Source organism: Mycobacterium sp. 1165196.3 (genome assembly GCF_001673415.1).
GTDB classification, from domain to species: Bacteria; Actinomycetota; Actinomycetes; order Mycobacteriales; family Mycobacteriaceae; genus Mycobacterium; species Mycobacterium europaeum_A.
Map to the genome: position 1 here is coordinate 1 of NZ_LZLU01000119.1, position 55,770 is coordinate 55,770.

Annotated in this window: 55 protein-coding genes and 2 pseudogenes; 35 read left to right on the forward strand and 22 right to left on the reverse strand. The window is 68.7% G+C overall.

Annotated features, from left to right (window positions below):
- The 3 genes from A5659_RS12870 to A5659_RS12880 form a co-directional block, all read left to right on the forward strand.
- Positions 1–414, forward strand: a 414-nt coding sequence (locus A5659_RS12870; RefSeq protein ID WP_197497995.1) for an NAD(P)/FAD-dependent oxidoreductase, incomplete at its 5' end; no start/stop codon positions are given.
- 23 nt (positions 415–437) lie between these two features.
- A complete protein-coding gene (locus tag A5659_RS12875) occupies positions 438–1,004 on the forward strand; it encodes a DUF4389 domain-containing protein (RefSeq protein WP_066882268.1) in 567 nt (188 codons plus the stop codon).
- The gene (locus A5659_RS12880; protein WP_067181561.1) at positions 1,001–1,627 is read left to right on the forward strand and encodes a class I SAM-dependent methyltransferase; all 627 of its coding nucleotides are present in this window, start codon (positions 1,001–1,003) and stop codon (positions 1,625–1,627) included. The genes A5659_RS12875 and A5659_RS12880 overlap by 4 nt, the downstream gene beginning before the upstream one ends.
- On the opposite strand, the gene A5659_RS12885 is transcribed toward A5659_RS12880, so the two are convergent.
- Positions 1,614–4,118 carry an ABC transporter permease gene (locus A5659_RS12885; protein ID WP_067181565.1) on the reverse strand — a complete coding sequence of 835 codons (2,505 nt, stop codon included), beginning with the start codon at positions 4,116–4,118 and terminating at the stop codon, positions 1,614–1,616. The two genes, A5659_RS12880 and A5659_RS12885, sit on opposite strands and share 14 nt — an antisense overlap.
- Complete coding sequence (locus tag A5659_RS12890; RefSeq protein WP_066860475.1) at positions 4,115–4,810, reverse strand: ABC transporter ATP-binding protein; 696 nt, start codon at positions 4,808–4,810, stop codon at positions 4,115–4,117. Before A5659_RS12890 ends, A5659_RS12885 begins: the two co-directional genes overlap by 4 nt.
- A gap of 80 nt (positions 4,811–4,890) precedes the next feature.
- On the opposite strand from A5659_RS12890, the gene A5659_RS12895 reads away from it, so the two are divergent.
- The 5 genes from A5659_RS12895 to A5659_RS12915 are packed head-to-tail and all read left to right on the forward strand — an operon-like array spanning position 4,891 to position 9,864.
- Entirely contained in the window at positions 4,891–6,633 is a 1,743-nt protein-coding gene (locus A5659_RS12895) for a thiamine pyrophosphate-binding protein (protein WP_231997822.1), read from the forward strand.
- Positions 6,614–7,261 carry a hypothetical protein gene (locus A5659_RS12900; RefSeq protein ID WP_066882261.1) on the forward strand — a complete coding sequence of 216 codons (648 nt, stop codon included), beginning with the start codon at positions 6,614–6,616 and terminating at the stop codon, positions 7,259–7,261. The genes A5659_RS12895 and A5659_RS12900 overlap by 20 nt, the downstream gene beginning before the upstream one ends.
- Positions 7,262–7,268: 7 nt before the next feature.
- Positions 7,269–8,288 carry a 3-oxoacyl-ACP synthase III family protein gene (locus A5659_RS12905; protein WP_067181572.1) on the forward strand — a complete coding sequence of 340 codons (1,020 nt, stop codon included), beginning with the start codon at positions 7,269–7,271 and terminating at the stop codon, positions 8,286–8,288.
- The gene (locus A5659_RS12910; RefSeq protein ID WP_067181575.1) at positions 8,288–9,349 is read left to right on the forward strand and encodes a histidinol-phosphate transaminase; all 1,062 of its coding nucleotides are present in this window, start codon (positions 8,288–8,290) and stop codon (positions 9,347–9,349) included. The genes A5659_RS12905 and A5659_RS12910 overlap by 1 nt, the downstream gene beginning before the upstream one ends.
- An 8-nt stretch (positions 9,350–9,357) precedes the next feature.
- Positions 9,358–9,864, forward strand: a complete 507-nt coding sequence (locus A5659_RS12915) for a MarR family winged helix-turn-helix transcriptional regulator (protein ID WP_066860458.1) — start codon at positions 9,358–9,360, stop codon at positions 9,862–9,864.
- A 12-nt stretch (positions 9,865–9,876) separates the two neighbouring features.
- Here A5659_RS12915 and mmsB read toward each other — a convergent pair whose 3' ends face one another.
- The 3 genes from mmsB to A5659_RS12930 are packed head-to-tail and all read right to left on the reverse strand — an operon-like array spanning position 9,877 to position 13,476.
- Positions 9,877–10,761: a 3-hydroxyisobutyrate dehydrogenase gene (mmsB, locus tag A5659_RS12920; RefSeq protein WP_067181578.1), complete on the reverse strand. Its 885-nt coding sequence runs from the start codon at positions 10,759–10,761 to the stop codon at positions 9,877–9,879.
- A 13-nt stretch (positions 10,762–10,774) separates the two neighbouring features.
- Positions 10,775–11,941, reverse strand: a complete 1,167-nt coding sequence (locus A5659_RS12925) for an acyl-CoA dehydrogenase family protein (RefSeq protein ID WP_066860451.1) — start codon at positions 11,939–11,941, stop codon at positions 10,775–10,777.
- A 14-nt stretch (positions 11,942–11,955) separates the two neighbouring features.
- Entirely contained in the window at positions 11,956–13,476 is a 1,521-nt protein-coding gene (locus A5659_RS12930; protein WP_066860448.1) for a CoA-acylating methylmalonate-semialdehyde dehydrogenase, read from the reverse strand.
- A gap of 102 nt (positions 13,477–13,578) precedes the next feature.
- On the opposite strand from A5659_RS12930, the gene A5659_RS12935 reads away from it, so the two are divergent.
- From A5659_RS12935 to A5659_RS27735, 6 genes are read left to right on the forward strand one after another with little or no spacing between them, the layout of a single operon-like run.
- A complete protein-coding gene (locus A5659_RS12935; protein WP_067023166.1) occupies positions 13,579–15,009 on the forward strand; it encodes an NAD(P)-binding protein in 1,431 nt (476 codons plus the stop codon).
- A 33-nt stretch (positions 15,010–15,042) separates the two neighbouring features.
- Entirely contained in the window at positions 15,043–15,594 is a 552-nt protein-coding gene (locus tag A5659_RS12940) for an RNA polymerase sigma factor (RefSeq protein ID WP_067023164.1), read from the forward strand.
- Positions 15,591–16,298 carry a Rieske (2Fe-2S) protein gene (locus A5659_RS12945; RefSeq protein ID WP_067181581.1) on the forward strand — a complete coding sequence of 236 codons (708 nt, stop codon included), beginning with the start codon at positions 15,591–15,593 and terminating at the stop codon, positions 16,296–16,298. The genes A5659_RS12940 and A5659_RS12945 overlap by 4 nt, the downstream gene beginning before the upstream one ends.
- A gap of 42 nt (positions 16,299–16,340) precedes the next feature.
- Entirely contained in the window at positions 16,341–16,727 is a 387-nt protein-coding gene (locus A5659_RS12950) for a cupredoxin family copper-binding protein (protein WP_156749176.1), read from the forward strand.
- Entirely contained in the window at positions 16,724–17,653 is a 930-nt protein-coding gene (locus A5659_RS12955) for a metallophosphoesterase (RefSeq protein ID WP_067181585.1), read from the forward strand. The genes A5659_RS12950 and A5659_RS12955 overlap by 4 nt, the downstream gene beginning before the upstream one ends.
- Positions 17,650–18,054, forward strand: a complete 405-nt coding sequence (locus A5659_RS27735; protein WP_067181587.1) for a hypothetical protein — start codon at positions 17,650–17,652, stop codon at positions 18,052–18,054. Before A5659_RS12955 ends, A5659_RS27735 begins: the two co-directional genes overlap by 4 nt.
- 83 nt (positions 18,055–18,137) lie before the next feature.
- Here the strand turns inward: A5659_RS27735 and A5659_RS12965 are convergent, their stop codons facing one another.
- The 8 genes from A5659_RS12965 to A5659_RS13000 all read right to left on the reverse strand — a co-directional run bounded on the left by A5659_RS12965 (position 18,138) and on the right by A5659_RS13000 (position 27,442).
- Positions 18,138–19,271, reverse strand: coding sequence for an acyltransferase (locus A5659_RS12965; RefSeq protein WP_067181590.1), 1,134 nt, complete (start codon positions 19,269–19,271; stop codon positions 18,138–18,140).
- 151 nt (positions 19,272–19,422) lie between these two features.
- Positions 19,423–20,556, reverse strand: a complete 1,134-nt coding sequence (locus A5659_RS12970) for an acyltransferase (RefSeq protein WP_067181593.1) — start codon at positions 20,554–20,556, stop codon at positions 19,423–19,425.
- Between the two features lie 234 nt (positions 20,557–20,790).
- Positions 20,791–21,399, reverse strand: a complete 609-nt coding sequence (gene rfbC / locus A5659_RS12975) for a dTDP-4-dehydrorhamnose 3,5-epimerase (protein ID WP_067181597.1) — start codon at positions 21,397–21,399, stop codon at positions 20,791–20,793.
- Position 21,400: 1 nt separating this feature from the next.
- Positions 21,401–22,396, reverse strand: a complete 996-nt coding sequence (gene rfbB, locus A5659_RS12980; protein ID WP_066866257.1) for a dTDP-glucose 4,6-dehydratase — start codon at positions 22,394–22,396, stop codon at positions 21,401–21,403.
- 26 nt (positions 22,397–22,422) lie between these two features.
- Positions 22,423–23,289, reverse strand: a complete 867-nt coding sequence (locus tag A5659_RS12985; RefSeq protein WP_066866259.1) for an LLM class F420-dependent oxidoreductase — start codon at positions 23,287–23,289, stop codon at positions 22,423–22,425.
- Between the two features lie 19 nt (positions 23,290–23,308).
- Positions 23,309–24,157, reverse strand: coding sequence for an LLM class F420-dependent oxidoreductase (locus tag A5659_RS12990; RefSeq protein WP_066866261.1), 849 nt, complete (start codon positions 24,155–24,157; stop codon positions 23,309–23,311).
- Positions 24,158–24,186: 29 nt separating this feature from the next.
- Positions 24,187–25,740 (reverse strand): ATP-binding protein, encoded by a 1,554-nt coding sequence (locus A5659_RS12995; protein WP_067181602.1) that lies wholly within the window; start codon positions 25,738–25,740, stop codon positions 24,187–24,189.
- A gap of 7 nt (positions 25,741–25,747) precedes the next feature.
- On the reverse strand, positions 25,748–27,442 hold the full coding sequence (locus A5659_RS13000) for an FAD-dependent oxidoreductase (protein WP_066866265.1): 1,695 nt from the start codon (positions 27,440–27,442) through the stop codon (positions 25,748–25,750).
- 251 nt (positions 27,443–27,693) lie between these two features.
- Here A5659_RS13000 and infA point away from each other — a divergent pair, with 251 nt between their 5' ends.
- The 8 genes from infA (at position 27,694) to truA (ending at position 32,515) form a co-directional block, all read left to right on the forward strand.
- Positions 27,694–27,915 (forward strand): translation initiation factor IF-1, encoded by a 222-nt coding sequence (infA, locus tag A5659_RS13005; protein WP_003418601.1) that lies wholly within the window; start codon positions 27,694–27,696, stop codon positions 27,913–27,915.
- 52 nt (positions 27,916–27,967) lie between these two features.
- Entirely contained in the window at positions 27,968–28,081 is a 114-nt protein-coding gene (gene rpmJ, locus A5659_RS26985; RefSeq protein ID WP_003879483.1) for a 50S ribosomal protein L36, read from the forward strand.
- Between the two features lie 251 nt (positions 28,082–28,332).
- Complete coding sequence (gene rpsM, locus A5659_RS13010; protein ID WP_007773477.1) at positions 28,333–28,707, forward strand: 30S ribosomal protein S13; 375 nt, start codon at positions 28,333–28,335, stop codon at positions 28,705–28,707.
- Between the two features lie 5 nt (positions 28,708–28,712).
- Positions 28,713–29,129 carry a 30S ribosomal protein S11 gene (rpsK, locus tag A5659_RS13015; RefSeq protein WP_008260256.1) on the forward strand — a complete coding sequence of 139 codons (417 nt, stop codon included), beginning with the start codon at positions 28,713–28,715 and terminating at the stop codon, positions 29,127–29,129.
- A 15-nt stretch (positions 29,130–29,144) separates the two neighbouring features.
- Positions 29,145–29,750, forward strand: coding sequence for a 30S ribosomal protein S4 (rpsD, locus tag A5659_RS13020; RefSeq protein WP_066866267.1), 606 nt, complete (start codon positions 29,145–29,147; stop codon positions 29,748–29,750).
- 129 nt (positions 29,751–29,879) lie between these two features.
- Complete coding sequence (locus A5659_RS13025) at positions 29,880–30,923, forward strand: DNA-directed RNA polymerase subunit alpha (RefSeq protein ID WP_007773471.1); 1,044 nt, start codon at positions 29,880–29,882, stop codon at positions 30,921–30,923.
- Between the two features lie 118 nt (positions 30,924–31,041).
- Complete coding sequence (gene rplQ, locus A5659_RS13030) at positions 31,042–31,677, forward strand: 50S ribosomal protein L17 (protein WP_066866270.1); 636 nt, start codon at positions 31,042–31,044, stop codon at positions 31,675–31,677.
- The gene (gene truA / locus A5659_RS13035) at positions 31,655–32,515 is read left to right on the forward strand and encodes a tRNA pseudouridine(38-40) synthase TruA (protein WP_082976048.1); all 861 of its coding nucleotides are present in this window, start codon (positions 31,655–31,657) and stop codon (positions 32,513–32,515) included. Before rplQ ends, truA begins: the two co-directional genes overlap by 23 nt.
- Here the strand turns inward: truA and A5659_RS13040 are convergent.
- Together A5659_RS13040 and A5659_RS13045 are read right to left on the reverse strand one after the other, a co-directional pair.
- Positions 32,512–33,147, reverse strand: coding sequence for a cutinase family protein (locus A5659_RS13040; RefSeq protein WP_066866274.1), 636 nt, complete (start codon positions 33,145–33,147; stop codon positions 32,512–32,514). The genes truA and A5659_RS13040 overlap by 4 nt on opposite strands.
- Before the next feature lie 42 nt (positions 33,148–33,189).
- Positions 33,190–34,092, reverse strand: coding sequence for a cutinase family protein (locus tag A5659_RS13045; protein WP_197497996.1), 903 nt, complete (start codon positions 34,090–34,092; stop codon positions 33,190–33,192).
- 121 nt (positions 34,093–34,213) lie between these two features.
- Between A5659_RS13045 and eccB the strand changes: the two genes are divergently transcribed.
- The gene (gene eccB / locus A5659_RS13050) at positions 34,214–35,593 is read left to right on the forward strand and encodes a type VII secretion protein EccB (RefSeq protein ID WP_066866350.1); all 1,380 of its coding nucleotides are present in this window, start codon (positions 34,214–34,216) and stop codon (positions 35,591–35,593) included.
- On the opposite strand, the gene mycP is transcribed toward eccB, so the two are convergent.
- Positions 35,558–36,871 carry a type VII secretion-associated serine protease mycosin gene (mycP, locus tag A5659_RS13055; protein ID WP_066866277.1) on the reverse strand — a complete coding sequence of 438 codons (1,314 nt, stop codon included), beginning with the start codon at positions 36,869–36,871 and terminating at the stop codon, positions 35,558–35,560. The two genes, eccB and mycP, sit on opposite strands and share 36 nt — an antisense overlap.
- Positions 36,868–38,250: a type VII secretion integral membrane protein EccD gene (gene eccD / locus A5659_RS13060; RefSeq protein ID WP_066866279.1), complete on the reverse strand. Its 1,383-nt coding sequence runs from the start codon at positions 38,248–38,250 to the stop codon at positions 36,868–36,870. Before eccD ends, mycP begins: the two co-directional genes overlap by 4 nt.
- Before the next feature lie 159 nt (positions 38,251–38,409).
- On the opposite strand from eccD, the gene eccCa reads away from it, so the two are divergent.
- From eccCa to A5659_RS13105, 9 genes and pseudogenes are all read left to right on the forward strand, one after another.
- Entirely contained in the window at positions 38,410–42,060 is a 3,651-nt protein-coding gene (eccCa, locus tag A5659_RS13065; RefSeq protein ID WP_067181605.1) for a type VII secretion protein EccCa, read from the forward strand.
- Entirely contained in the window at positions 42,057–43,286 is a 1,230-nt protein-coding gene (locus A5659_RS13070) for a type VII secretion-associated protein (RefSeq protein ID WP_067181608.1), read from the forward strand. Before eccCa ends, A5659_RS13070 begins: the two co-directional genes overlap by 4 nt.
- A gap of 44 nt (positions 43,287–43,330) precedes the next feature.
- Positions 43,331–43,645 carry a WXG100 family type VII secretion target gene (locus A5659_RS13075; RefSeq protein WP_067181611.1) on the forward strand — a complete coding sequence of 105 codons (315 nt, stop codon included), beginning with the start codon at positions 43,331–43,333 and terminating at the stop codon, positions 43,643–43,645.
- A gap of 9 nt (positions 43,646–43,654) precedes the next feature.
- A complete protein-coding gene (locus A5659_RS13080; RefSeq protein ID WP_156748984.1) occupies positions 43,655–43,957 on the forward strand; it encodes a WXG100 family type VII secretion target in 303 nt (100 codons plus the stop codon).
- 246 nt (positions 43,958–44,203) lie between these two features.
- Positions 44,204–44,647, forward strand: coding sequence for a 50S ribosomal protein L13 (gene rplM / locus A5659_RS13085; protein ID WP_066880449.1), 444 nt, complete (start codon positions 44,204–44,206; stop codon positions 44,645–44,647).
- Positions 44,648–44,742: 95 nt separating this feature from the next.
- On the forward strand, positions 44,743–45,198 hold the full coding sequence (gene rpsI, locus A5659_RS13090; RefSeq protein WP_197497998.1) for a 30S ribosomal protein S9: 456 nt from the start codon (positions 44,743–44,745) through the stop codon (positions 45,196–45,198).
- 150 nt (positions 45,199–45,348) lie between these two features.
- The gene (gene glmM, locus A5659_RS13095; protein ID WP_066866308.1) at positions 45,349–46,695 is read left to right on the forward strand and encodes a phosphoglucosamine mutase; all 1,347 of its coding nucleotides are present in this window, start codon (positions 45,349–45,351) and stop codon (positions 46,693–46,695) included.
- A gap of 50 nt (positions 46,696–46,745) precedes the next feature.
- A complete protein-coding gene (locus tag A5659_RS13100) occupies positions 46,746–47,069 on the forward strand; it encodes a hypothetical protein (RefSeq protein ID WP_067181614.1) in 324 nt (107 codons plus the stop codon).
- A gap of 3 nt (positions 47,070–47,072) precedes the next feature.
- Positions 47,073–48,363: pseudogene (locus tag A5659_RS13105) on the forward strand (hypothetical protein).
- A 4-nt stretch (positions 48,364–48,367) separates the two neighbouring features.
- Here the strand turns inward: A5659_RS13105 and A5659_RS13115 are convergent.
- From A5659_RS13115 to A5659_RS13130, 4 genes are read right to left on the reverse strand one after another with little or no spacing between them, the layout of a single operon-like run.
- Positions 48,368–49,411: an LLM class F420-dependent oxidoreductase gene (locus A5659_RS13115; RefSeq protein ID WP_067020131.1), complete on the reverse strand. Its 1,044-nt coding sequence runs from the start codon at positions 49,409–49,411 to the stop codon at positions 48,368–48,370.
- A gap of 38 nt (positions 49,412–49,449) precedes the next feature.
- Positions 49,450–49,800 (reverse strand): ester cyclase, encoded by a 351-nt coding sequence (locus A5659_RS13120; protein ID WP_066866316.1) that lies wholly within the window; start codon positions 49,798–49,800, stop codon positions 49,450–49,452.
- A 32-nt stretch (positions 49,801–49,832) separates the two neighbouring features.
- The gene (locus A5659_RS13125; RefSeq protein ID WP_067181622.1) at positions 49,833–50,672 is read right to left on the reverse strand and encodes a dienelactone hydrolase family protein; all 840 of its coding nucleotides are present in this window, start codon (positions 50,670–50,672) and stop codon (positions 49,833–49,835) included.
- A gap of 25 nt (positions 50,673–50,697) precedes the next feature.
- On the reverse strand, positions 50,698–50,895 hold the full coding sequence (locus tag A5659_RS13130; protein WP_067181625.1) for an Rv1535 family protein: 198 nt from the start codon (positions 50,893–50,895) through the stop codon (positions 50,698–50,700).
- A gap of 538 nt (positions 50,896–51,433) precedes the next feature.
- On the opposite strand from A5659_RS13130, the gene glmS reads away from it, so the two are divergent.
- The 3 genes from glmS (at position 51,434) to A5659_RS13145 (ending at position 55,116) form a co-directional block, all read left to right on the forward strand.
- Positions 51,434–53,308, forward strand: coding sequence for a glutamine--fructose-6-phosphate transaminase (isomerizing) (gene glmS / locus A5659_RS13135; protein WP_066866322.1), 1,875 nt, complete (start codon positions 51,434–51,436; stop codon positions 53,306–53,308).
- Positions 53,309–53,428: 120 nt separating this feature from the next.
- Entirely contained in the window at positions 53,429–54,331 is a 903-nt protein-coding gene (locus tag A5659_RS13140; protein ID WP_067181629.1) for a DUF4436 domain-containing protein, read from the forward strand.
- 104 nt (positions 54,332–54,435) lie between these two features.
- The gene (locus tag A5659_RS13145) at positions 54,436–55,116 is read left to right on the forward strand and encodes a rhomboid-like protein (RefSeq protein WP_066866354.1); all 681 of its coding nucleotides are present in this window, start codon (positions 54,436–54,438) and stop codon (positions 55,114–55,116) included.
- Positions 55,117–55,314: 198 nt separating this feature from the next.
- Here A5659_RS13145 and A5659_RS13150 read toward each other — a convergent pair.
- A pseudogene (locus A5659_RS13150) lies at positions 55,315–55,770 on the reverse strand (NAD(P)H-hydrate epimerase); the annotation flags it as partial.

A 55,770-nucleotide genomic window follows, 5' to 3' on the forward strand; every position in this document is an offset into this window, starting at 1 on the left:
TTCCGCCATCCGATCCCGCGCGCGGGCCAAGGCCCGGTGACCCTGCTCGGCGACGCCGCGCACACGATGCCGCCCACCCTGGCTCAGGGCACCAACCAGGCGTTGCTCGACACCATGGTGCTGTGCGGGGCACTGGCGGGCGTGCGTCGTGCGACAAACGTTCGCGGCGAAGACGTTTCGCGTGCGTTGCGGTCCTACGAGAAGACCCGGCGACGGCGGGTCATGGCCGTGTCGTGGGCGGCGTCGTTGCCGGTGTCGCACGGTGAGCGCGTGCTCAGACCGGCCGCCCTGATCTCGGACCGGCTGCAGACCTCGGCGCTGACGACGTTTCTGCGCTTGACGAGCCATCGCCGGATGTCCGCTCAAATCAGCCGAAACTTGGGGGTAGTGGCGAAGATCCCGTCGAGCCCGTGAACGAACCGGACGAATCCGTAAGGGTGCGAGGCGATTTCGACTTGCCCTCGCGCTGGCTCTGGCTGTTGAAGTGGTGCGTGCTGGCCCTGCCGCACTACCCGATCCTGATCCTGCTCTACCTGGTGTATCCGCTCTCGACCGTGGCCGCGGGCGTGGTGATCCTGTGCACCGGGCGGTATCCGCGGCCGCTCTTCGAGTTCAACGTCGGGGTGCTGCGCTGGTCGTGGCGCGTGATGAACTACCGATTCCCGATGAACAGCACCGACAAGTACCCGCCGTTCACCCTTGCGTCCCGGCCCGACTACCCCGGAGACCTTACCGTCGACTACCCGGACCGGCTGAAAAACTGGGCGGTGCTGGTGAAGTGGCTGCTGGCGATCCCGCAGGTCCTGCTGTGCTGGTCGATGGAGGCGCCGCTACAGGTGCTCTGCGTCATCTCCGCGGTGGCGCTGTTGTGCACCGGAACCATCCCGCAGGGCATGTTCGATCTGCTGATGGGCATGGTGCGCTGGCGCTACCGGGTGGCGGTGTACGTGTCGTTGATGCGCGACGAATATCCGCCGTTCCGAATGGATCTGGGCGGCCGATGACGCTCCGGCAATTCCTGTTCCTGCATGTGTACCGGGTCGGCCAGCCGATTTTCGACCGGTTGTTCTACCACCGGTATCGGCGGGCCGCCCTGAGCAACGCGACCGGCCGGCTGTTGATGCTCGGCCTGGGGCCGGGAACCGACCTGAAGTTTCTGCCCGCGGCGGTGACGTCGGTCGCCGCGGTGGAACCCGAGGCGACGTTTCGGCGGATGGCCAGGCGGCTCGCGCAACGCCGTGGCATCGCGGTGGACATCGTCGAGGGCGTCGGTGAAGCGATTCCCTTCCCGGACAACGCTTTCGATTCCGTGCATATTGGGCTGGTGTTGTGCTCGGTCAACGACGTGGCCGCGACCCTGCGCGAGATCCGGCGGGTCCTCGTCCCCGGGGGCCGGCTCGTCGTCCTCGAGCACGTGCGCGGAGACGGTGCGACGGGCCGGTTCCAGGACCTGATCGCCCGGCCCTGGTCGTGGCTGGCGGGCGGTTGCGAGCCGAACCGGCGAACCCGCGACGCGATCGCCGCGGCCGGATTCGACACCACCGCGCTGCGCAGCGTTCCGCGAACGCCGGTGCCCTTCCCGTGCAAACCCCATCTGCAGGGATTCGCCATCCTCACTCGACGCTGACCGCCTCGATGATGGACAGGTGCGCCGCACGCCGTGCCGGTGGCACCGAGCCGAGCAGGCTGATCGCGAGCGCACCGAGAGTGAAGGCCAGCGCGAGCGGGCTCAGCCGAAAGCCGACCTCGAAGTTCATGATGTCCCGGCTGATGCGGCTGAACAGCCACTGGTCGGTCAGTCCGAGGGCAAGCCCCAAAACGCCGCCCACCACACCGATTCCGGCCGCCTCGGCCAGGACCATCCGCAAGGTGAATCGCCGACTGGAACCCATTGCCCGCAGCACGCCGATCTCGCGGCGGCGTTCGATCACCGACAGCGTCAACGTGTTGAGCAGTGCGACCGCGGCCACCGTCACGACGATGATCCACACCGCGTTGGCGATGAACATGCTCTGATGCAGGGGGGCCTGCAGCCCCGCCAGCGCCGCGGCACCGTCGTACACGTGGTTCGGCGCGGGCACCGCCGCGCGGACCGCGGCCACCAGGCGTTGCCGGTTCACCTTCGGCGCGGCGACGACCTGCAGCGTCGTCGCCGCCGGGCGATCGAACCACGCCCGCAGGTGATCCAGGTCGATCCCGACCGTGCCGATGACCGTCGAGAAGAACGGCACCAGGGCCAGCACGGTCGCCTCCCGTGCGCCGTGCGGCGTTTGCAGCCGCAGGGGCTCACCGGCCCGCAGGTGCAGGATCGCGCCCAGATTCTGGGTGAGCACCACGCCCCGGCCGGCGAGCACCTCGGAGCGCACTCGTTCGTCGAGCGCTCCGAACAGCGCATCGTTGCTGCCGGTGGCGAACCCGTCGAGCAGCACCCGGGTGCCGCCGACGACGGCGAATCCGAAGGCGCCCTCGGTCACTCGCGCCACCCCCGGAAGCGCGGCGATCTTGCCGGAAAGGCCTTGTGGCAGAGCGTCGGTGGGGTAACTGTCCGGGGGATCTGCGCTCACCCAGACGTCGGTGTCGGCGACCGGCGCGAAGATGCTACGGGCCGACCGGATCATGTCGGCGTTCGTACCGGTGATCACGACGGTGGTGAGGACCCCGATGAGCACGGTCATCACCGTCGCCCACACGCGCCGCGGCGCGCGTTGGATCGTCGCCGCCGCGAGCGCTCCGAACGATCCGAACGTGCGCGCCGTCGCCGCCGCGGCGTTGACGATGGGCCTGGTGAGCGCGAAGCCCAGGGCGATCTGCGCGCCCAACAGGGCGGCCATCGCGACGACGGCGTAGCTGCCGCGCTGGCCGGTGACGAGCACCGCAGCCACCGCGATCACCGCAACGGCGCCGACCCCGCAGGCGACGCGCAACCACCGTGGCACGACGTCGGCCGCCGAGGCGCCGACCGGGGCCAGCGCCTCGATGGGCGAAACCTTGTACACCTGACGCGCCGCCATCGCCGAGGCCGCCACGCTGGTGAGCACCGTCACCGCGAGCGCCAGCGGTAGCGCATAGCCGGGCAACCAGTACTCGACGCGGGCTTCGAGCCCTTGCGTCACCGCCGGGGGCAACCGGCGAATCGCGATGTGGGCCGCCACAATTCCCAACGCGGACCCGACGGCCCCGCCGATCAGGCCGAGAACCGCGGCCTCCGCGAGCATGTCGCCGACGATGGCGACGCGCCGGCCGCCGATGGCGCGCAGCATCGAGATGACCGGCCGGCGCTGGGTGATCGCCATCGTCATCGTGGTGTAGATCAAAAACGCGCCGACCACCAACGCCACCGCGGCGCCCAGCAGGGCCATGTAGTTCATCAGCTTGACCCCGTCACCGGCGCGGGCCGCCCGGAAGCTGGGGGCCGCCACGATCGCGCGACCATTCACCGCGCCGGTGACCGCGGCGCGAACGGCTCCGAGGTCGGCGCCCGGCTTGGTGGTGATCAGTATCGAGTCGAGTTGGCCGGTGCGGCCGGCGGCGTGCTGCGCCAAGGCGAGTGGGGCGAGCACGTAATGCCCGCCGTTGAGGTTCGCGTATTGCTTGCCCGCGAGCACGTCGGTCACCGTGACCGAGGCCGAACCCAGTTGGAACGCCTGGCCTTTCGCGTAGCCGACCCGCGGCCCGACCTGAACGCCGGACGGCGTCGCGGACAGCGCCTGCACGGGTCGGGACACCGCGTCTGTCAACGCCCCGCCCAGGGCGGTGGTGCTCGCATCGGCGCCCAGCAGCAGCACGGGCCCCGACGGCGTGGTCGCCGACGTTCGAATCATCGGCGCCGCGGTCGCCACGCCCGGGACCGCGGCCACCTCGGCCAGGATCGAGTCGGGGAATCCGGCGTCGGTGATGCCCGACACCTCGAGCGCCGCGACGCCCGCGATCCCGTCGGCCAGCCGGCTCACCGACCCGGTGATCGACCCGAAGATGCCGAATACCGCCACCAAATACGCTGCCGATACCGCCATTACGGAGATCGACGCGACCGTGCGGCGCCTGTGTACGGTGAGCTCGCGCAGGCTGAAGACCCGCAGCCTGCTCGCCGTGGCCGTGATCGCCGATCCGGGTTTCACCCGGCGCCCGCCAGCACGTCGGAGCCGACCCGACCGTCCTGCAGGGTGATCACCCGGTCCGTGGCCGCGGCCGCGTCGGCGTTGTGGGTCACCATCACCACCAGCCGGCCCGCAGCGTCCTCGTGCGCCACCTCGGCCAACAGCGCCAAAATGGACGCCCCCGTGGCGGAGTCCAGGTTTCCGGTGGGCTCGTCGGCGAGAATCAGCGGCGGGTTCATCATCAACGCGCGCGCCACCGCGACCCGTTGCATCTGACCGCCGGACAGTTCGGCCGGGCGGTGCCCGGTCCGGTCGCCGAGCCCGACGCGATCCAGCAGCCGGATCGCCTCCGGTTTGGCGGCGCCCAGCCGGACCCCGTCGAGCAGCTTGGGAATGGCCACGTTCTCCCACGCCGACAGCGTCGGCAACAGGTTGAAGAACTGAAAGATGAAGCCCACCCGGTGATGGCGAAACCGCGACTGCTGCTCGTCGCCGAGTCGCCCGATCTCTTCGCCGTCGAACGCGATCGTTCCCGAATCGGGGGAATCCAGGGCCCCGAGCAGGTGCAGCAGCGTGCTTTTCCCGGCCCCCGAGGGCCCGACGACCGACACGAACTGCCCGTCCGCCAGCCACAGGCTGACCTCGTCGAGCGCCCGCACCGTCTGACCGCCGACCCGGTACTCGCGCACCACGTTGCGCAGTTCGATGGTCATCTCAACACCACGATGGTGACCGGTGAACGGTTCATGGACGAGCAATGAACCGACCGAGTGCCTACCTCGTTCCTTCAGGCATGCCCGGCAGGTACCGGGTGGCCGACCACATCGTCGGGCACCTCGCGGCAATCGGAGTCGACCACCTCTTCGGTGTGGACGGCGCCAACATCGAGGACGTGTACGACGCCGCGCACTTCCGCCCCGGCATCGACGCCGTGCTGGCCAAGCACGAGTTCTCGGCGGCCACCATGGCCGACGGGTACAGCCGCAGCGGGGCCGGGCTGGGCGTGGTGGCCGCGACCTCGGGTGGCGCAGCGCTGAACCTGGTTGCCGGGCTGGGCGAGTCGCTGGCCAGCCGGGTGCCGGTGCTGGCGTTGGTCGGCCAGCCCGCCGCCGCGATGGACGGTCAGGGCAGCTTCCAGGACACCAGTGGCGTCAACGGGTCGCCGAACGCCGAGGCGTTGTTCTCGGCGGTGTCGCTGTTCTGCCGCCGGCTGCGTACGCCCGCCGACATCGGCGGGCTGCTGCCCCGGGCGATCGCCGCGGCACGTTGCGGCGGCCCGGCGGTTCTGTTGCTGCCCAAGGATATTCAGCAGGCGACCCTGGACTGCGCGCAGAATGGGCGGCCGGTCGAGGGCCCGCGTCCCATCGGCAATCCGGACTCGATCGCCGAAATGCTGCGCGGCGCCAGCGGCCCGGTGACCATCATCGTCGGCGAGCAGGTCGCCCGCGACGACGCCCGCGCCGAGCTCGAAGCCCTGCGGGCGGTGCTGCGGGCGCGGGTGGCCACCGTGCCCGACGCCAAAGACGTCGCCGGCACACCCGGCCTCGGATCGTCGTCCGCGCTCGGGGTGACCGGCGTCATGGGCCACCCGGGCGTGGCTGAAGCGGTGGCCGGCAGCGCCGTGTGCCTGGTCGTGGGCACGCGCCTGTCGGTCACCGCGCGCACCGGGCTGGACGACGCTCTGGCGGCGGTGCCGACGGTCTCGCTCGGGTCGGCGCCGCCCTATGTGGCATGCCCGCACGTGCACACCGACGACCTGCGCGGCTCGCTGCGCATGCTGACCCAGGCGCTGTCCGGTCCGGGACGGCCCGCCAAGGTGCGGGTGCCGGGCCCGCTGCGGCCCACCGAGCTGACGCCGCCGCCCTGCGCGGGGCCGGGCCTGCGGTACCGCGACGCCATGGCGGTGCTGGACCGCGTCCTGCCCGACGGGGCCGACATCGTGGTCGACGCCGGCAACACCGGCGCCGCCGCGATTCACTACCTGCCGGCACGCCGCGGCGGCAGGTTCGCCGTCGCGCTCGGCATGGGCGGCATGGGCTACAGCTTCGGGGCCGGGATCGGAATGTCGTTCGGCCGCAACAACAGTGGCCGGCCCGGCGGCCATACCGTCGTGATCGCCGGTGACGGCGCATTCTTCATGCACGGCATGGAAGTGCACACCGCCGTGCAATATCGATTACCGATGACCTTCGTCCTGTTCAACAACAACGCGCACGCCATGTGCGTGACCCGTGAGCAGTTGTTCTATGACGACCTGTACAGCTACAACCGTTTTCGTCCCAGCCGGCTGGGGGCCGGGCTGGCGGCGATGTTCCCGGGCTTGACGTCGGTGGACGTCAACGACGTCGATGGATTCGCGGTGGCCATGGGCGCCGCGCTCGGCATCGACGGTCCGGCGGTGGTCAGCGTCGAGTGCGACGCCGACGAGATCCCGCCGTTTGCGCCGTTTCTCGCGGCTACGCACGTCAAACGCGCTGCCGCGGAGCACATTTCGCGTGTTAAGGAGAACCAGACCAATGTCGCCGCCAGCGCTTGAGGATATCCCCGACCTGATCGATGGCGTCACCCGCATCGAAACCAGCCCCAGGGAGAAGGCCACGCCGATCATCATGGACATGATGCGGTCGGTATACCCGCACGATGAGGTCTTCGGACAGTATTGCACCGTCAACGATTACATCGACTGCCCACCCGACGAGCTGTACGAGTACATGGCCGACACCCGCAGTCTGGAGGAGTGGACCTACAGCCTGCGCGGCTTCACACCCACGGACGAACCCGGGCTGTGGCTGGCCCACGACCGGCTGGGCTCGGAAACCAAGATCTACACCCGCACCGTCGCCAACGCGCAGGCCCGGACCGTGGATTACCACTGCGCCTGGGACCAGGGCAAGCACCTGTGGATGATCTACCTGATGCGCGTCGTCGACGCGGCGACGGTCCTCGACAAGCCGGGATCGGTTGTGCTGTGGACGAATTGCCACCACCCATTCTATGATCACAACCCGTATCCCGAGACCGCGCCCGCCCAGCGCCCGGTGTGGGTCGGCGACTTCTGGGACATGTTCGGCGCCGGCCATCTGCTGGAGCTGCGCAACCTCAAGGCGATCGCCGAGTACCGCCACCGCAACGGGCTGCCGGTGACGCCCGTCTGGATGAGGTGAGCGGGCCATGGGTGGCCCAAGCGTCAGCCTGATCGACGTCTCCACGTACCTGCCGGGTGAGCCGATCCCCGCCCACTATTACGCGCAATTCGCCGAATCCGACGACCTGCGCGACAATGTGATGTTCCGCGCGCCGAAGTTCCGCCATCACGTCGCCGCGGACGAGAGTTCCATCGACATGATCGAACGCGCCGCCCAGGGCCTGATCGACCGGCACGGCCACGACGCCGTCGCAGGCGCCGACGTGCTGATCACCCACACCCAGGTGCCCGACATGGCGTTCTACGGCCAGGGCGGTGGTATCGCGCACCGGCTGGGCATGCGACCGTCCTGGGTGCTCGACCTGAACAACGGCGGCTGCGCCGCATTCGTGTTGGCGCTCAACGTGGCTCGCAAACTGCTGGCCGCGGGCGAAGGGCACACCGCGCTGATCGCGATCGCGCAAAACGCGGCCGGCCAGTTCTTCGATCAGCCGACGATTCGCCGCAAGGCGCAGTCCGCGGTGCCCGGCGACGGCGCCGCGGTGGGGCTGGTCACGGTGGGCGGCCACTCACCCATCCTGGACATCGAGTGCCGCACCTACGGCGAGTACGCGGGCGAAATGACGCTGTCCTACGACCCGCCCCGCAAGTGGTGGCAGGCCGGTCCCGGCGAGGGCAGCATCGGTTTCACCGAAAGCAAGATCACCAAGGTGCTGGCCCGCGGCAACCGGCAGGTCCCCGAGGTGGCGCTGGCGGTGTGCGATCGAATCGGCTTGGCCGCCAAGGACATCGACCTGCTGGTCACCAACCAGCCCAATCGGGCGTTCCTGCGCAACTGGCGTGACGCGCTCGAGGTGCCGAAATCAAGACACCGTGACACGTTCGACGAGTGCGGCAACCTGTTCGGCGCCGGCATCCCGATCAACCTGGACCGCGCCGTCTCCGGTGGTCAGCTCGCGGCCGGGGACGTGGTGATGATGGCGGCGTTCGCGCATGCCGGCGACTTCGCCGGCGCGGCCGCGGTGCGCTGGGGTGGTCGAGGCTGATGCACGCGGTGCCGGGCCTGATGGACGGCGAGATCCGCGAAGCGCTGCCCAACGCGGTGGATCCGTTTGCCTTGTCGCTCAACGAGAATCCGTTTCCCCCGCTACCGGCGGTCCGTGCCGCGCTGATCCGGTCCGTTCGCGCGGCGAACCGGTATCCGGAGTTCCTGCCGGAACGGCTGCGCGACGTGATCGCCGCGCACATCGGTGTGCCCGCCGACCGGGTGGTGCTGGGTGCGGGGGCGACCGGCGTCGTGCTGCAGGCGCTGCGCGCGCTGACGTCGCCGGGTGACACGATGGCGATGGCATCGCCGACGTTCGACGGCTATCCGATCGTCGCGCAGATGGCGCGGCTCAATCCGTCACTCGTGCCGCTGGACGAGCGCGGTCACAACGACCTCGACGCGCTGGCCGACGCGGCCGCGCTGGCCCGCGTGGTGGTGGTGTGCCGGCCGCACAACCCGACCGGCACCATCGAGCCCAGGGCCGCCGTTTTCCGGTTTCTCCGCCGGGTGCCGCGCGACACCGTGGTGCTGCTCGACGAGGCCTATATCGAGTTCACCGCCGTCGAGCACCGTTTCGACGTGGCGGCGTTGGTCGCGCGTTTCCCCAACGTGGTGGTGGTGCGGACGTTCTCCAAGGCCTACGGGCTGGCGGGGCTGCGGATCGGCTACGGGGTGGCGTCGACGGAGCTGGCCCGGATGCTGTGGTCCCAGCAGCTGCCGTTCGGCATCGCGATCACCAGCTTGCTCGCGGTCGCGGCGTCCTATCACGCGGAAGACGAACTGCTGCGCCGGATCCGGTTGATCACCGCCGAACGCCGCCATCTGCGGAGCCGCCTGAGCGCGATGGGGATCCACACCACCGACGCGCACGCGAATTTCATGTATCTGCCGTCCGGCGGCGGGCGGTATCGGTCGTGGCGTGAGGTTTTCGGCGACAGCGGGCCGCGGGTGCGGTATTACGCGGACGGTGGCGCGCGGATCACCGTGGGCAGCCGAGCGTCGACGACGGCGGTGCTCTCGGCGTTGGGAAAGGCCACACCCGGGCGCCAAGTGCGGTAAGAAGGGGCGTGGCGCAATCACAACCGGAAAAGCGTGATCCGATCGCCGCGGCGCGGGCCAACTGGGAGCGCGCCGGGTGGGGCGACGTGGCACCGGGCATGGTGGCGGTGACCTCGGTGATGCGCGCGCACCAGATCCTGCTGGCGCGGGTCGAGACGGCGCTGCGCCCCTACGACCTGAGCTTCTCCCGGTATGAACTGCTGCGGCTGTTGGCATTCAGCCGGACCGGGGCGCTGCCCATCACCAAGGCCTCCGACCGGTTGCAGGTCCACGTCACCAGCGTGACCCACGCGATCCGTCGGCTGGAGGCCGACGGGCTGGTGCAACGGGTGCCGCACCCCACCGACGGGCGCACCACGCTGGTGGCGATCACCGACCTGGGCCGCTCCACGGTCGAGGACGCCACCGTCACCCTCAACAAGCAGGTGTTCGCCGACATCGGGATGACCGACACGGAATCGCAGAACCTGGCGGCGTGCATTGAAACGTTGCGGCGCAACGCCGGTGACTTCTGAGCCCGGCGGTTCTCAGCTGCCGCGCAGCATCTCGATGACCGCGCTGAAGTCCTTTTCGGCGTGGTCGGCGGCGAATTTCGCATAGATCTCGGCGGCGTGGGTACCCAGCGGCGCCGCCGCACCGCTGGACGACACCGCGTCCATCGCCAGGCCCAGGTCCTTGTTCATCAACGCGGTGGCGAAGCCCGGCTTGAAGTCGTTGTTGGCCGGCGACGTCGGAACCGGCCCCGGCACCGGGCAATTGGTGTGCACGGCCCAGCAGTTGCCGGTCGCCCCGGTGATGACGTCGAACAGGGACTGCGCGGACAGCCCGAGCTTCTCGGCCAGGATGAACGCCTCGCCGATCGCGATCTGCTGGACCGCCAGCACCATGTTGTTGCACACCTTGGCGGCCTGGCCGGCCCCGGCCGCGCCGCAGTGAATGATCTTGCCCGCCATGGGTTCCAGCACCGGTCGCGCGCGCTGCAGCGCGGCGTCGTCGCCGCCCACCATGAAGGCCAGCGTGCCGGCGACGGCACCCTTCACCCCGCCGGAGACGGGCGCGTCGAGCTGCGCGACGCCGTTGGATTCCGCCAGCGCATGCACCTCGCGGGCATCGTTGACCGAGATCGTCGAGCTGTCGATGAACAGAGCGCCGGGTCGAGCGGCCGGCAGGATCTCCGCGTAACAGCGTTTGACCAGCTCCCCGTTGGGCAGCATGGTGATGACGACGTCCGACCCGGCCACCGCGTCGGTGGCGCTGCCGAACCCGGTGACGCCGGCCTCCGTCGCCGCGGACAGCGCGGCGGGCACCGGATCGAAGCCGCGCACCGCGTGTTTGGCCGCAACGAGATTCGTCGCCATCGGCCCACCCATGTGGCCCAGGCCCAGGAAGGCCACCGTCAGGTGTTCGGTCATCTGAAAGACCCTTCTATGCGGTTGCGCGGACCCGTGCGGCTTCGGCCCGGCCGATGACCACCCGCATGATCTCGTTGGTCCCTTCCAGGATTCGGTGCACCCGCAGGTCGCGCACGATCTTTTCCAGACCATACTCGCGCAGGTAGCCGTAGCCGCCGTGTAGCTGCAGGGCTTTGTCGGCGACCTCGAAGCAGGTGTCGGTGACGTAGCGCTTGGCCATCGCGCACAGCTCGACCTTGTCGGGATCGTCCTCGTCCAGCGCATTGGCCGCCCGCCACAACATCATTCGCGATGTCTCGAGGCCGGTGGCCATGTCGGCCAGGGTGAACCTGATGGTCGGCTCGTCGAGCAGGGACGACCCGAACGCTTGGCGATCGCGGACATAGGCCCCGGCCTTGTCGGCGGCGGCCTGGGCGCCGCCGAGCGAACACGCGGCGATGTTGAGCCGACCGCCGTTGAGCCCGTTCATCGCGATGCCGAACCCGGCGCCCTCGCCGTCGGCGCCGCCCAGCATCGCCTCGGCCGGCACCCGGACGCCTTCCAGGATCACCTGGGCGGTGGGCTGGGCGTGCCAGCCCATCTTCTCCTCGAGTGAGCCGAAACTCAGCCCCGCAGTGCCCTTTTCGATCACGAAGGCCGAGATGCCGCGCGGGCCGTCGCTGCCGGTCCTGGCCATCACCACGTAGACGTCCGAGGCGCCCGCGCCCGAGATGAACTGCTTGACGCCGTCCAGCACATAGTCGCCACCCTGTTTGACGGCGCGGGTGCTCAGCGCGCTGGCGTCGGACCCGGCGCCGGGCTCGGTGAGGCAATAACTGGCGATGACGTCCATCGACGCCAGCCGCGGAACCCAATCCTTGCGCTGCTCGGCGGTGCCGAAGGTGTCGATCATCCACGCGCACATGTTGTGAATGGACAGGAACGCGGCGGTGGTCGGGTCGGCGATGGCCAGCTGCTCGAAGATGCGGACCCCGTCGAGGCGGCGCAGTCCGCTGCCACCGACATCGTCACGACAGTAGATCGCCGCCATGCCGAGTTCGGCGGATTCGCGCAGCACGTCGACCGGAAAATGTTTGGCCGCATCCCATTCCAGGGCGTGCGGGGCGAGGCGCTTGGCGGCGAACGCGGCGGCCGTCTCGGTGATCACCCGTTCGTCGTCGTTGAGGGTAAAAGAAGCCATGAGAAACAGCCGGCCTAATCCATTGTGGGAATGACGAACTCGGCGCCGTCCTTGATGCCGGACGGCCACCGCGACGTCACGGTCTTGGTCTTGGTGTAGAACATGATCGACGAGGGGCCGTGCTGGTTGAGGTCGCCGAAACCGGACCGCTTCCAACCGCCGAAGGTGTGGTAGGCCACCGGCACCGGGATCGGCACGTTGACCCCGACCATGCCGACCTGCACGCGCGAGACGAAGTCGCGGGCGGCGTCGCCGTCGCGGGTGAACACCGCCACGCCGTTGCCGTATTCGTGCTCCGACGGCAGCCGCAGCGCCTCTTCGTAATCGTGCGCGCGCACGATGCACAGCACGGGCCCGAAGATCTCGTCGGTGTAGATCGACATGTCGGGGGTGACGTGGTCGAACAGGGTGGGACCGATGAAGAAGCCGCCCTCGAGGTTGGCGTCGCCGAACGTCAGGTCGTCGCTGGCGCGGTCGCGGCCGTCGATCACCAGCTCGGCACCCGCGTCGACCCCCTGGGCGATGTAGTCGCGCACCCGTGCCACGGCCGCTTCGGTCACCAGCGGTCCGTAGTCGGCCTTGGGGTCCAGGCTGTGGCCCACGCGCAGGTTGTTGATCCGCTCGATGAGCCGGGCGCGCAGCCGGTCGGCGGTCTTGTCCCCGACCGGGACCGCGACGCTGATCGCCATGCACCGCTCGCCGGCGCTGCCGTAGCCGGCGCCGATCAGGGCGTCGACGGCCTGGTCCAGGTCGGCGTCGGGCATCACGATCATGTGATTCTTGGCGCCGCCGAAGCACTGTGAGCGCTTGCCGGTGGCCGCGGCCCCGGCGTAGATGTACTGGGCGATATCGGAGCTGCCGACGAACCCGACGGCCTGGATGTCGGGGTGGTTCAGGATGGCGTCGACGGCCTCCTTGTCGCCGTGCACGACCTGGAACACGCCCGGGGGCAGGCCCGCTTCCAGAAAGAGCTCGGCCAGCCGAACCGGCACCGACGGGTCGCGCTCGCTGGGCTTGAGCACGAACGCGTTGCCGCAGGCCAGCGCCGGGCCGGCCTTCCACAGCGGAATCATCGCCGGGAAGTTGAACGGGGTGATGCCGGCGACCACGCCCAGCGGCTGGCGCAGCGAGTAGACGTCGATGCCGGGCCCGGCGCCCTCGCTGTACTCGCCCTTGAGCAGGTGGGGGATGCCGATGCAGAACTCGATGACCTCGATGCCGCGCTGGATGTCGCCCTTGGCGTCGGCCAGCGTCTTGCCGTGCTCGCGCGACAGCAGCTCGGCCAGCTCGTCGTTGTGGGCGTTGACCAGCTCGATGAAGCGCATCATGACACGCGCGCGCCGCTGCGGATTGGTTGCGGCCCAACCCTTTTGGGCCTCGACGGCCGAGGCGACCGCGGCATCGATGTCGGCCTGGCCGGCCATCGGCACCGTGGCCTGGACGCTCCCGGTGCTCGGGTCGAAGACGTCAGCGCTGCGGCCGGACCGGCCGGCGGTGCGCTGCCCATCGATGAAGTGCGGAATCTGTGTGGTCATGGGGCCCTCGGGTGTGGTTGAGCGCTTAAGCGGATACTTGGATATCCTAGTAACCCGGTTCGGGCCTTGGCAAGGTGGTCGCCGGTCTAGCCTGAGGGCGGTATGCGCACCATCGAGGCCGACTACCTGGTGGTCGGGGCGGGCGCCATGGGCATGGCGTTCATCGACACGCTGGTCTCCGAGACGGAGGCCCGCGTGGTGGTGGTGGACCGCCAGCACGCGCCCGGTGGGCACTGGACCATGGCCTACCCGTTCGTGCGGTTGCATCAGCCCTCGGCCTTCTACGGCGTCAACTCGTCGCGGCTCGGCAGTGACACCATCGACCAAGTGGGTTGGAACCACGGGCTTTACGAGTTGGCGACCGCCGGCGAAATCTGCGCCTACTACGACCGCATCATGCGCCGCGAGTGGTTGCCGACCGGGCGGGTCAGCTACTTTCCGATGAGCGAATACCTCGGCCAATACGGTGGGCAAGGCCGGTTCCGCACGCTGGCCGGCGCCGATTACACCGTCGACGTGACGCGCCGCGTCGTCGACGCCACCTACATGCGGGTCACGGTCCCGGCGATGCGCCGCCCCCCGTACCAGGTCGCCGACGGCGTCGCGTGCGTCGCGCCCAACGACCTGCCCCGGCTCGGCGGGTACGAGCGCTACGTCGTCGTCGGGGCCGGCAAGACCGGAATCGACACCTGCCTGTGGCTGCTCGGTCACGGGATCGAACCGGACCGGCTGACCTGGATCGTGCCCCGCGATTCCTGGCTGCTGGACCGCGAAACCATGCAGCCCGGCTCGCTGTTCGCCGACAAGCTCAAGGCCAGCTTCACCGCCCAACTGCGCGCGATCAACGACGCCGCCTCGGCGCGGGATCTGTTCGCGCGTCTCGAAGACGCCGGCGTGCTGTTGCGGATCGATCCGGCGATCCGGCCCGCCATGTATCGCTGCGCGACCGTCACCCGGCTCGAGCTCGAGCAACTGCGGCGCATCACCGACGTGGTGCGCCTGGGTCACCTCCTGCGGATCGACGCGGGCAGGCTGACGCTCGACGGCGGCACCGTGGCGGTCAGCGGCGACGAACTGTACATCGATTGCACCGCGGACGGCGCCGAAAAGCGGCCCGCTACACCGATTTTCGACATCGGGACCATCACGCTGCAAAGCGTGCGCGGCTGCCAGCAGATCTTCTCCGCGGCGCTGATCGCCCACGTCGAGGCCGCATACCGTGACGACACCGTGAAAAACGATCTCTGCGTGCCCCTGCCGCATCCGGACACCGACCTCGATTGGTTGCGGCTGGCGCTGGCCGACTACACCAATCAGTTGCGCTGGTTCGACGACCCGGAGCTGATGTCGTGGCTGTCCGCGGCGCGCCTGGACCTGTTCGGCCATCTGATCGGCCACCTGCTGCCGTCGGCGTCGGCGAAGCCGCGGGTGCGCGAGCGGATACTGAGCATCGCCAAATCCGTGTTCTCGGCCACCGCCACCAAGCTCGACCAGCTCGTGGCCGCCGAGGCCGCACTCGCTGCGCCCGTGTAACCCGAGTCGCTATTCATCGGGTGAAGGAGGCATGTGGCGGCAAGAAACGAGCCCGTCGGCCCGCGACCCCTGCGCGCGGTGCCCGAGGACGGCCATGACGCCGGCTACCCGAGCTGGGAAGCCGTGTACTCCGACAACGCGACCTGGGTGTACCGCACGCTGTTCGCGCGCGTCGGAAACCAGACCGACGCCGAGGACCTCACCGCCGAGGTGTTCCTGGCGGCGCTGCGGCCGTTGCGGCTGACCGCGAGCGTCGCCGAGGTGCGCGCGTACCTGCGGGCGACGGCCAGGACAGTGCTGGCCGCACACTGGCGCGAGACGCTGGGGCGCGAGATAACCTCGATCGAGGACATCGAACAACCAGCCGAGGGCCAGGACGCCATCAGTACCGCGCCGCAGCGGGTTGCCCGGGTTCTGGACAACCTGCCGGACCGCTACCGCCGGATTCTGGAATCGCGTTTCCTGCAGGGCCATTCGATCAAGGAGTCAGCCGCGGAACTCGGGATCAGCGTGGCCAATGCCAAGGTGCTCCAGCACCGCGCCCTGCGGCTGGCGGCCCAGGTCAACGATGGGGGCCAGCCATGAATGCGCGAGGGTTGCGACGTTATGTCGACGATCTGTTGCGGGGGCGCCGGCCCCGGCCGTTCGCGCCCGACGACTTCGAGGCGGCTCAGCTGCGCACGGCGATCGAGCTGCGCGCGGCGCGCGAGGGTGGTGACGCGCCCCGCCAGGAATTCCTGACCGACCTGCGCCGGCGCCTCGCCGAGCAAATGTCCGGTGCGCCAACGGAACCGGCGCCGGACCGTCGCAGCACGCGCCGCCAGGTGATCGTCGGTACGTCGGCCGCCGCGACGGCGGCGGTCGCCGCGGTGTCCGTCGATCGCGCCCTGATCCTCGGCCGCGGCGGCGACGGTCACGGTCCCGAAGTCGCGGCCGGGCAACTCACGCCCAACGAGGGCAGCTGGCAGCGCGTGGCGGCCAGCTCTGATGTGCCCGACGGCGTCATGCACGCCTTCGACCTCGGCTCGGTGACCGGATTCGTCCGCCGGGTCGCGGGCGAAGTCCTGGCCGTCTCGGGAGTGTGCACGCATCAGGGTTGCAAGCTGTGGTTCGACGCACCCGGCGACACGCTGCGCTGCCCGTGCCACACCACGTCGTTTTCGCCCACCGGCCAGGTGATCGCCCATCAATTGCCGATAGCGCCAAAGCCCTTGCCGGCATTGATGGTTCGCGAGGCCAACGGCGGCATCGAGGTGTTCGCCCCGCCGCGTGCCGAGCGGCCGGCCTGAGCGGTGTAACCCGCCGCCATATCTCTGGGCATGGATGTCCCCATGCTTCGAAGATGTTTGGCGATCGTGCCGGCCGCGGGTGTGTTGGCATTGGCCGGTTGCTCCCAGTCCCGGCCGGTGGCGAACACCGCGGCGCCCACGACCGAGGTGTCGATCACCGCGCCGGCGGCTCCCGTGCGCGGCAATGAGGTCACCATCGACGGCTTCGCGTTCCAACCCGCCTCGTTGACCGTCACCGCCGGGACCACCGTCACGTGGACCAATCGCGACGAAGAACCCCACACGGTGGCCGCAAGCGACGGCTCGTTTCACTCACCCGGCATGGGCACCGGGGCGACCTTCACCCACACCTTCGCCGCCGCAGGGACTTTCGACTACGTCTGCTCGATCCATCCGATGATGCGCGGCACCGTGGTGGTGACGGGATGAGTGAGCATGCGAACGGCATGACCCGCCGCCAGCTCATCCGGCACACGGCCTGGTTCGGGGCGGCGGTCGGGTTCGCGGTGGCCGGCGGTGAGGTCATCTCGCATGCCGCCGGCGACGCCAAGGCTGCGCACGCGGCGGGACGGCCCACCCTGCGATTCGCCCAGATCAGCGACAGCCACCTCGGTTTCACCGGAGCACCCAACCCGGATGTCACCTCGACGTTCGGCCACGCGATCGATCAGGTCAACAACCTCGGATACACACCGGATTTCGTCATCCACACCGGCGACCTCACCCACCTGTCCAGCCCGGAACAGTTCGACCAGGTGAAGCAGATGATGAGCGGCCTCAAGACGCCGCACGTGCTGACCGTGCCCGGGGAGCACGACTCGATCGACGACGCGGGGCAGAAGTACCGAAACGCGTTCGGCGCCGGCTCGATCGGCGACGGGTGGTACAGCCTCGACATCGCCGGCGTGCACCTGATCGCGCTGGTCAATACCCTGAACCTGCACAAGCTCGGCCACCTGGGCGCCGATCAGCTGGAGTTCGTCAAGAAGGACGTCGCCCGCCTGTCCAGCGATACCCCCATCATCGTGTTCAGCCACATCCCGCTGTTCGCCATGTACCCGCAATGGGGCTGGGGCACCGACGACGCGACCCAGGCGCTGAGCTACCTGCGCCGCTTCGCGTCCGTCACCTGCCTCAACGGCCATGTCCACCAACTGTTTTCCAAGACCGAAGACAACGTGACCTTCTACAGCGCAACCACCACCGCGTACCCACTGCCGCGACCGGGTGACGGGCCGGCGCCCAAGCCGGTCACGCTGCCCGCCGGCAAGCTGCGCGACGCGCTGGGCATCCGCGAGGTCAGCTACACCAGGGGAGAGACCGCCTTGGCCTTGAAGGAGCGGACGCTGCAATGAGTTTGGCGAACATCCTGGTGCGGCTCGGCCTCGCCGTGTCGCTGGCCGTCGCCGCCGCCAGCCACGCCTATCTCTATGTCCATGGCTACCACCACATTCCGATGATCGGCGCGGCATTCCTGGCGCAGGCCAGCGTGTCGTTCGCGCTCGCGCTGCTGATCCTGATCGGCGGGCCGGCCTGGCTGCGCTGGGCGGGCGCCGCGGTGGCGGGCGGCTCGCTGGTCGCGTTCGTCATGTCGCGCACCGTCGGGCTCTCCGGCTTCTTTGAGCGCGGCTGGGACCCGGCGCCGTACGCGGCCGTCAGCGTGACGGCCGAGGTGATCACGCTGGTGCTGTGTGTGACGGGCGTTCTAGGGGCTAGGCGGGACCCGTACCAAATTGATCGTCCTGTCAACGCCTAACAGTAGTCGCAACCAGCTCGTGTGCCGCCGTTGTCAGCCCCAACTGTATAGGCACTCGCTACGTGGTCGGAGGCGTCCGCGACCTAGTCGGAACGGACTGCTCCTAACGTTCCGCAGCTTGCCCGGTCGGTGTCCGCGTCGGCCACGCTATCGGGTTCAGACTCGCGTAGGGGCTCGGTGGACCACTTTCGTAGCAGGCGTGATTTCAACGCCATTGCGCGCTTTTCCACCAGGAACCAGCTCATAGCGGCTAGCGGCAGGGTGCCGACAGTTGAGAACACAAAGAAAAACATGGGATTGAGATCGGTGAGCCCGCAGACCGCAAGCAGCTGCTGGGTCGGAAAGGCATAGATGTACATCCCATATGACAGATCGGTACGCAAATTCAAGCGCTTCTTCTTGGTCAGCGCACCGGAAACGATAACGATGTAGGCCAACGGGATAGCGCCGACTACGCGGTAGTCGGGCAGCATGCTGGCCACCGAGACTATGATCACGCTCACCCCCACCAGCGACCAACGAGCAGGAACCACCTCCCGGAATTGAAAGAGGAGCGCTCCGGCAGCGAACATGATGGCACAGCGGGCAATGAGCTGGGGGACCGTCCATGCCTGGAAAAGTGTGAGGGGCGGCAACATCGCAGCTGCGAACACGCCCACTGCCAGTATCGTTGGCGAAACCCACCGCCGATTCGCGAGTCCGGCGATGCCGATCACCGCCACGGCCAGGTAGCACAGCACCTCGTATATGAGAGACCACAGAGAGCCATTCCAGTCGCCTGCTCTAGGGATCCCTCGTGGAGTTCCGCCGACATCCCAGTGCAGGTAGGCGATAGCACTGTTTTTCAATACGTACTCAATAGGTCCGGTGGACCATAGGAGCTTCGCCGCCGAACCCCCCTGAAGTAGCACACTGATCGGCGCCAAGATGAACGCTGTTACGGCAAGGCAAACGTAGAACCCGGGAAGGATGCGGAGGGCTCGAGCAACCAGATAGTCACGCGCTCGTGGGTGGCTGAGCCAACTGGCGGTAATGAGGAAACCAGAGATCGCGAAGAAACCGTCGACTCCGACCGACATAAGAAGCTGACGGGTTGGCTCGGGCGGTACACGGCCCGTGTTCTGAAAAGAGTGTAGGAATATTACCTCGATCGCCAGTGCTAACCGAATTGCATTTAGTGCATTATTTCGTGGATCAAATGAATGCACGAGTTTCATCTGCTATCGCCTGTCGTTCGGCCCTGCGCTGTCGGCGCCATCGTATAGGGAGTCAGCTGGTAGGTGTTGGTCTTTGCGGCTTTCAAGCATGGTCAGGTGCAATAGAGCCGGCGCGCGGCCAGGCGCTGAAACGCTGCCGGACCGGCGACGGCTAGGTGATGCCTCGCACCTCTGGAGCTGACAGGTTAACGGGCGGATCCACCATAGTGGCTTCGCGCTCGGGTTCAGGTACGGACAGGGCCTGGGTGGACCACTTGCGCAGGAGGCGGGATTTCAGCGACATCGCGCGCTTTTCCACCACGAACCAGCTGATCGCGGCTAACGGAAGGGTGGCGACGGTTGAGACAACGTAGAACAACAGCGGGTTCAGGTCGGCAAACCCGCCGATGGCCAGCAACTGTTGAACCGGGAACGCGTAGATGTACATGCCGAACGACAGGTCGGTACGCAGATTCCAGCGGGTGCCGCGGGTCAGCGCACCGGAAACGATGACGATGTAGGCCAGCGGAACGGCGGCGATCACCCGGTAATCCGGCAGTAGTCCGGCCGCGAAGACGATGACTAGGCTCACCCCTACCAGTGACCATCGAGCCGGGATGATGTCCTTGAACTGATACAAGAGTGCTCCGGCCGCGAACGTAATCGCAGATCGCACAACGAGTTGGGGGATCGTCCACGTCTCGGAGAAACTCAGTGGCGGTAGCAGCATCGCCGCGACAACGGCCACTGTCAGTATCGCCGGGGAAACCCACCGCCGGTTAGCGAGCCCGGCTGTGCCGATGACGGCCACGGCCAGGTAGCACATCACCTCCCAGATGAGGGACCAGAGTGATCCGTTCCATGCGCCCGATACGGGAATGCCGCTCGGTGTCCCGCCGACGTCCAAATGGACATAGGCCACGGCACTGTTTTCGAGGACATATTCGAACGGCGCGGCCGACATCAGCAGCTTGCCTGCCGAACCGCCCTGGATCGCCACACCAAGCGGGGCAATGACGAACGCAGTTACGACGAGACAGACGTAGAACCCCGGGAGGATACGAAGAGCCCGGGCAACCAGGTAGTCGCGGACTCGTGGGCGGCTGAGCCAACTTGACGTGATGAGAAATCCTGAGGCCGCGAAAAACCCGTCGACGCCTACCGAGACCATCAGCTGACTGGTGGCCAAGCCCGTCATATGACCCGTGATCACGAAGGAGTGGAAGAGTATTACTTGTGCGGCTAGTGCTAACCGGATTGCATTAAGTGCATTATTTCGAGGGTCGAATACTTGCCCGAGTGTCATCTGCTCTCGCTGTCAGATCGGCCCCCGAACTGTCGGCGCAGATACTACCGGCCTGCCCCGATAGGGAAAAAGGAGCCCTCGGTTTACACGACCCAACGGATGGCGCCATTTGGGCTCGTGAAAGGGCGGCTGCGGTTATTGACGCGATAGACGCAGCTTTATCGCAAACGGCTGGGCATCGAAGTTAGCCTGCTGTCTTTCCGGCGCAGCGGCGGACAGCTTTGACGCGCGCGGCTATTTGTTTCGCAGACTCCTGATAAAGGCCTGCGTGTCCGCCCAAGTAGGAAGCAGATCGGAGGAACGAACTTCGGCGAAGCTGGGGGCGGCAGCATCGCGCGCGGACAAGGTGGGTGCGGCACCGTTGACCAGCGGCCACTCGATCGCCAGCGCCGGATCCGTCGGACAGATCGTGTGCTCGCGTTGTGGATTGTATTCTGCCGAGCACAGGTACATTACGGTCGAATTGTCTTGTAGGGCAAGGAACCCATGGGCCAGGCCTTCGGAGATATAGATTGTCTTATGGTCGGAATCGTCGAGCAGGACGGAATCCCACTGGCCGAACGTCGGCGACCCCAAACGGATGTCCACGACGACATCAAAAACTGAACCCTTGACGCAAGTCACGTATTTGGCCTGACTTGGTGGCAACTGGGCGAAGTGCATGCCACGCAGCACACCGGCCGATGATATCGAGCAGTTGGCTTGGCGGAGATCGAAGCGGTGGCCGGCGAAGGCGGTGAAATCGTGGTCCGTGAGCCACTCGAACAACTGTCCGCGAGAGTCGCCATGCACGGTAGGGGTGATCTCCCAGGTTCCGGGGATTTTCAGTTCGCGAACTTTCACGCTACTGCCCACGCTCTTCGTAGCGGGCTTCCGAGGCGTCTTTCAACGGACGCCACCACGATTCGTTCGCGCGATACCAGTCAATGGTGGCACGCAGACCCTCCTCGAAGTCGGTATGCTTTGGCGCCCAACATAATTCGTCGTACAGCGTCGACGGGTCGATGGCGTAACGCAGATCGTGGCCGACGCGATCGGTGACGTGGTCGAAGTCGTCGGGCTCGCGGCCCATCATCTGCAGCAGCGTGCGCAGCACGGTCAGGTTGTCGCGCTCGCCTTCGGAGCTGATCAGGTAGGTGCGCCCGATCTCGCCGGAGTCCAGGATGCGGCGGACCGCGCTGTTGTGGTCGTCGACGTGGATCCAGTCGCGGACGTTGGCCCCGGTGCCGTACAGCTTGGGCCGCCGGCCGGTGAGGACGTTGGTGATCTGGCGCGGGATGAACTTCTCCACGTGCTGATACGGCCCGTAGTTGTTGGAGCAGTTGGAGATCGTCGCGCGCACGCCGTAGGAGCGCACCCACGCCCGCACCAGCATGTCGGCGGCGGCCTTGGTCGCCGAATACGGGCTGGACGGGTTGTAGGGCGTCGCCTCGGTGAATCGCTGGGGGTCGTCGAGCTCCAGGTCGCCGTAGACCTCGTCGGTCGAGATGTGGTGCAGCCGCACGCCGTAACGCCGCACGGCCTCGAGAATGGTGAAGGTGCCGACGACGTTCGTGTGCAAGAACGGCTCGGGGCCCTCCAGCGCGTTGTCGACGTGGCTCTCCGCGGCGAAGTGCACCACCGCGTCGGATTCGGCGACCAACCGCGACACCAGCTCGGCATCGGTGATGTCGCCGACAACCAGCTCGATGGAGTCCTCGACGTCGGCCAGCGACTCACGCCGACCCGCATAGGTCAGGGCGTCGAGCACCGTGACGGAATCCTCGGGGTGTTCGCGGACCGTGCTGTGCACGAAGTTGGCGCCGATGAATCCAGCGCCGCCGGTGACCAGTAACCGCATGCCCAAACCCTAACCGAGCCGATCGGTCAGTTTGCGCCAGTCAGCCCCAGAGCTCCGGCCAATTCGCTCAGCGCAGGTAGCAGCGCTTCCTCATCGTGGGCGCCGAGCACCTGGATCGCCACGTGGTCGGCGCCGGCCTGCAGGTGTTCGCCCAGCCGCGCCGCGATGTCGTCGGGCGTGCCGTAGGCGACCACCGCGTCGATCAGCCTGTCGCTGCCGGGTTTGCGCACGTCGGCCTCGGTGAACCCCAGCCGCAGCCAGTTGTTCACGTAGTTGCTCAGGCCCAGGTAGAACTCGACCGTCTGGCGCCCGATCGCGCGCGCCCGCTCCGCGTCGGTGGTGAGCACCACCTTGTGTTCGGGCGCCAAATACACTGCCCCGCCGAGCAAGTCGCGCGCCTTCGCCGTGTGTTCGGGCGTCGTCAGGTAGGGATGGGCACCGGCGCTGCGCTGCGCCGCGAGCCGCAACACCCGCGGGCCCAGCGCGGCGAGCACCCGCCGGCTGGTCGGCACCAGGGCGGCATCGAGTTCGTCGAGGTAGGAGACCAGGGCGTCGTACGGCTTGACGTATTCCTCGGTGTGTTCGGGGTGGCCCACCCCGACGCCCAGCAAAAACCTTCCCGGGTGCGCGCTTTCGATCCGCCGGAAGGACTCCGCGACGGCCCCGGCGGGCGCCGTCCAGATGTTGACGATCCCGGTGGCCAGTTGCAGCGACGTCGTCGCCGCCAGGGCCGGCTCGGCCCAGGACAGCTCGGCGTCCGGTGAGCCACCGATCCAGGCGGCGCCGTACCCCAGCGATTCGATGCCCGCCGCCAAATCCGCGGAGATGGATCGGGTGGGCAGCCACACGCCGAACCGGCCGAGTTCGGGCTTGAGTGAAACTCCCTCGGTCATCTGGGCTCCCCCTACGGTCTCAGGACTGCTTCAACCCCAGTGGCCCCGCCAGTTCGGCCAGCGCCGAGACCAGGTTTTCATCCTTTGTCAGGACCTGCACGGGGACGTGATCGGCGCCGGCGTCGAGGTGCTCGTTCAGCCGCGCCGCGATCTGGTCCACGGTGCCATACGCCACCACCGCGTCCACCAGGCGGTCGCTGCCGGGCCGGGTGACCTCGTCCTCGGTGAAACCCAGCCGCTTCCAGTTGTTTCGGTAGTTGGCGAGGTTGAAATAGATGTCGAGCGCCTTGCGGCCGACGGCCCGCGCCTTCTCGGCGTCGGTGGTCAGCACGACCTTGTGCTCGGGCGCCAGGAAGGCCGACGGCCCGATCAGCTCGCGGGCCCGCGCGGTGTGTTCGGGGGTGGTCAGGTAGGGGTGCGCGCCGGCCGAGCGCTCCGCGGACAGCTTGAGCACGCGCGGGCCCAGCGCCGCCACCACCCGGCGGTGGGCGGGCACGCCGTAGTCGTCGAGCTGCTTGAGGTAGTCGGACAGCGCGTCGTAGGGCTTGCGGTACTCGGTGTGCGCCTCGGGATGCCCGACGCCGATGCCCAGCAGGAACCGGCCGGGGTAGGCCGCCTCGATGCGGTGGAAGGATTCGGCCACGGGCCCCGCGGCCGCGGTCCAGATGTTGACGATGCCGGTGCCCACCTGCAACGTCGTGGTCGCTTCCAGGAGGGGTTCGACCCAGGCCAGCTCGGCGGGGGGTGAACCGCCGACCCACACGGCGCCGTAGCCCAGCGCCTCGATGTCCCTGGCCTGCTCGGGGGTGACGCCGCGTCCGAACGATCCGAACCGGCCGAGATTGGGTTTGCTCGCAGCATCGGTCATGGTTGTTCCCAACCCGCGCCCCGCGAAAGCTATTCCGAAACGGCCAGATCCTCGTCGGCATCGTCGAGATCGGTGGCCGCGACGTCGGCGGCGGGCGCCGTGAGCGGGAGCAGCACGATGAACCGGGTGTCCCCGGGCACCGACTCCACCCGCAGGTCGCCGCGATGCTTCTTCACCACGATGTTGAACGCCAGGTCCAGGCCCAGCCCGGTGCCCTCGCCGAAGGGTTTGGTGGTGAAGAACGGCTCGAAGATGTGTTCGCGGATGTCCTCGGGTATGCCCGGGCCGGTGTCGCAGATTTCGATGCGGGCCAGGTTGTCGCCTTCGGCGCAGGTGCGGATGGTCAGGGTGCCACCCGTGTCGCGCATGGCGGCGATCGCGTTGTCGATGATGTTGGTCCACACCTGATTGAGATCGCCTGGGTAACAAGGGATTTCGGGAAGGGTCTGGTCGAAGTCCTTGACGACGGTGATCGCCTTCGCGTGCTTGCCGCCGTCCTTGCCGCCGTCCTTGGTCAACCGGTCGGCGAACATCACCAGGGTGCTGCGCAGCAGGTCGTGCACGTTGGTCACCTGAAACGGAGCGCGATCCATCTGCGAATACTGCTTGGCGTCGGCGACCAGCGCCGAAATCCGTTTGCTGGCTTCCAGAATCTGATTCATCAGCAGCTCGCTCTCGATGGTGTAGTTGATCCAACGGATCGCCTGCTCCAGCGATGTCGATGCGAGTTCCTCGGTGACCGCGGAGATCCGCTCCAGCCAATCGGTGTCGATGCCGCCCTCGACGAACGTCGGGGCGATGTCCCAACCGCCGTCGATGCCGTGCTCTTCCAGCCAGTCGCCGACGGCGTCCTCCCGGTCGGAGGTCTCGAGCGCGGTCAAATGCTGCCCCGATCCTGGAGCAGCGGACTTGGCGACCTGCTCGGCGACCCGCTCCTGCAGCCGCACCAGGGCGCTGAGCGCCTCGGGGGTGATGGTCCCGTCGGCCAGCATCGCCAGCTTGTGGCGCATGTTGGCCACCCGTTCGCGCAGATCCGCCGCGGACCTCGAGATCGCCGCCGCGGGGTTGTTCAGCTGGTGCGTCAGCCCGGCCGACAACCGGCCCAGCGCCAGCAGCTTCTCTCGGTTGTCGATGATCCGGCGGGTCCGGTCGGTGCCGACGGCGATGCCGTCGAGCAGATGCACCGCCATCGGGAACTGGTCCCGCATGAACTGGGCGAACACCGGCGCGTCCATCACGAAGAAGCGCGACGGCTTGGTCACGTGTACCGAGGCGTCGTAGCTCTTCTGCTTGCCGCCGGTGAACGCCCGCCACGCCCCGCAATACACGCCGCGCTGCGAGGTGCGGTTGGTCTCGATGTCCTGGCCGCCGGAGAGCTTGCTCATGGTGAGCTCCCCGTCGATCAAGACGTAGAAGCAGGTCGCCGGCTCGCCCTCGACGCAGATCGGACCGGGTTCGTAGTGCTGAATGTGGCCGTTGGCGCACAGCACCGCGAGCTGCTCGTCGGTGAGCGCCTCGAACAGGAACAGGCTGCGCAGCTCGTCGGGCTGACAGGGCACCTTGGTCGATTCGGAGCCGGTCATACCCCTCCTAGCTCTCGGCCAGGTAGCGGTGGACCAGCATGACGGCCATCGACCCCTCACCGACGGCGGCGGCGACCCGTTTGGCCGAGGTCGAGCGGACGTCGCCGGTGGCGAACACGCCGGGCACGCTGGTTTCCAGGTGATGCGGCGGGCGTTCCAACGTCCAGCCGCACACGTTGCGCAGGTCCGGTCCGGTCAGGATGAAACCGTGGTCGTCGCGGGCCAGCACCCCGTCGAGCCAGTCGGTGCGCGGGGCGGCGCCGATGAAGATGAACATCCGCGCGCAGGTGACGTCCTCGATCTCCCCGGTGCGGTTGTTCACCAGCCTCAGCTGCTCGAGGTGGCCGTCGCCGGTGGCGCGCTGCACCTCGGTGCAGGTCAGCACGTTGATCTTGGGGTTCGCCTCGATCTGCTGGATGAGGTAGTAGGACATCGACGCCTCCAGCGACGGGGCGCGCACCACGATGTTGACGGACTTGGCCGTCCGGGACAGGTACATCGCGGCCTGGCCGGCCGAATTCGCCCCGCCGATCACGTAGACCTCTTCGTCTTCGCACTCCGGGGCGACCGAGATGGCCGCGCCGTAGTACACGCCGCAGCCGGTCAGCTCGGTGCAGCCCTCCGCCTGCAGCTGGCGGTAGGACACCCCGGTGGCCAGGATGACGGCGTGCGCGTCGATCGAGCCGCCGTCGGCGAACCGCACGGTGCGCTTGGATCCGTTCACCTCGAGGGCGACGGCCTTACGCGCGGTGATCAGCTCGGCGCCGAATTTCTCCGCCTGCCGCCGCGCCCGGTCGGCCAGCTGCCCGCCCGAGACCCCGTCGGGGAAGCCCAAATAGTTCTCGATGCGCGAGCTCTGCCCGGCCTGGCCGCCGGTGGCGATGTGCTCGATGAGCACGGTGCGCAGCCCCTCGGAGGCGCCGTACACGGCGGCGGCCAGGCCGGCGGGCCCACCGCCGACCACGATCAGGTCGTAGAACTCCTGCGACGGCGTGGTGGTCAGGCCCAGCGTCTCGGCCAGCTGCGCATCGGTGGGCTCGACCAGGGTGTCGCCGCGCTGGGTGATGACCACCGGCAGTCGCCTGCCGTCCTCGCCGGCCGCGCTGAGCAGTCGCTCGCCGGCGGGCTCGTCGGCCATGAACCAGGTGTAGTAGAGGCCGTTGCGGGCCAGGAAGTCGCGGACCTGCCACGACCGCGCCGACCAGCGGTGGCCGATCACCTTGGTGTGCGGGATGGGGTGCTCGGGCGCGGCGCGCCAGGCGTCCAGCAGCCCGTCGATGACCGGGTAGAACTTCTCCTCCGGGGGATCCCACGGCTTGAGCAGGTAGTGGTCCAGGTCGACGACGTTGATCGCGTCGATGGCGGCGTGGGTGTCGGCGTAGGCGGTCAGCAGCACCCGGCGGGCCGCGGGATACAGGTCCATCGCCTGCTCGAGGAACTCGATGCCGCTCATCTGCGGCATCCGGTAGTCGGCGATGAGCAGCGCGACGGTCTCGCCGCGCAGTTTGAGCTCCTTTAGCGTGCCCAGGGCGTCGGGCCCGGATTCCGCGCGCACGATCCGGTGCTGCTCGCCGTAGTGGCGGCGCAGGTCGCGGGCGACCGCCCGGGACACCGAGGGATCGTCGTCGACGGTCAGCATGACGGGCTTGCGCGGTTGCGCTGCGGCCTCTGGCGGGCCCGAGGGGGCCGAGGGGTTAGTCATCGGCGTTAAGTATGCGCTCGTCAGCGGCCGTGCGGGAGGTCGAGCTGGCGGCCCGCGTTCCGCCGGCAGCGATTTTGGTGGAGGGCAATAACCAGGTATCGTGGAACAACGGTGCGGCATCCGCGCCGACTTTTTGTGTGCCAAGTCCCTAGGAATTTCCTGTCACCGGCTCACGTTCCAAGTCGGTGCACTGTCGCGTCGACTAGGCGCAGACGAGAACGAAACTATACGACGAGGATTCTTAACTAGTTATGGCCAAGAAGGACGGCGCCATCGAGGTGGAAGGCCGGGTGGTCGAGCCGCTGCCCAATGCGATGTTCCGCATTGAGCTGGAGAACGGCCACAAGGTGCTTGCCCACATCAGCGGCAAGATGCGGCAGCACTACATCCGCATCCTGCCGGAGGACCGGGTGGTGGTGGAGTTGTCTCCCTACGACCTGTCCCGCGGCCGCATCGTGTACCGGTACAAGTAACCGCGCCTGAGCTCCAACAACCTACGAATAGACAGAACAGGATCGAACTGCCGTGAAGGTGAACCCGAGCGTCAAGCCAATCTGTGACAAGTGCAGGGTGATCCGTCGGCATGGGCGGGTCATGGTGATCTGCTCCGATCCGCGCCACAAGCAGCGCCAGGGCTGACCTGCCCCAGCACCGTCCGGCGACGATGCAGTCCGTGAACGGACTGAGGAGGAGTCGGACGATCCAACCGAACACAACTGAATGCAGACCTCCCAGCACCACTGAGCTGCCTGGCGCGCCAAGCGCCAAAAAAGACGAATCAGCGTCGCTCATCCACGTCCGGTCGGAGGCCGGGCCCCGGTAACACCCAGGTGGGACCGGGAACGGGCTGGGAACAGACCTCCGCCTAGAAAAAAGAGGAAACGCCACCCATGGCTCGACTAGTAGGCGTCGACCTTCCGCGTGACAAGCGGATGGAGATCGCCCTGACCTACATTTTCGGCGTCGGCCGCACCCGGTCGAACGAGATCCTGGCAGCCACCGGCATCGACCGGAACCTGCGCACCCGGGACCTGACCGACGACCAGCTGACCCACCTGCGTGACTACATCGAAGCGAACCTGAAGGTCGAGGGTGACCTGCGCCGCGAGGTTCAGGCCGACATCCGGCGCAAGATCGAAATCGGCTGCTACCAGGGCCTGCGGCACCGCCGCGGCCTGCCGGTGCGCGGCCAGCGGACCAAGACCAACGCGCGCACCCGCAAGGGCCCCAAGCGCACCATCGCCGGCAAGAAGAAGGCCAGGTAACCCCCATGCCACCAGCCAAGAAGGCAGCCTCCGCTCCCAAGAAGGGGCAGAAGACCCGTCGCCGGGAAAAGAAGAACGTCCCGCACGGCGCCGCCCACATCAAGAGCACGTTCAACAACACGATCGTGACCATCACCGATCCGCAGGGCAACGTCATCGCCTGGGCGTCGTCGGGTCACGTCGGGTTCAAGGGCTCGCGGAAGTCGACGCCGTTCGCCGCGCAGCTGGCCGCCGAGAACGCGGCCCGCAAGGCGCAGGAGCACGGCGTGAAGAAGGTCGACGTGTTCGTGAAGGGCCCGGGCTCGGGCCGGGAGACGGCGATCCGGTCGCTGCAGGCCGCCGGTCTGGAGGTCGGCGCGATCTCCGACGTCACCCCCCAGCCGCACAACGGCGTTCGCCCCCCGAAGCGACGCAGGGTCTAGGAGGAAAAGAACCCAATGGCTCGTTACACCGGACCCGTCACCCGCAAGTCGCGCCGGTTGCGCACCGACCTCGTCGGCGGCGACCAGGCGTTCGAGAAGCGCCCCTACCCGCCCGGCCAGCACGGCCGCGCGCGGATCAAGGAAAGCGAATACCTGCTGCAGCTGCAGGAGAAGCAGAAGGCCCGCTTCACCTACGGCGTGATGGAAAAGCAGTTCCGTCGCTACTACGAAGAGGCCGTGCGCCAGCCCGGCAAGACCGGCGAAGAGCTGCTGCGCATCCTGGAAAGCCGGCTGGACAATGTCGTGTACCGCGCCGGCCTGGCTCGCACCCGCCGGATGGCGCGTCAGCTGGTCAGCCACGGACACTTCAGCGTCAATGGTGTGCACGTCAACGTCCCGAGCTACCGGGTGTCGCAGTACGACATCATCGACGTGCGGGACGGCTCGCTGAACAACGTGCCGTTCCAGATCGCGCGGGAGACCGCGGGCGACCGCCCGATCCCGAGCTGGTTGCAGGTGGTGGGGGAGCGTCAGCGCATCCTCGTCCACCAGCTGCCCGAGCGGGCGCAGATCGACGTGCCGCTCGCCGAGCAGCTCATCGTCGAGTTCTACTCGAAGTAAAGACCCCCTGCGCTGAACCGGCGCAGGTCTGCGACGATCGCAAGCGCGGCGAAGCCGGGCGCAGCGGGTCGGAGCGGGCAACACAGCGGCATCAAATAGCGGGTGCCGAGAAGGAGAAGAAGAAACACCATGCTGATCTCTCAGCGACCCACATTGTCGGAGGAAGTCCTCACCGACAGCCGCTCCCAGTTCGTCATCGAGCCGCTGGAGCCGGGATTCGGTTACACCCTGGGCAATTCGTTGCGCCGCACGCTGCTGTCCTCGATTCCGGGTGCGGCCGTCACCAGCATCCGCATCGACGGCGTGCTGCACGAGTTCACCACCGTGCCGGGCGTCAAGGAAGACGTCACCGCGATCATCTTGAACCTCAAGAGCCTGGTGGTGTCCTCCGAGGAGGACGAGCCGGTCACCATGTACCTGCGCAAGCAGGGCCCTGGTGAGGTCACCGCGGGCGACATCGTGCCGCCCGCCGGTGTCACGGTGCACAACCCCGACCTGCACATCGCGACGCTGAACGACAAGGGCAAGCTCGAGGTCGAGCTCGTCGTCGAGCGCGGCCGCGGCTACGTGCCCGCCGTGCAGAACCGCGCCTCCGGTGCCGAAATCGGCCGCATCCCGGTCGATTCCATCTATTCGCCGGTGCTCAAGGTCACCTACAAGGTGGACGCCACCCGTGTCGAGCAGCGCACCGACTTCGACAAGCTGATCCTGGACGTCGAGACCAAGAGCTCGATCAACCCCCGCGACGCGCTGGCGTCGGCGGGCAAGACCCTGGTCGAATTGTTCGGTCTGGCACGCGAACTCAACGTCGAGGCCGAGGGCATCGAGATCGGGCCGTCGCCGGCCGAGGCCGACCACATCGCGTCGTTCGCGCTGCCGATCGACGACCTGGACCTGACGGTGCGCTCCTACAACTGCCTCAAGCGCGAGGGCGTGCACACCGTCGGCGAGCTGGTCAGCCGCACCGAGTCCGACCTGCTCGACATCCGCAACTTCGGTCAGAAGTCCATCGACGAGGTGAAGGTCAAGCTGCACCAGCTGGGCCTGTCGCTCAAGGACAGCCCGCCGAGCTTCGACCCCTCGCAGGTCGCGGGTTACGACGTCGCCACCGGCACCTGGTCTTCCGAGGCGTCCTACGACGACCAGGACTACGCCGAAACCGAACAGCTGTAACGGCCGTCCGGTGACGATGCGGCCGTGCAGCGGCCGCTGAGGAACCGGACACAACTGACGAAAGTCCGTCCCGGCCCTACCTGATACGGGGGCCGGCCACTTCAAGGAGATAGTCGCAATGCCCAAGCCCACCAAGGGACCTCGCCTCGGCGGGTCGTCTTCGCACCAGAAGGCGCTGCTCGCCAACCTGGCCACCTCCCTGTTCGAGCACGGCCGGATCAAGACGACCGAGCCCAAGGCGCGGGCGTTGCGGCCGTACGCGGAGAAGCTGATCACGCACGCGAAAAAGGGTGCGCTGCACAACCGTCGCGAGGTGCTGAAGAAGATCCGCGACAAGGACGTGGTGCACGCGCTGTTCGCGGAGATCGGCCCGTTTTACGCCGACCGCAACGGCGGCTACACCCGCATCATCAAGGTCGAGCCGCGCAAGGGCGACAACGCCCCCATGGCCGTGATCGAGCTGGTGCGGGAGAAGACGGTCACCTCCGAGGCCGACCGGGCGCGACGGGTGAAGGCTTCCAAGAAGTCCGACGCCCCGGTCGCCGCGGCGGCGGCGCCTCAGGCGGCCGTCGAGCCCTCCGAAGCCGTCGGCCCCACGGCCGAGGAGGCCACGGCCGAGGAGACCACGGAGGCACCCGAGGTTTCGCAGGCCACGGAGGCGGAGGCCGCCGCCGAAGAAAAGCACGACGAGGCCATCGAGGCGCGGGCCGAGGCCGAGAAGGCCGAAGAGGCTGACGAGGCTGACGAGAGTTAGCGAGGACGTCCGTCTGCGGCTCGATATCGCCTACGACGGAACCGGTTTCGCGGGCTGGGCCACTCAGGCCGGCCAGCGGACCGTGGCCGGGATTCTCGACGAGGCGCTGACGACGGTCTTCCGCACGCCGGTGCGCCTGCGCGCGGCGGGCCGCACCGACGCCGGCGTGCACGCGACCGGGCAGGTGGCCCACGTCGACGTGCCGGCCGACGCGCTGCCCAACGCCTATCCGCGCGCAGAGCTTATCGGCGAGCCGGAGTTCTTGCCGCTGCTGCGCCGGCTGGGTCGATTCCTGCCCACCGACGTCCGGGTCGTCGACATCACCCGCGCGCCGGCGGGTTTCGACGCCCGGTTCTCGGCGCTGCGTCGTCACTACGAGTACCGACTCTCGACGGCGCCCTGGGGGGTGCAGCCGCTGCAGGCCCGCTACGTCACCGCGTGGCCTCGCCCCCTGGACGTCGAGGCCATGGCGACGGCGTCGCGAGACCTGTTGGGACTGCACGATTTCGCCGCGTTCTGCCGTCATCGCGAGAACGCCACCACCATCCGCGATCTGCAGCGCCTGGAGTGGACCCGCGACGGCGACCAGATCACCGCGCAGGTCTGCGCCGACGCGTTCTGCTGGTCGATGGTGCGCTCACTGGTCGGGGCGCTGCTGGCCGTCGGCGAACACCGCCGCCCGGTGTCCTATTGCCGCGAATTGCTCAGCGCCACCGAGCGATCCAGCGACTTCGCCGCCGCGCCGGCGCACGGGCTTTCGCTGGTCGCCGTGGACTACCCGCCAGACGACCAGCTGGCCGCGCGCAACCTCATCACCCGCGACATCCGCTCGCGCTAGACCCGGGACGCCACGAAAGTCGCAGCCTTGGTGGTCAATCCGGGCACGTAGCCCAGGTGCGAGCTCCACTGCATGCCCGACGAGCAGATCGGGTCGCCCGGGTTGCACAGGTCGATGGTCTTGCCCTCGAAGTTGGGGGACAGGGCGCTCATCAGTTGACCCGCCCGGCCGGACGGGTTGCCGAACAGCGCGACCGCCGCGACGTGATCGGCGGCCGCGGGCGGCAGCGGCTGGCGGTAGCCGAGGCCGGACACCGGTGCGGCCGTGACGATATCGACGACGGCGGCGCCCTGCGAATACCCGCCCAGCACCAGTTTGGTGCCGGGGCAGTTGGCGGCCATCTGCTGGATGTGGGCGCTGGCGTCATTGGCGCCGTTGGCGGCTGCCAGAAAGTCCTTGCTTGCCGGGTAGTTCACCCCATATGCGCCAACGCTTTTGCGAGTCTGCTCGCGCAACGAGCTGACGAAGGCGCCGCCCACCTTGCCGACACCTGGCGGCTCGTCGGTGCCTCGGGCAAACACCACTTCAACGCCGGGGCACGATGCCGACGCATGCGGAACCAATTGGGGGGCAATCAATAACGCGCCCGTCGCGCCAATTCCGATGCCCAGCCCTAACGGGATAAGCCTCACACAGCGATGTTAAGGGGGCGTTGATAACCCGACGGTAACGATTTAGACGAGAGGTGCTTGCGGTGCGGCCGTGGTCGGGACGACCGGGCCGGTTGCGGGCCCCGGACCCCCGTCGTGAATCGACGGGCCCGAACCGGGGGTCTGCCCGTTAACCGGCGACTGCTGGCCGTAGCCGGGTTGCTGCGGGCCGTAGCCGGGGCCCAGGGGCGGACCGAAGGCGGGTGACTGCTGGCCCAGGCCGGCGGCCGCCAGTTTCTGCGCGACGAACGCCGCAGCCTGGGTGGTGTAGACGGGGACGTAGCCCTCGGTGTGCCCGCTCCACTCGTTGCCCTCGCCCGCGTGACAGATCGGGTCGTTGGGGTTGCAATAGTCGGCGGCCTTGGAGCCCAGCATCGCGCTCTTGGTGGGTAGCGACCCTCCGGCGCGGTCGGCCACGTCACCGAAGGTCACGACGGCGGCGATGTCGTTGGCGTATTGCGCGGGCAGGGTGTTGCCCCAGCTGATGCCGCCGATGGGGACCCCGGCCACGATGTCCATCACGGAGGCGCCCTGGGAGTAGCCGCCCAGCACGATCTTGGTGTTGGGGCACTTCTCCACGCTCTTCTTGACCCGGTCGATGGTGTCGTTGGCGCCGTCGCCGCCGTGCAGCTGCAGCTTGCTGGCGGCGTAGTTCACCCCGTAGGGCAGGATGTTTAGGCCGCCCGTCTGCTGGCGCAGCGAGTCGACCAGCGCGTCGCCGACCCGGCCCAGGCCGGGGGGCTCGTTGGTGCCGCGGGCGAAGATGACCTCGACGTCCGGGCAGTCGTCGGCGGAGGCCGTGGGCGCCGCGGCGGGGGTTGCGAGCAGGCCAGCGGCGATAACCAGGGCAGACGCACCCAGACCGAGCAAGCGGCCTGCTGACCGCGCGGTGCCCGCCCGAAGGGTACGTGTGCGGTGAGTTTTCACCGGGCGATTTTACCCAATTTCTGGTCAACCGAAACGCCCGCGACCTGTGGATAACCGCTCTGACGGTGCGAAACGGCGCCGTAGCGTGGGCGTCGACGGATTCATCGGATGGGGAGATCTCGTGCCGCCTCGGCTGGCCACGTGGGTGCAGGTCAGCGCTCACCGATATTTGCTGCGGCGCGTCGAAGGCGCGCTGTTGGGCGAGGGGGTGGGGGCGGCCTGGCCCGGCTCGCGTGGGCGCCGGGCATCGCTGCTGTGCGGATGTGTAGTCACCGCTGTCGCCTTGGCCGGCTGCGCGCTGCTGGCGGTGCTGCGACCGCACGTGGCGCTCGACCGCGCGCGCATCGTGATGAGCCGTGAATCCGGTGCCCTCTTCGTCCGGGTGGGCGACGTCTGGCATCCGGTGCTCAACCTGGCTTCGGCCCGGCTCATCGCGGCGACGGCCGCCAACCCCCAGCCGGTCACCGATTCCGATTTGAGCGCCACCAAACGCGGTCCGCTGCTGGGCATTCCGGGGGCGCCGGAGTCTCTGGGCAGGCCGCTGTCCCCGGACGATACGGATTGGGCGATATGCGCTAGCACCGACGCCAGCACCGCCACGGCCGTCATCATCGGCCCACGCTCCGAGGCGCCACCGGCGCACCGGGTGACCGGCGGGGAAGCGATCCTGGTGGCGACGGCCGCGGGTTCGCCGGCCTATTTGCTCTACGACGGCCACCGCGCGCTGGTGAACCTCGACGACGCTGCTGTCGTGCGCGCGCTGCGCCTCGAGCGCCGGGCGCCGGTGACCGTCTCGCCAGCGTTGCTGAACGCCGTGCCGGAGGTGCCGCCGATCGCACCGCCGCGGATCCGCGGCAGCGGCACCAGGGCGCCGGGACTGCCCGGGCTTCCGGTCGGCAGTGTGCTTCGCATCACACGCGCCGACGGCGACGAGTATTACGCGGTGCTGGTCGCCGGGGTGCAACGCATCGGCCAGGTTGCCGCCGACCTGCTGCGCTTCAGCAACCCGCAGGGCACGACCAACGCCGTCACCGTCGCCCCCGACGCCATCCGGTCCGCTCCCGTCGTCACCGAGCTGCCGGTCGCCCTCTTTCCCGACCGGCCGCCGACGTTCTCAGATCCCGCCGGCACGTTGTGCGCCAGCTGGGAGGGAAAGAGAACCGGCGTCGCCTTAATGGCGGAGGCCGGGCTGCCCATCCCGGCCGGCCGGACGCCGGTGGCCTTGGCGCAAGCCGACGGTGACGGCCCCGCGCTGGACGCCGCGTACGTTCCGGCCGGGCGAAGCGCCTACGTGCGGGCGGGCGACGGCGCCGGCACCCGCTACCTGATCACCGACACCGGCGTCCGGTTCGCCGTTCACGACGACGACGCCGCGCGCGACCTCGGTCTCACCGACGCGGCGCCGGCGCCGTGGCCGCTGCTCACGCTGTTGCCGGCCGGCCCGGAGCTGAGCCGGCGGAACGCCTCAATCGCCCGCGATGCGGTCGCGGGCTCGCCGTAGGCGGCCTCGGGCGGCCCCGGCGGCCACCGCGATCGTCAGCACAACCAGGCAGATCGCGGCCCCACGCAGGGCAGTGTCCCGGGCGCGGGAATCGCGCGGCCCGACCGGCGCCGGCGCTGCGATCGGCGCGGGCGCCGGCGATGGGGCGGGCCTGTCGGCCGGTGCGCCGGTGCCGGCGCTGACCGCGGCGAGCGGGTCGATGGTGCCGTTGCCGACGAGGGGATCCCACCCCGCGGGTGGATGACGCGCCGTCGCCTTGATGCGCTGCATCACCTGGCGGGCGGTCAGCGCCGGGAAGCGAGCGCGGATCAGCGCGGCCAGCCCGCTGACCATCGGGGCGGCATAGCTAGTGCCGGACACCGGGTCCGGCGCGAGTGACGTCACCGCCTCACCCGGCGCGGCGACATCCACCCAGGGACCGGCCAGGGTGAACGGCGAGGGCGTCCCGTCGGCTTTGACCGACCCGACGGTCAGCACGTAGTCGTCGTACCAGGCGGGACTGACGGTCACCGTGAGGGTCTGCCAGGTGGCATCGCCACGTTGGGGCGGGCACTGTCCGGCGCCGCCGGTGTTGCCCGCCGCGGCCACGACGACGGCATTCTTGACGTCGACGGCGTAAGCCAGTGCGGCACCCAACGCACGGTCATCGGGCGCCTGGGCCGCCGGTGTGCACGCCACCGAGGAAATGTTGATCACCGAGGCCCCCAGGTCGGCGGCCGTCCGGACGGCCTTCGCCATGGTGTCGACATCGCCGACCCCGATCCGGGATCGGTCGCCGGTCGGGGTGAATTTGGCACTGGACTGGCGAATGCTGATCAAGGTGGCCTCCGGTGCCACCCCGCTGAAACCGTCGGACTTGGACTCCGTTGTGGCCGCGAGGATTCCGGCCACCAGAGTGCCGTGCGCATCGCAATCCTGCGTGCCGTCGCCGGTGGATACGTAGTCACCCCCGGGCACCACATCGGGCAGTCGCCGATGTCGCGAGATGCCGGTGTCGATGACCGCGACCCGCTGTCCGGTGCCGCGGCTGAGTTGCCACACCGCCGACAGGTCGCCGAGATTCGCCGGTCGGTTGCGGCCCGGTCCCGAGTCGGCAGTCAGCGTGGCGCAGACCTCGCGTTGTGTGGTCGGCCACGGGGGCGCCGGCCGCGCCGGTATGGGCAACCACCTGTCGTCGACGTCCGGGGGCGAAACAGCCTGCGCCGTCGGGCTTCCGAGCGCGGCCGCCAGCGTCAGCGCCGACACCGTCAGCAGGCGACCGGCGCGCGGGCTCATCATCGGAGGCTCACACCGCGGACCGCGCCGTAGAGTCCACATATCCAGCAGGTCAGGGGAACCATCGCGGCCAGCGCCAGCCATTCCAGTTGTCCGACACCGCGGCGCACGACGGCCGAGGCGGGCCGCGCCGGGGCGACGAACCCGAAATACATGGCCACGACGACCGACACCGTGGTTGCGGCCGCGACCCAGGGTACGTGCACCGCCGCGCGCGCGGCGGTCACGCCGAATGTCGTTGCGGCGATGACGATTCCGCTGATCGCGAACACCAGCGTTCGTCTGATGTCGGCGGACGGGGAGCGCAGCAGCAACAGCGCGGCGGTGAGGGTGCCGAACGCGGTGCACGACAGGCGCGGCGCTCCGGCGAGCACGGTGGCGATCGCTCCCAGGGCGGCCGATACCGACAATCCCGCCAGCAGACCCGTCAACCAGCTGTCGGCGCGCACCGCTTGGCGGCACACGGCCGCGTCGCCCGGGTCGGTCTTGGGCACCCCGGATGTTCCCAGCCGGGGCGCCAACCCCGCCAGCGTGATCGATGCGCGCGGCGCCACTGAGAGCAGGCCCAGCGACACCACCCCCGCCGCCGAGGCGATGGCGCACAATGGCGCCCCGCCGATCATACCCGCCAACGCCGCCAGCGCGATCACCACCGTGCAGCACGAGACGGCCGTTAAAGTGACTGAGCTGCAGCTTGTTACGCGCATCGCCACCACCGAGGTGACCCCGGCCGCCGCTGCGGCCAGCAAGACGTGGGGAACGCCGGGCGCACCCGGCACCGCCACGAATCCGGCGAGCCCGGCGAACGCCGTCGCGATCGCACTCAGCGCAAGCCCGGCGGTCCGGTCCCCATGGCCGCGGTGCGCGATGGTCGCCAGCCCAAGGGTGAGGACAGCGGACGAGAGCAATACGGCGGTCGTGGCAGCATCACGGCGCCCATTGCCGCCCAACGCATTACGCAGGATCACCAGCCCTCCGGCCGCACCCAACAGCATCGCCGCCGCCGCGCCGATCAGGCGGACCGCGTGCCGGTGCAAGGATTCGTGGTGCGGCTCGGTGGCCGGGTCGAGTGCGGCCGCGACGGCGTCCGCCACATCGAAGTAACGGGGGCCGGGCAACGGTGTGGTGCTTCTGCTCAGCAGCAGGGTCGCACCGTCAGCGATGCCGTGCTGGGCCAGCGTCATCGACGGATCCAAGCCGGCCGCGGCCGGCGGCGACAGGCGGTAGCGCACGGCGTCGCCGTCGGGGCAGTCGACACCGAGGAGGTCGACGATCGACGGAAGCAACACGGCGACAGGGATTTCGGCGGGCAGGGCGACATCGACGGCTGCGGTCTGCCAATGCACGCAGACGCGTCGCAGCCCGGTATCGATTGCAGGCAACGGCGAACCCTTCGGTCGGACTGAGGCACAACATAACCGGGTTCGAGCGTTGCGGTGTCCGGCTGTCCACAGGTGACTTGTCGCCGATGTCGGTGCTACTTACCGTCATCGCACCGGGAAGGGGATGAGGTGACCCAGAGTTTGCCGGCGGTGTCGGGGATGCCGGCCGCGGAGATCGTTGTTGACGCACCGCCGGGCCTCCCGCCCGCGGCAGCATCGGGCTTGTTGCCGCGGCTACTTCCCGTGGTGCTGTCCCTGGTGTGCATGGGCCTGATGGCCGCCGTGCTCAGTGCCGGGAACGGTCCGGCCCGCACTCCCATGTTTCTGGCATTTCCCGCCATGATGCTGGTCTCGGCCGTGCTGACCGCGCTGACCGGTGGCACCCGCCGTCGCGGCGGTGGCATCGACGCCGACCGCGACCAATACCTCGACTACCTGAGCGGGCTGAGCCGGTCCGTGTCCGAAATCGCCGCGGCACAGCATTACTCGTCGATCCGGGACCATCCCGATCCCGACACGCTGTGGACCTTGATCGGCGGTCCGCGGATGTGGGAGCGGCGACCGGACGGTGCCGAATACGGCCTCGTGCGCATGGGCGTTGGCCCCCAGCCACTGGCTCGCCGATTGGTCGCGCCGTCGCTTCCTCCGCCGCAGCATCGCGATCCGGTCACCGCGCTGGCGCTACGGCGCTTCCTGGAGGCGCACGCGACGATCCGCGCGCCGGTCGTGATCGACCTTCGGGGCGGGGCAGTGGTGCGGGTCGACGGCGACCCGGCCGAGGCGCGCGGGTTACTGCGGGCGATTGTCTGCCAGCTCGCGGTGCTGCACGCACCCGATCAAGTCCTCATCGCCGCCGCCATCGACGATGAGAACCGCGAGCGCTGGGACTGGTTGAAATGGCTGCCGCACAACCAACATCCGACCGATGCCGACGCGGTGGGCCCGGCGCGGATGGTCTATTCGGGTGGTGCGCAGGCACGGCGCGCGCTCGCCGCGGTGCAAGGAGCCCACGTGGTGGTGGTCACCGATCTGGCCGACGGCACCGGCCCCATCGTCGGCGCGACCATCCTCGGCGTGGGCAACGCCCGCGAGGGCGCACCGCTGAGCATCCCGGCGCCGGACCCACCGGCGCCGGGATGGTGCCCCGACCAGATGTCGCCCATCGACGCGCTGGTTTGCGCCCGCCGGCTGGCCGGGTACCATCCGCACGCGGACAGCTCGAGGGGTGCGGGCCCCAATTGGCCGGAGCTGACGGGGCTTTCCGATCCCGACCGTTTCGACCCGGCCACGCTGTGGCGCGGTCAACGCCACCGCGACCGCCTTCGCGTACCGATCGGAATCACCGCGCAGGGTGCGCCCATCGAGCTGGACGTCAAGGAGTCGGCCGAAGGAGGGATGGGCCCACATGGGCTGTGCATCGGCGCCACCGGGTCGGGCAAGTCGGAGCTGCTGCGGACCATCGCGCTGGGCATGATGGCCCACAATTCGCCGGAGGCGCTGAACCTGCTGCTCGTCGACTTCAAGGGCGGCGCAACGTTTCTCGACTATGCGAGCGCCCCGCATGTGGCGGCGGTGATCACCAACCTGGCCGACGACGCGCCGCTGGTGGCCCGGATGCGCGAGGCCCTGGCCGGCGAGATGAACCGCCGCCAGCAAGTGCTGCGGACGGCGGGCTGCGTCAGCGTCACCGCATACGAGCGCGTGCGGGCGGCCGGTGCGGCGTTGCCCCCGCTGCCCACGCTGTTCGTCATCGTCGACGAGTTCTCCGAATTGCTCAGCCAGCAACCCGATTTCGCTGACACGTTCGTCGCCATCGGCCGTCTGGGCCGGTCGCTGGGCGTGCACCTGCTGCTGGCCAGCCAGCGCCTCGATGAGGGCCGGCTACGTGGGCTGGACGCCCACCTCTCGTATCGACTCTGCCTGAAGACGCTGTCGGCCGCCGAATCCCAAACCCTGCTGGGCAACCTCGACGCCTACCGATTGCCAAGCGCCCCCGGTTGCGGCTTCCTGCGAGTGAGCGGCGGCGAACCGATTCGCTTCCAGGCCGCCTCCGTTTCGGCGCCGCTGCCCACGTACACGCCGGCTCGGGTCCCCGTCGCGACGGCCGGTGGCGTGCGGGTGTTCAGCACCGGCGCCACCGGTGCCGTCGCCCGGGCCGTCACGGCGAGGGGGAAGCCCGAAAGGAACATCTCGCACGCCGTCCTGGACCGGTTGTCCGGCCAAGGCCCGCCCGCGCACCGGGTTTGGCTGCCCCCACTCGGGCCGGCACCGGCGCTGCAGACCCTACTGGCCGACGCCGACCGCATGCCGGGACGCCTGACGGTGCCCATCGGCAGCGTCGACCGCCCCTTCGATCAGTGCCGGACACCGCTGATCGTCGATTTGTTCGGGGCCGCAGGCCACGTGGCCGTGGTCGGCGCGCCCCAAGCGGGAAAGTCGACGGCGCTGCGCACGCTCATCACCGCCCTGGCCGCCACGCACGATCCCGGGCAGGTGCAGTTCTACTGCCTGGATTTCGGTGGCGGGGCCCTGTCGACGGTGCACGCGCTGCCCCATGTCGGCGCGGTCGCCGGACGCGCGGATCCCCGGCTGGCCGGCCGGATAGTCGCCGAATGCGAGTCGGTCATTCGTCGCCGCGAAGCGCTGTTTCGGGAGCAGAGCATCGCCTCGATCGCCCAATACCGCCAGGGGCGCATGAGCGACGATCGGTTCGGCGACGTGTTCCTCGTCATCGACGGCTGGGCGAGCGTGCGCCAAGAATTCGAATCACTGGCGGAGCCGATCATCGCGCTGGCGGCCCACGGGCTTTCGTTCGGCGTGCACCTGGTGTTGTCGGCAACGCGGTGGGCCGAGGTCCGGCCTTCGCTGCGGGACCAGATCGGCAGCCGCATCGAGTTACGGCTGGGCGACCCCGCCGATTCCGAAATCGACCGCCGGGCCGCGCAGCATGTGCCGCGCGACAGACCGGGCCGAGGTCTTTCCCCCGAGGGCCTGCAGATGGTGATCGCCGCGCCCATCGCCGAGGTCCCCGCCGGTGCGTCGGTCGCCCCGCCGATACCACTACTGCCCCTGCGGGTGGATCGCGAGGATATCGTTCGCGGATCGAAACCGGATCCGGGCGCGCCGATGGTGCTGGGTCTGCGGGAGCGGGAATTAGATTTGGTGGCAATCGATTTCGCACGAGTGCCGCATCTGCTCGTGCTGGGCGACAACGAGTGCGGCAAGACCGCCACGCTGCGGACATTGTGCCGAGAGATCGTGCGGACGAGGACGCCCACGCAGGCCCGGCTGTTGCTCGTCGACTTTCGCCGCACCCTGCTCGGTGTCGTCGAATCGGACCATCTCGACGGCTACGCGATGTCACCCGCCGCCCTGGCCGTATCGCTGCAAAACCTGCTCGAGTCGCTGCGGACGCGGATGCCGCCGCCCGACGCCAGCCAGGCCCAATTGCGCAGCGGCACCTGGTGGTCCGGACCGCAGCTCTACGTCATCGTCGATGACTACGACCTGGTCGCCACCCCGGCGGGCAACCTCCTGGGGCCGATCGTCGAATTCTTGCCGTACGCGGCGGATCTGGGATTGCATTTGGTCATTGCCCGGCGCAGCGGCGGCCTCGAGCGCGCGATGTTCGAGCCACTGCTGGCGAGCCTGCGCGACCTCGGTTGCACGACGCTGACGATGAGCGGATGCCCGGGCGACGGCGGGTCGTTCGGTTCCACTCAGTCGCTGAGATTGCCGCCGGGCCGCGGCGTGCTGACCACTCGCGGCGGTGGCGAAGAACTCGTCCAGGTCGCCTGGAGCCCGCCATGAACGAGCATCCCGCGATCGTCGAAGCCGGCCCGGGCACCATCCGCCGATTATGTTGCGCCACAGGCACTGTCGTTGATGCCGAGTCGCTCGACACCGTGCGGGCCGCGCTGGATGCGATAGACGACCGGGTGGCGCTGGTGGGGGAGCGCCCGGTGGCCGTTGACGCGCTGTGGGAAACCGCGCTGCGATCGGCAATCCGCGGGCACTGCGAGGCGCTGGTGGTCGTGCATCCGTCGTGGTGGTCGGCCGCGCGGCTGGGGGTGGTGCGCGCGGCCGGTGCCGCCGTGGCGGGCGAGGTCCGGACGCGTACGCGGTCGTCGCTGCTGATGCAGGCGTCCGGCGCCGCGCCGGACGCGACCGTGGTGGTCGAAATCGCCGAGCGACTGGTGGCGATCACCACCAGTGAGGTCACCGCCGTACCGCGCAATGCCGAACCGCAGTCCGTCGCCCACGACGTCGCGGACATCGTCGCCGGGATGGCCCCCGCGGCCGTGCTGATCGACACGCCGAGCACCGTCACCGGTGCGTCGGCGCTGGCGACGTTGATCGCCGACGCGGTGCGCGGAACCGGACCGGAAAGCCCGAACACTCACCAGATCAACGACATCCGGCTGGTCCGGCTCGCACGGCCCGCCCGCCCCGCGCGGGCTGCCGGCCCATCCGCCGGCGCCGTCCGATGGCGCGGTCGCACGCTGAGCGCGCTCGGGGCGGCCCTGATCGTCGTCGCCGCGGCGGCGCCGACGGCGCTGACCAGGGGCCGGCCCGGCGCCGCGGCGCCCAAACCGGTGGCAACCGCGCCCACAACCTTTCTGGTGGAAGGCCGGGTGGCGCTGTCGGTCCCGACGACCTGGTCGACGCAACGGGTGCTCAGCGGGCCGGGCTCGGCGCGCGTACAGGTCACGTCCCCGACGGATCCCGACGTCGCCTTGCACATCACCCAGTCCCCGGTAGCGGGCGAGACACTGAACGGCACCGCGGACCGGTTGAAGCGCGCGATCGACGCCGAGCCCCCCGGCGTATTCGTCGACTTCGACCCGTCCGCAACCAGCGCCGGCCGACCGGCGGTGACGTACCGCGAGGTGCGCGCCGGCCATCAGGTGCGCTGGACCGTGCTGCTGGACGGCCCGGTCCGGATCAGCATCGGCTGCCAGAGCCGGCCCGGCGACGAAAACACCGTGCGCGATGCCTGCGAACAGGCGGTGCGATCGGCCCACGCGATCGGCTGAAAACTCGGTGGAACCAAAGGGCCACGGCGCAGGTCGAAATTGGTATGTCCGGAAATGCACTGAGCGCCGACTTCGACCTGATGCGGTCGGTCGCGGGTACCACCGACGTCCGCAACGAGGAAATCCGGGCGATGCTGCAGGCATTCGTCGGCCGCATGAACGGCGTGCCGCACTCGGCGTGGGGCGGGCTGGCGGCCGCGCGCTTCAAGGACGTGATGGACCGCTGGAACGCCGAGTCGCTGAGGCTCTACCACGCGCTGAGCACGATCGCCGGCACCATTCGGCACAACGCCGCCACCCTGCAGGAGGCCGGCCATAACCACGCACACCACATCGCCGCCGCCGGCGGAAACCTGTGAGGAGAGAGGATCCCCGTGGACCCGGTGCTTTCCTATAACTTCGGCGAAATCGAACACTCGGTGCGCCAGGACATCCACGCCACGTCTGCCCGGTTCAACGCCGCGCTCGACGAGCTGAGCTCGCAGATCGCACCGCTGCGGCAACTCTGGACCAGCGAAGCGGCCACCGCCTACCAGGCCGAACAGCTGAAATGGCATCAGTCGGCGACGGCGCTCAACGAGATATTGGCCGAGCTGGGAAACGCGGTACGCGACGGCGCCGAAGAGGTGGCCAACGCCGACCGCCGGGCCGCCGGCAGCTGGGCGCGGTAGCGGCCGAAGGGACACCGCGCGGTTCGAGCCGCGCCGTGAGACTGTGTGGTCCTGACGGGGGAGAGCCGTCGGGACCACACAGTCATTTTGACCTGCGGGGACGCCGGTCGGTAAGCTGCTCCGTTGGCGTGCGGTACGCCGGGGCCTCGGGTCAATGTCGGTCGCCGAGACCAAGCCCTTACCGCGAACGCCTGACCGGCCCCCGGCTCATACCGGGATCCACCTCGAGAAAAGAAGGTAAGCGCTGTGCCTACGTACACGCCAAAGGCGGGTGACACCACGAGGTCGTGGCACGTCATCGACGCCACGGACGTGGTGCTTGGCCGCCTTGCCGTCGCGGCAGCCACCCTGCTGCGCGGCAAGCACAAGCCGACGTTCACCCCCAATGTCGACGGCGGTGACTACGTCATCGTCATCAACGCCGACAAGGTCGCGTTCAGCGGCCAGAAGCTGGACAAGAAGCTGGCTTACCGCCACTCGGGGTATCCCGGCGGTCTGAGCAGCCGGACGATCCGCGAGCTGATGGACAAGCACCCCGACCGGGTCGTGGAGGACGCGATCGTCGGCATGCTGCCCAAGAACAAGCTGGCCCGCCAGATCGCGCGCAAGCTGCACGTCTACGCCGGCCCGACGCACCCCCACGCCGCACAACAGCCCGTCCCGTACGAGATCAAGCAGGTGGCCCAGTGACCGAAACGACCGAGGCCTTGGAAAACCCCGAAGACCCCGAAAACCCGGAGAACCCGGACACCCCAGAAGTCGCAGAAGAAACAGTGGTCGCCGAGGTGACCGAGGCCCCGGTGGAGGCCTCCGAGACCGCCGAAGTCGCCGCGCCCGCCGAGTCCTTCGTCTTCGACCGGCCCATCCAGACCGTCGGCCGCCGCAAGGAGGCCGTGGTGCGGGTGCGCCTGGTGCCCGGCACCGGCAAGTTCAACCTGAACGGCCGCACCCTGGAGGGCTACTTCCCCAACAAGGTGCACCAGCAGCTCATCAAGGCCCCGCTGGTCACCGTCGACCGGGTGGACAGCTTCGACATCTACGCGCTGCTGCACGGCGGCGGCCCGTCGGGGCAGGCCGGCGCGCTGCGGCTGGGCATCGCGCGGGCGCTGATCCTGGCGCAGCCCGAGGACCGGCCGCCGCTGAAGAAGGCCGGCTTCCTCACCCGTGACCCGCGTGCCACCGAGCGCAAGAAGTACGGCCTGAAGAAGGCCCGCAAGGCGCCTCAGTACAGCAAGCGCTGATCGAGCGATCGCTATCCGGCCACAACTTGGCATCGCGGTGCACAAGTTGTGGCCGGTTGCGGCGTGTCTGCGCCCCGGCATGGCCGGTTTCATTCACAAAGGAACGGGCACGTTAGGTGCTAGCCCGACAACTGTGAGAGGTTTGTTCGCATGGGTCGACTATTCGGCACCGACGGTGTCCGTGGGGTCGCCAATCGCGAGTTGACCGCCGAGCTGGCGCTGGCGCTGGGTTCGGCGGCGGCGCGGCACCTGGCGAGCGCGCCGGCACCAGGGCGGCGGGTCGCGGTGATCGGCCGCGATCCGCGGGCCAGCGGCGAAATGCTGGAGGCCGCGGTGATCGCGGGGTTGACCAGTCAGGGCGTCGACGCGCTGCGAGTCGGGGTGCTGCCCACCCCCGCGGTCGCCTACCTGACCGGCGCTTACGACGCCGACTTCGGGGTGATGATCTCCGCGTCGCACAACCCGATGCCCGACAACGGCATCAAGATCTTCGGCCCCGGCGGCCACAAGCTCGACGACGGCACCGAGAATGACATTGAAGCGTTGCTGGCTGATGTCCCTGTCGATCCCGGGCTGCGCCCGGTTGGCGCCGGGATCGGGCGGGTGATCGACGCCGAGGACGCGGCCGACCGCTACCTGCGCCACCTGAGCAAGGCCAGCACCCTGCGCCTGGACGGCTTGACCGTGGTGGTGGACTGCGCCCACGGCGCGGCCTCCGCGGTGGCCCCGCGCGCCTACCGCGCGGCCGGCGCCCGGGTGATCGCCATCAACGCCGACCCCAACGGCCTGAACATCAACGACAACTGCGGGTCGACGCACCTGGATTCGCTGCGCGCGGCGGTCGTCGCGCACCGCGCCGACCTGGGCCTGGCGCACGACGGCGACGCCGACCGGTGCCTGGCCATCGACGCAGGAGGCAACCTGGTCGACGGCGACCACATCATGGTGGTGCTCGCGACGGCGATGCACGAGGCCGGCGAGCTGGCGTCCAAGACGCTGGTCACCACCGTGATGAGCAACCTGGGCCTGCACCTGGCCATGCGCTCGGCGGGAATCACGGTGCGCACCACCGGTGTTGGCGACCGTTACGTCGTGGAGGAGTTGCGGGCCGGCGACTACAGCCTGGGCGGCGAGCAGTCCGGGCACATCGTGATGCCCGCGCTGGGTTCGACCGGTGACGGCATCGTCACCGGCCTGCGGCTGATGAACCGCATGGTGCAGACCGGCTCGTCGCTGGCCGAGCTGGCCTCGGCCATGCAGACGTTGCCACAGGTACTGATCAACGTCACCGTCGCCGACAAGGACACCGCCGCCAGCGCGCCCGCGGTTCAGACCGCCCTCGGGCAGGCCGAGGCCGAGCTGGGCGACACCGGCCGAATCCTGTTGCGCCCCTCAGGAACCGAACCGATGATCCGCGTCATGGTGGAAGCGCCGGAAAAGGACACCGCCGCGCGGATCGCCACCCGGGTCGCCGAAGCGGTCAGCGACGCGCTGTAGATCTCCTAACCCAGCGGAACCCCGCCGCGTCGGCGGGCGTCGGATAAGGCATGAAATCCGTTGGGGGAACACGACCCTTTGCCGTCACCCGGTTCGACGCGCCGGCCACACAGCGGGTCGCCAATCAATTCGCCATGGCGGCCGACTTCATCGACCGCGCGGTGAGCGATCACCTGGCCAGGCTGGCGTTCGGCGAGGCCGCCGCGGGGCGGGCGCACACCGCGCGCGGTGACGCCCTGCGCGTCGAAGTCGAGCGGCTGGTGGCGCAGGTGTCGCAGTGGGGGCGCGCGTCGGGGGAGATCGCCGTCGCGCTGCGGTCCAGCGCCGAACGCTACGCCGACGCCGACCTGTATGCCGCGGCGCGGATCGCCTAGCCGATGGCCGACCGGTTGGACGTGGCCGCCCGGCTCGCCGAGGGCCGGGATTTTGTCGAGCACACCCAGGCCTATGTGCAGGCCTGTCATGCGTTGGGCTACGAAAACGCTGATCTGACAACGCATCCCGCCCGCGTCCGGGAGTGGTATGCGGGCGAGGACGGCCTGGACCTGCGCGCGCTGGACCGCGACTGTGCGGAGCTGCGGGCGGCGGGCGTGGTGGCGGCCGAAGCGTTGCGCATGCAGCGCGCCCAGGTGGCCGAGCTGGCCGCGGCGTGGACGGGCCCGGGCGGGGACGCCGCGGTGCAGCTGTTGCAACGGCACTGCGACGCCGCGGACGCCGTTGCCAGCGAACTGCGCGCGGCGGCCCAACGGTACGAGTCACTCCGCGACAACCTGTGGTACCTGGTCGATTCGGAGGTGGCGACCGTCATCACCGTCGACGACCGGGTGCGTGCCCACCGGCCGGCATGGCTCGCCGCCGCTGCCGCCGTCATGGCCGGGGATCGAGACGGCCCGGCGGACGTGATCCGCCAGCAGGTAATGCCCTACGTGGACAACGACATTCGCAACGACTGGTTGACCGCGGTGCGGTCGGCGTCGGACGGGGTCGACACGTCCTACGCCATGGTCATCGACAAGATGGCCGCCGTCCCGACGGCGCGCTTCGAACTTCCCGGTGATCTCGGAACCGGTGTTGCGCCGGTGCCGCTCGCCCCGCCGGCGCAACCCGCACCGACGTTGGCCGCCGCCGCGCCGCTCACCGCCGCGCCCGTACCGGTCACCGCCGCACCGGATTCGGTGAGTCCGGCGCCGGCGCCCGTCGCTGCCGCGCCGCCGCCTCCCGCGGACTGGGGCGCCGGGATCCGCGATGCCCTGGGCATGCCGGCGGACGGCCTGGGCGGACTCGGTGACCTGGGCGGCGGACTCGGTGGTGGCGATCTGGGCGGAGGGCTCGGCGGCGGTGGTCTCGGCGGTGGGGGCGGGCTGCTCGGGCTGGCCGGCCAACTCATCGTGCGGTGGGCGCCTTGGCGTCGGCGTCCTCGAGATCTTGTGGGTGGAACGGGGTTTCGTCCAAGCCATCCTCGCCACCGTCGGTGAAGGGGTCCGCGCCGTCCGGCCCGTCACCCGCCGATCCAATCAGCCCGCCCACCGCATCGATGAGTTGGCCGGCCAGCCCGAGCAGCCCGCCCCCACCGCCGAGACCACCGCCGCCGAGCCGGCGCCGCAGGCCGACCAGGCGAAAACGCCGTGCGAGATTGCCGCCGACCAGCTTCCGCAGGCGGGGCAATGACCGCTCAGACGGGCCGCAGCCGCAAAGCCTCCTCGACGAAGCGCATGGATTCGGCCCGGTCGGTGGACAGCGGGTTCACCAACAGCGTGGTCACCCCGGCCTGGGCGAAGGCGGCCATGCGTTCGGCGACGTATCCGCGCGGGCCGATCAGCGACATGCCGCGCACCAACTCGTCGGGCACCGCGTCGATGGCCTCCTGCTTGCGGCCGGACAGGTACAGCTCCTGGATCCGGTCGGCGACCTCGCCGAACCCGTAGCGCGTCGCCAGATTGTGGTAGAAATTGCGGCCTTTGGCGCCCATCCCGCCGATGTAGAGGCCCAGCTGCGGCTTGACCCAGGCCAGCCGCTCGTCGAGGTTCTCGCCGATGGCCAGCGACGCGTGCACCATCACATCGAGCGGCCCCAGCGCGGGATCGCGTTTGGCGGCACCGGCCGCCAGGGACTCGCCCCAGATCGAGTCGGCCTTGTCCGGCAGATAGAAGACGGGCTGCCAGCCCTCGGCGATCTCGGCGGTGAGCTCGACGTTCTTGGGCCCCAGCGCGGCGATGCTGACCGGAATGCGTTCGCGCACCGGGTGATTGATGAGCTGCAGCGGCTTGCCCAATCCCGTGCCGCGATCCGCGGGCAGCGGCAGCTGATAGTGCTTGCCGTCGTACTGCACGCGTTCGCGCCGCCACACCTTGCGGCAGATCTCCACGATCTCGCGGGTGCGCCCGATCGGGGCGTCGAACGGGACGCCGTGGAACCCCTCGATCACCTGCGGCCCGGAGGTGCCGATGCCGAGGCGGAAACGCCCGTCCGACACGTAATCCAGCCCCGCGGCGGTCATCGCCAGCAGCGACGGGGTGCGGATGTAGATGGGCAACACCCCGGAGGCCAGCTCGACCGAGTTGGTCTTGGCGGCCAGGTATCCCAGCTGGCTGATCGCGTCGAAGGCATACGCCTCGGCCACCACCGCGACCTCGATGCCGGACTTCTCGAGTTCGACCACGCGATCCACGGCCTCGTGAAAGCCGCCCGAATAGTTCAGAGCGATCCCGATTCTCATCACTGACACTTACCACGCTGCCGCGCGGCCCAAGGCCGTCAGCCCGCCGAAGTGCCCGTCCAGTACTCCGCGAACCGCTGACCGTCGGCGGCGAGGCGCAGGATGTCGTTGCCGGTGAACGAGACCGGTCCGTCCGGGCCCAGGCCGGTGCCCACCCAGCGGCCCGCGACCAGGTCACCGTCACACAGCGGGCCGAGCTCGATGGCAAAACTCAAGTCCGAGAACATGTTTCGGGTCTGCTCGACCATCTGTGCGAGCTCCTGGGGTCCGCAGACCTCCCGGCCCGGCCAATGACCCACGAAGTCGTCGGTGACGATCTCGGGCGCGATGGGCGCGCCGTTCCACAGCTCGATGATCCAGCGGTCGTAGAGCGCTTGCACGGTCGACATACCGGGGCAATTACCCCGTCGGCTGCGCCTTCTCACTTCAGCAGGGCGACGATCTTGTCTTCCGTGGGAATCGCTTCGGCCTCGGGGTCGATCGCGTCGGTGCGCGGCAGGTGCACGTCGGGGTCGGCGAAATCACGGTACTTCTTGTCGCCGGCCAGCGCATACAGCAGGTAGCCGGTCAGCAGCGCCCGAACCGACCGCTGCGTGCGCCGGTGCGGTCCGGCCAGACCCACCACCTTGGTCAGCCGTCGTCCCTCGACCAGGCCATCGGGTTCGGCCTTGCTGACGATGCGCAGCGTCGCCGCGTCCCACACGTCGGCGAGCGGCCACGCATGCGAGTTCAGGGCTTTCGGATCGCCCGGCGCGGCGAAGATCACCCCGGGAACCTGCAGCGTCGCGGCCGGCTGCTGGGCCGGCGGACTGGTGACGCTCGGAAAGATCGCCGCCACCGCCGCGGGCTTGGCCGGCATGCCGGCCGCGGCGAACACCGCCGCCGAGCCGCCGAAACCGTGACCGGCCACGCCGAGCTTGGCCGGATGCACGCTGATCTTGCCGGGGCCCAGGCGCACCCCCGAGACGATGTCCAGGGCGGTGCCCAGATCGAAGGCGAAGTTGAGCACCGACGGCGCCAGGCCGCGCTGGGTGTCGGGCGCGCCGGCCACGATGCCCCACGACGCGAGGTGCTCGAGCAGGTTCGAATACCGGGCCGCACCGGCGAGCCAATCGTGGCCGAACGCCACCCCGGGCAGATTCAGCCCCTCCTCGGGGGTGTACACCACCCCCGGCAGCCCGGCAAAGGCCAGGTCACCACGCAAAACCCGATGCGGACCACGGCGGCTGAGAGCTGCGACGAGCTTGCGGATGCGGGCCACGCGTTGACGTTAGCGCATCCTTCGGCTAGGCCCTGACCTCGAGGACACCCACCCGCCACAGCGCCGCGTAGAGCTGATGCAGCGGGATGGACAGCAAGCGGGTGGTCATGGCCATCAAGGGGTCCGTGGGACTGGCCGCGGGCTGCCGGCGCGGCGAGGCCGGTTGCGTGGCTGCCGACGCCGTCGCGGCGGGCACCACGTCGTCGTAGCGAACTGCGGTCATGATTGCCTCCCATGGCGCCCGGCGGGCGGTCGGAGAAAGTTACGCATCTCAATACGACCCGTTGCACAATTCCCGGTTAACAACCACTGACAACAAAAATTCATTGCTCGGCTAAAAGCGTGGTCCCAGGTAGCCAGATCATCTGACTGATACCGAATGAAATCCCTACTGCAAACGGATGACCGCGGCTGCGTGGCCGACAAGCTGTGCGATCGTGATCGGTCTGGCTTCAAGCAGCTCGTCCTTCCGCGGCTTTCCGGTTATTTCCATCCTTTGCTGACATTTCAAATATTAGGGCGATGTGTCCCGCGGACGTTGGTCCGACACGAAACCGTCACAAATACACCGGGTGAAAAATGTTCCCGCCGTTTATGACGGTTGAGTGAATGGCGGAGGTGCCCAGGGCGCCGGGCTCATGGGCGGCGGAACCAGAACCGGCGGTAGGGCAAGGTCACAGCCGGCCCTTTGCGCAGGTGGGCGGCCCAACCCCGGCCGCGGAGTGCGGGGTCGGTGCCGCGCCTGCACTACCCTGTTCAGAATGTGCGGAATCGTCGGCTATGTCGGGCAGCAGCCCGCCTGCGAGGTCGTCATGGCCGCGCTGCGCCGGATGGAGTACCGCGGCTACGACTCGTCTGGCGTCGCCCTGGCCAATGGTGACGGCACGCTGACGATCAGCCGTCGCGCCGGCCGGCTGGCCAACCTGGAAGAGGCGGTCGCCCAGATGCCGCCGTCGTCGCTGACCGGGACCACCGGTCTGGGCCACACCCGGTGGGCCACCCACGGTCGTCCGACCGACCGCAACGCGCACCCGCACCGCGACGCCGCCGGCAAGATCGCCGTGGTCCACAACGGCATCATCGAGAACTACGCCAACCTGCGCCACGAACTAGAGGCCCAGGGCGTCGAGTTCGCCAGCGACACCGACACCGAGGTCGCGGTGCATCTGGTGGCGCAGGCGTATCGGCACGGCGACACCGCGGGCGATTTCGCCGCGTCGGTGCTCGCGGTGCTGCGCCGCCTGGACGGCCACTTCACGCTGGTGTTCGCCAACGCCGACGAACCCGGCACCATCGTCGCCGCCCGCCGCTCCACCCCGCTGGTCATCGGCATCGGCGAGGGCGAGATGTTCGTCGGCTCCGACGTGGCGGCGTTCATCCCGCACACCCGCAACGCCATCGAACTCGGCCAAGACCAGGCCGTGGTGATCACCGCGGACGGTTACCGGATCACCGACTTCGACGGCAACGAGGATTTGGGGCCCGGGGCATACCGCGAGTTCCACATCGATTGGGACCTGGCCGCCGCCGAGAAGGGCGGCTACGAGTACTTCATGCTCAAGGAGATCGCCGAGCAGCCCGCCGCGGTGGCCGACACCCTGCTGGGACACTTCGTCGACGGCCGGATCGTCCTCGACGAACAGCGCCTGTCCGATCAGGAGCTCCGCGAGATCGACAAGGTGTTCGTGGTCGCCTGCGGCACCGCCTATCACTCCGGGCTGCTGGCCAAGTACGCGATCGAGCACTGGACGCGGCTGCCGGTCGAGGTCGAGCTGGCCAGCGAATTCCGGTATCGCGACCCGGTTTTGGACCGCAGCACCCTGGTGGTCGCCATCTCGCAGTCCGGCGAGACCGCGGACACGCTCGAGGCGGTCCGGCACGCCAAGGAGCAGAAGGCCAAGGTGTTGGCCATCTGCAACACCAACGGCTCGCAGATCCCGCGCGAGTGCGACGCCGTGCTGTACACCCGGGCCGGCCCGGAGATCGGGGTGGCCTCCACCAAGACGTTCCTGGCGCAGATCACCGCCAACTATCTGGTGGGGCTGGCGCTGGCGCAGGCCCGGGGCACCAAGTACCCCGACGAGGTGCAGCGCGAATACCACGAGCTGGAAGCGATGCCGGACCTCGTCGCGCGGGTGATCGCGACCATCAAGCCGGTGGCCGCGCTGGCCTACCAGTTCGCCCAGTCCCCGACGGTGCTGTTTCTGGGCCGCCACGTCGGCTACCCGGTGGCGCTCGAAGGTGCACTGAAACTCAAGGAATTGGCCTACATGCACGCCGAGGGGTTCGCCGCCGGTGAGCTCAAGCACGGCCCGATCGCGCTGATCGAGGACGATCTGCCGGTCATCGTCATCATGCCGTCCCCCAAGGGGTCGGCCGTGCTGCACGCCAAGCTGCTGTCCAACATCCGCGAGATCCAGGCGCGCGGCGCGATCACCATCGTGATCGCCGAGGAAGGCGACGACACCGTGCGCCCCTACGCCGATCACCTGATCGAAATCCCGTCGGTGTCAACGCTTTTGCAGCCGCTGCTGTCGACCATCCCGCTGCAGGTGTTCGCCGCGTCGGTGGCGCAGGCCCGCGGCTACGACGTGGACAAGCCGCGAAACCTGGCCAAGTCCGTCACCGTCGAATAGGCGCGAAGCAGCTCGCGCCGCTTCCTCCGTATCACCGGCGAATACGCAGCCGATCCATTACATTGCCCTGGGAAAGCTTTTGCGGCAGGTGGGTTGGGCTACGTCCGTACGGGAGGAAGTATGCGATCGGCCGGCACGAAGTACGGCGTCGTAGGTCTTGTCGTCCTCATCCTCGCGGCATACGTGGTAGCCGTCGCGATGTACGCGCAGAGCGGTACCGGACGACGTCTGGACGTCGCCGCTCCGGCCGTCGACGGCGACAAGCCGTCGGCGATCATCAACGTCGAAGACATCCAGTCCAACAACAGCGTGCTCGCCGTCAACCTGGCATTCAATCCCGGATCGGCGTTGCTGGACCCGAAAACCCACCACCTCAAGGACGATCTGAGCCTGCGCGTGCGTTCCTCGGCGATGCCGTCCCGGCACACCTGGACCAAGGGCATGCTGCCCGGCCTGATGGCGGTCCCGCTGACCATCGCGGGCCAGATCGAGCGGTGGCCCTTCGACCAATATCGCTCGGGGCCGATCGAAGTCGAAATCTTCTACGGCCCGGACACCGACCGGGCGCCCGACCATGTGCCGGTGACCTTCGTCGACCACCTGTCCGGGTGGCGGCTGTCCGCCACCAGGTCCCAGGCGGACGGTCCCTACCGGCTGAACGTGCGGCGCTCGCTGAGCACCGCGGCGTTCGCCATCGTCATCCTCGGCGTGCTGATCACGATCGCCAGCCTGGCCCTCGTCGTGGCGATTCAGACGGCGCGCGACCGGCGGCCGTTTCAGCCGCCGATGACGACCTGGTACGCGGCGATGCTGTTCGCGGTGGTGCCGCTGCGCAACGCGCTACCCGGCTCGCCGCCGTTCGGCAGCTGGGTCGACATCACCGTCGTCATCTGGGTGCTGGTCGCGCTGGCGGTCTCGATGATTCTCTACATCGGCTGCTGGTGGCGGCATTTGAAGCCGCCGCCCGCCGCCGCACCGGCGGTACCGGCGCCCGCACCGGCGGAACCGGCACCGGCCAAGTAGCCGGACGCCGGCGGCGTGTTTGCCGCCGAAGCTGTCCGGCGCCGCGGCCCGCGTGCGAAGGTTGAGTCGTGGCGCATCCATCGGTTCGCAGGCGAGTGCGCAGCATGACGCTGGCGGTCTGGCACTACGTCACTAGCGCGCCGCTGACCTATGGCTGGTTGTTGGTGCTGATGATCACCACGATCATCCAGACCCATCTCACCGGCAGGGAGCTGCACTCGGTACTGCTGCACCGCTCCACCAACATTCACGAACTGGGCAGGGATCCGCTCGATGTCCTGTTCTCCAGCCTGCTGTGGATCGACGGCAAGAACTTCGAGCCCTACCTGCTGCTGTTCACCCTGTTTCTCGCGCCGGCCGAACACTGGCTCGGCCAGCTGCGCTGGCTCACAGTGGGATTGAGCTCGCACATCCTGGCCACCTACATCAGCGAAGGCATCCTCTACTTCGCGATCGAGGACCATGACGCCCCGCAACGGCTGGTGCACGCCCGCGACATCGGGGTCAGCTATTTTCTGGTCGGCGTGATGGCCGTGCTGACCTACCACATCGCCCGGCCATGGTGCTGGGGCTATCTCGGGGTGCTGTTCGTCATCTTCGGTTTCCCGCTGATCACCATGGGTAACGAACTGAACTTCACCGCCATCGGGCACTTCACCTCGATTCTGATCGGCCTGTGCTTCTACCCGATGACGCGCACGCGTTCCAAGGGCAGCCGGCAGCTCGGTCCGGCGCGCCTGCGGGGCATCGTGCGCCGCCGCGTGCCGCCGGCCACCCCGAGCTGATGCCGGCGCCCGCGCGCAACCGAAAAACCGTGGGCGCCAAGCCCCCGCGACGGTGCCACGTAATCTGACTCTGATGCGGCATTACTACTCGGTAGACGCGATCCGCCAGGCCGAAGCGCCACTGCTGGCCAGCCTGCCCGACGGCGCTTTGATGCGACGCGCGGCCTACGGGCTGGCCACCGAGATCATCGGCGAGTTAGCGGCGCGCACGGCGGGGCCGGTGATTGCGCCGGTCGCCGCGTCGATGCCGCTGGGGATGTCGACGGCGATCACCGGGATTCGGGCATCGTTGACGGCGGCGAACACCTCGGCCGCGGCGGGCCGCAGCGCTCCGGAGCCGGAGATGCCCACCACGCCGTCGATGACGAGATCGGTTGTCGGCGAGACGCTTTCGACGACGCGACCGCCGGCCTTTCGGAACGCCGCCAGGCCTTTGCGGTGGGTGCGCTCCGGGTTGAGCAGGATCGCGTCGGCGGCCGCGCCGCGACGGCGCAGGAAGGTGGCCGCCCACAACGCGTCTCCGCCGTTGTCTCCGGAGCCGATGACCGCGCACACACGTCGCCCGGTTACCCCGCCGGTGCGCGCCGCTAACTCGCCGATGATCTCGGTGGCCAGCCCGTAGGCCGCGCGTCGCATCAAAGCGCCGTCGGGCAG

Excerpts from the sequence above, each read along its gene's own strand:
- A5659_RS12880 (WP_067181561.1), top strand. The coding sequence starts at position 1,001 with ATGACGCTCCGGCAATTCCTGTTCCTGCATGTGTACCGGGTCGGCCAG.
- A5659_RS12890 (WP_066860475.1), bottom strand. The coding sequence starts at position 4,810 with ATGACCATCGAACTGCGCAACGTGGTGCGCGAGTACCGGGTCGGCGGT.
- A5659_RS12895 (WP_231997822.1), top strand. The coding sequence starts at position 4,891 with ATGCCCGGCAGGTACCGGGTGGCCGACCACATCGTCGGGCACCTCGCG.
- A5659_RS12900 (WP_066882261.1), top strand. The coding sequence starts at position 6,614 with ATGTCGCCGCCAGCGCTTGAGGATATCCCCGACCTGATCGATGGCGTC.
- A5659_RS12905 (WP_067181572.1), top strand. The coding sequence starts at position 7,269 with ATGGGTGGCCCAAGCGTCAGCCTGATCGACGTCTCCACGTACCTGCCG.
- A5659_RS12910 (WP_067181575.1), top strand. The coding sequence starts at position 8,288 with ATGCACGCGGTGCCGGGCCTGATGGACGGCGAGATCCGCGAAGCGCTG.
- mmsB (WP_067181578.1), bottom strand. The coding sequence starts at position 10,761 with ATGACCGAACACCTGACGGTGGCCTTCCTGGGCCTGGGCCACATGGGT.
- A5659_RS12925 (WP_066860451.1), bottom strand. The coding sequence starts at position 11,941 with ATGGCTTCTTTTACCCTCAACGACGACGAACGGGTGATCACCGAGACG.
- A5659_RS12930 (WP_066860448.1), bottom strand. The coding sequence starts at position 13,476 with ATGACCACACAGATTCCGCACTTCATCGATGGGCAGCGCACCGCCGGC.
- A5659_RS12935 (WP_067023166.1), top strand. The coding sequence starts at position 13,579 with ATGCGCACCATCGAGGCCGACTACCTGGTGGTCGGGGCGGGCGCCATG.
- A5659_RS12945 (WP_067181581.1), top strand. The coding sequence starts at position 15,591 with ATGAATGCGCGAGGGTTGCGACGTTATGTCGACGATCTGTTGCGGGGG.
- A5659_RS12950 (WP_156749176.1), top strand. The coding sequence starts at position 16,341 with ATGCTTCGAAGATGTTTGGCGATCGTGCCGGCCGCGGGTGTGTTGGCA.
- A5659_RS12955 (WP_067181585.1), top strand. The coding sequence starts at position 16,724 with ATGAGTGAGCATGCGAACGGCATGACCCGCCGCCAGCTCATCCGGCAC.
- A5659_RS27735 (WP_067181587.1), top strand. The coding sequence starts at position 17,650 with ATGAGTTTGGCGAACATCCTGGTGCGGCTCGGCCTCGCCGTGTCGCTG.
- A5659_RS12965 (WP_067181590.1), bottom strand. The coding sequence starts at position 19,271 with ATGAAACTCGTGCATTCATTTGATCCACGAAATAATGCACTAAATGCA.
- A5659_RS12970 (WP_067181593.1), bottom strand. The coding sequence starts at position 20,556 with ATGACACTCGGGCAAGTATTCGACCCTCGAAATAATGCACTTAATGCA.
- rfbB (WP_066866257.1), bottom strand. The coding sequence starts at position 22,396 with ATGCGGTTACTGGTCACCGGCGGCGCTGGATTCATCGGCGCCAACTTC.
- A5659_RS12985 (WP_066866259.1), bottom strand. The coding sequence starts at position 23,289 with ATGACCGAGGGAGTTTCACTCAAGCCCGAACTCGGCCGGTTCGGCGTG.
- A5659_RS12990 (WP_066866261.1), bottom strand. The coding sequence starts at position 24,157 with ATGACCGATGCTGCGAGCAAACCCAATCTCGGCCGGTTCGGATCGTTC.
- A5659_RS12995 (WP_067181602.1), bottom strand. The coding sequence starts at position 25,740 with ATGACCGGCTCCGAATCGACCAAGGTGCCCTGTCAGCCCGACGAGCTG.
- A5659_RS13000 (WP_066866265.1), bottom strand. The coding sequence starts at position 27,442 with ATGACTAACCCCTCGGCCCCCTCGGGCCCGCCAGAGGCCGCAGCGCAA.
- infA (WP_003418601.1), top strand. The coding sequence starts at position 27,694 with ATGGCCAAGAAGGACGGCGCCATCGAGGTGGAAGGCCGGGTGGTCGAG.
- rpsM (WP_007773477.1), top strand. The coding sequence starts at position 28,333 with ATGGCTCGACTAGTAGGCGTCGACCTTCCGCGTGACAAGCGGATGGAG.
- rpsK (WP_008260256.1), top strand. The coding sequence starts at position 28,713 with ATGCCACCAGCCAAGAAGGCAGCCTCCGCTCCCAAGAAGGGGCAGAAG.
- rpsD (WP_066866267.1), top strand. The coding sequence starts at position 29,145 with ATGGCTCGTTACACCGGACCCGTCACCCGCAAGTCGCGCCGGTTGCGC.
- A5659_RS13025 (WP_007773471.1), top strand. The coding sequence starts at position 29,880 with ATGCTGATCTCTCAGCGACCCACATTGTCGGAGGAAGTCCTCACCGAC.
- rplQ (WP_066866270.1), top strand. The coding sequence starts at position 31,042 with ATGCCCAAGCCCACCAAGGGACCTCGCCTCGGCGGGTCGTCTTCGCAC.
- mycP (WP_066866277.1), bottom strand. The coding sequence starts at position 36,871 with ATGATGAGCCCGCGCGCCGGTCGCCTGCTGACGGTGTCGGCGCTGACG.
- eccCa (WP_067181605.1), top strand. The coding sequence starts at position 38,410 with ATGCCGGCCGCGGAGATCGTTGTTGACGCACCGCCGGGCCTCCCGCCC.
- A5659_RS13070 (WP_067181608.1), top strand. The coding sequence starts at position 42,057 with ATGAACGAGCATCCCGCGATCGTCGAAGCCGGCCCGGGCACCATCCGC.
- A5659_RS13075 (WP_067181611.1), top strand. The coding sequence starts at position 43,331 with ATGTCCGGAAATGCACTGAGCGCCGACTTCGACCTGATGCGGTCGGTC.
- glmM (WP_066866308.1), top strand. The coding sequence starts at position 45,349 with ATGGGTCGACTATTCGGCACCGACGGTGTCCGTGGGGTCGCCAATCGC.
- A5659_RS13100 (WP_067181614.1), top strand. The coding sequence starts at position 46,746 with ATGAAATCCGTTGGGGGAACACGACCCTTTGCCGTCACCCGGTTCGAC.
- A5659_RS13115 (WP_067020131.1), bottom strand. The coding sequence starts at position 49,411 with ATGAGAATCGGGATCGCTCTGAACTATTCGGGCGGCTTTCACGAGGCC.
- A5659_RS13120 (WP_066866316.1), bottom strand. The coding sequence starts at position 49,800 with ATGTCGACCGTGCAAGCGCTCTACGACCGCTGGATCATCGAGCTGTGG.
- A5659_RS13130 (WP_067181625.1), bottom strand. The coding sequence starts at position 50,895 with ATGACCGCAGTTCGCTACGACGACGTGGTGCCCGCCGCGACGGCGTCG.
- glmS (WP_066866322.1), top strand. The coding sequence starts at position 51,434 with ATGTGCGGAATCGTCGGCTATGTCGGGCAGCAGCCCGCCTGCGAGGTC.
- A5659_RS13140 (WP_067181629.1), top strand. The coding sequence starts at position 53,429 with ATGCGATCGGCCGGCACGAAGTACGGCGTCGTAGGTCTTGTCGTCCTC.
- A5659_RS13145 (WP_066866354.1), top strand. The coding sequence starts at position 54,436 with ATGACGCTGGCGGTCTGGCACTACGTCACTAGCGCGCCGCTGACCTAT.